Genomic DNA, 51563 nt, shown 5'->3' on the forward strand with positions numbered 1-51563 from the left:
ATTGGTACCATCTCGAGCTTCGGCAGACCTTGCTTGACCGTGGCAACCTCGATGCGCGCATCGAGATCCCGTACCACCACAAGAACACCTTCGAGATCGCGCGCGTCGACGAGGCCGCCGAGATGCGCGCCAGGTACCAGGGCGACATGCTCCATTGCGATCGTGTGAAGATCTTCATCGACGGCGTGCTCGAAACCTATACGGCGCTGATGCTGGAGGGTTACCCCGACCAGCCGGAGAACATGGGCGCGCCGCTCTTCAGCGCGGCGGACTTCAACGAGATCGTCACCCGCGCCGACCGGCACAGGCTTCAGGTTTCGACCCACGCCATCGGCGACGGCGGCGTGCGCCGCACGCTCGACGGTTACGAGGCGGCGATGAAGGCCAACGGCAGGCGCGATTCGCGTCACCGCATCGAGCATATCGAAATGATCGACCCGTCCGATATTCCGCGCCTCAAGGGCCTGGGCGTCATCGCGTCGCTTCAGCCGATCGCAGGCGTGGGCGTTCCCGGGAATCCCCCCGAACCCATCCTGTCCCGCGTCGGCGAGAAGCTCCCCTATGCCTATGCCTGGCAGACGCTGCGTGAGGCGGGCGCGGTCATCGCCTTTTCGTCCGACTGGCCGGTGGCTCCCTTGAGCCCCTTCCTCGGCATGCAGGCGGCGATGACGGCGGTGCCGATGTGCGATGACTGTCCGCCCCAGGCGCAGAGCCTCATCGACACGCTGCACGCATTCACGGCGGCCGGCGCCTACATGGAATTCATGGAGAACCGCAAGGGCACGCTGAAGGACGGCTATCTGGCCGATGTCGTGGTGCTGGACTCCGACATGGAGACGACGGCGAAGGACCAGATCGTCAATGTCCGGCCGCAGGTCACCATATGCGATGGGCGGGTGACCTTCGAGACCTGAGAGGACGACGGAGCGGAGGCCGTCCCGCGCTCCGCTCCGCCGGCCCGCCGGTCAGCCCGAAGGCTTCACGGTGATCTTCTGTGACTTCGACTGTTCCTGGGGCAGCTTCGGCAGCACCACCTTCAGCACCCCCTTGTCGAAGGACGCCTCGACCTTGGAGCCATCCACCTCGGCGGGAAGCGAGAAGCTCCTCTCGAACATGCCGTAGGAGCGCTCCATCAGGTGGTAGCCCTTCTCCTTCTCGTCCTTTTCAACCTTCTTCTCACCCTTGATGGTGAGGACACCGTCCTTGAGCTGCACGTCGATGTCCTCCGGCGCGCAGCCCGGGAGTTCCGCGGTCACCTCCAGGGCACCATCCTGTTCCGCGACGTTCACCTTCATTCCCATGCCGCCCCTGCCGAGCTCGCCCAGGCTCGGCATGCCGCCCCGGCCGAAATCTTGGAACACCCGGTCGATCTCCCGCTGGAGATTGGAAAACATGTCGTTTCCGGACCCGCGCCCGAAAACATCGGGAAGGAAATGTCTGGCCATCTGAACCTCCATGTCTTTCGTTCCCCCGCCGGCCTTATCTAAGGTCCGGTGGTGGAGTTTCCATATGACCCAGGTCAATTGCCCCCTCGTGCATATGGAGGAAGGATGTGCCGTTAGGTAAACTGTACTGACGTTAAAGTTGATTTTACTTCCGTTTCGTCATGACTAGTTTCGGAAGCACTGGGATGGGCAAAACCAGTCCCTGGGCCTGCATCGCAAAGCTGCCCCAAGCTGTGCGGGTGTTCTGAAAGTCGGAAGTGCTGCGGTCTGTGGACCGCGCCGTCACCAGCCTCTACCCCCTCACGCCGTGACGGGTCCCGGAGCCGCCCCACAGTTCCGGGACCACTTCCACGCGCTTGGCCCTTCCCGTTCCTCGAATGTTCCGGTACAGAGGACTCATGGCCAAGTCATCCGTCTTCGTCTGCCAGAACTGCGGCTCGACATCCTCGAAATGGGCCGGCCGCTGCGACGCGTGCGGCGCCTGGAACTCCATTGTCGAGGAACAGGCCTCCGCACCCCTCTCGGGCGCGAAGGGCTCGGGCCTGCCCAAGGGCCGCGCCACCCGCCTCGTGGGCCTGCGGGGCGAAACGCCCGCGCCGCCCCGCATCGTCACCGGCATAGCGGAGCTTGACCGGGTGGCGGGCGGCGGCTTCGTGCCGGGCTCGGGCGTGCTGATCGGCGGCGATCCGGGCATCGGCAAGTCCACCCTGCTGCTCCAGGCGCTGGCGGCGCTGGCCCGCAAGGGCGAGCGGGTCGTCTACATTTCCGGCGAGGAGGCGATCGCCCAGGTGCGGCTCCGCGCGCAGCGGCTGGCGCTCGACGACGCGCCGGTCCTGCTCGCCGCCGAAACCAACGTGTCAGACATCATCGCCACGCTGTCGGAGGATAAGCCGCCGACCATCGCCGTCATCGATTCGATCCAGACGCTGTGGGCACCCTCGATCGAGGCAGCCCCCGGCACCGTCTCCCAGCTCAAGGCTGGCTCCGAGGCGCTGATCCGCTTCGCCAAGCAGAAGGGCACGGCGGTGCTGCTGGTTGGCCATGTGACGAAGGACGGGCAGATCGCCGGGCCCAAGGTGGTGGAGCACATGGTGGATGCCGTGCTCTATTTCGAGGGTGACCGGGGCCACCAGTTCCGCATCCTGCGCGCCGTCAAGAACCGCTTCGGGCCGACGGACGAGATTGGCGTTTTCGAGATGTCGGACGGCGGCCTCGCCGAGGTGACGAACCCGTCCCGGCTGTTCATGGGCTCCAGCGAGCGGCCCACGCCCGGCACGGCGGTCTTCGCCGGCATGGAAGGCACACGCCCCCTGCTGATCGAGGTGCAGGCGCTGGTCTCCCCCTCGCCTCTCGGCACGCCGCGGCGCACCACCGTGGGCTGGGACTCGAACCGGCTTGCCATGATCCTCGCCGTGCTGGAAGCCCGCGCGGGGGTACAGATCGGCCAGAACGACGTTTACCTGAACGTGGCGGGCGGCCTCAAGGTGCGGGAGCCCGCGGCCGATCTCGCCGTGGCCGCGGCACTGCTCTCCTCCCTCACCGGCACGGTCATCCCCCCCGGCACGGCGGTGTTCGGCGAGATCGCGCTGTCCGGCGCCGTCCGGCCGGTGGGCCAGACGGAGGCTCGCCTCAAGGAAGCCCAGAAGCTGGGCTTGAAGGAGGCCGTGATCGCCGCCGCCGCCGAACATGAGGGTCTCAGGGGCCTGAAAGTGAAGCCGATGGAAACGATCATGGATCTCGTGGCATGGTCCGCCGCGCAGGATCGTGGACAACGGAGAATCGCCTAGGCGGACTCCGAAAACCTTTCTATAAGGTGCCTCGAACAGGGTGGCTTGACCTCACCAGGAAAACCTATGCCGCTGACGCTTCTCGATCTCATCCTACTCGGCATCATGCTGGTTTCGGGCCTCCTGGCCCTGATGCGGGGCTTCACCCGCGAGGTCCTCTCGCTGCTCGCCTGGGGCGTTGCCGCGGTGGCGGCCTATTTCGCCATCAGGCAGCCCTCGCTGGTTGAGTTCGCGAAGACGAACGTGCCCTATCTCGACAAGGAGATCCTGGCGCAGATCGCCGTGGGTGCCACGGCCTTCCTCATCGTGCTGATCGTGGTGTCGATCATCAGCGTCAAGATATCGGATTACGTGGTCGATTCGGCCGCCGGTTCCTTCGATCGCACGCTCGGGTTCATTTTCGGCGTGGCGAGGGGTTTTGTTTTCGTGGCGATCGCCTATCTGTTCTATGGCTGGCTCCTGCCTTACGACAAGCAGGAGCCGTGGGTGCGCAACGCCTTCAGCCTGCCGATGATCAAGTCGACGGGGGAAGCGTTGCTGTCGTTCATGCCGCCGGAGATTGCGGAAACATTGTCGAACACGGCCCTCCTCAAGAACCCGGACCAGCCGGCGGCGGAGGGCGAGATGCCGGAGCAGCCCGAGGGCGGCTACAAGAGCAACGAGAACCAGGGGCTGGAAAACTTGATCCAGGGTACGGGGGGCGAGGAGCAGCAACCGGCAACCGGACAGGGCAACAGCCAATGACGACCGACATCGACTTCGAACTCAATGCCGACCGCCTGCGCGAGGAGTGCGGCGTGTTCGGCATCTATGGCCACCCGGATGCGGCAGCCCTCACGGCCCTGGGCCTGCACGCGCTGCAGCACCGCGGCCAGGAGGCGGCGGGCATCGTCTCCTTCGACGGCGAGCGCTTCCAGACGGAGCGCCGCCTGGGCCTCGTCGGCGACCACTTCTCCTCAGCCAAGGTGATCGACCGGCTCAAGGGCAACTCGGCGCTGGGCCATGTGCGCTACTCGACCACGGGCGAGACCATCCTGCGCAACGTGCAGCCGCTCTTTGCCGAACTCGCCGCCGGCGGTTTCGCCGTGGCCCACAACGGCAACCTCACCAACGGTCTCGCCCTGCGGCGCGAGCTCATCGGCCAGGGCGCCATCTGCCAGTCCACCTCCGACACGGAGGTGATCCTGCATCTCGTGGCGCGCTCCCAGAAGAGCCGCATCGTCGAGCGCTACATCGATGCGATCCGGGCGCTCGAAGGCGCCTATGCGCTGGTGGCGCTCACCAACAAGAAGCTCATCGGCGCGCGCGATCCGCTCGGCATTCGCCCGCTGATCCTGGGCGAGCTCAACGGCGCCTACATCCTCTGCTCGGAGACCTGCGCGCTCGACATCATCGGCGCGAAATACATCCGCGAGGTGGAGAACGGCGAGGTGGTGGTGATCTCGGACGAGGGCATCGAAAGCCTGAGGCCGTTCCCGAAGCAGCCGGCGCGCCCCTGCATCTTCGAATATATCTATTTCTCCCGCCCCGATTCGATGCTGGGCGGCCGTTCGATCTACGAGGTCAGGAAGGCGATGGGCCGCGAACTCGCCCGCGAATCGGCGCTGGAGGCGGACGTCGTGGTGCCGATCCCCGATTCAGGCGTTCCCGCTGCGCTGGGCTTCGCCCAGGAAACGGGCATCCCCTTCGAGCTCGGAATCATCCGCAACCATTATGTGGGCCGCACCTTCATCGAGCCGACGCAGACCATCCGCTCGCTCGGCGTCAAGCTCAAGCACAATGCCAACCGCGCCGTGGTGAAGGACAAGCGCGTGGTGCTGGTGGACGATTCGATCGTGCGCGGCACGACATCGGTGAAGATCGTGCGCATGATGTACGAGGCGGGAGCGAAGGAGGTGCACATGCGCATCTCGAGCCCGCCCATCCGCCACCCGGATTTCTACGGCATCGACACGCCGGAGCAGAAGGCGCTGCTCGCCGCCACCCACACGCTGGAGGAGATGCGCGACTATATTGGCGTCACCTCGCTCGCCTTCCTTTCGGTGGACGGCATCTACCGCGCCGTAGGGCTGCCGGGGCGCGACAATCACCGACCGCAATTCACCGACCATTGCTTCACCGGCGATTATCCCACCCACCTCACGGATTTCTCGGGTGACTCGAAGAAGCAGCAGCTCTCGCTGTTGGCGGAGGCAGGCTAAACGGCATGACGAGAAGGCTTGAAGGGCGCGTCGCCCTGGTGACGGGCGCATCGCGCGGGCTGGGATCTTCCGTAGCCGTCGCCCTGGCAAAGGAAGGCGCGCACGTCATCGCCACCGCGCGAACCGAGGGCGGGCTCACCGAGCTCGACGACGCCGTCAAGGCGGCGGGCGGCACGGCGACACTGGTGCCGCTCGACATCAAGGACTTCGACGCCATCGACAGGCTGGGCGCCGCCATCTTCGAGCGCTGGAAGAAGCTGGACATCCTCATCGGCAATGCCGGCGTGCTGGGCAAGCTCACACCCATGGCGCATGTCGAGCCGCGCGTGTGGGACGAGGTGATGGCGGTGAACGTCACCGCCAATTACCGGCTGATCCGCTCGCTCGACGTGCTGCTCCGCCAGGCCGAAGCCGGGCGTGCCGTATTCGTCACCTCGGGGCTTGCCCACAAGTGCTGGGCCTATTGGGGCCCCTATTCGATCTCCAAGGCCGCACTCGAGGCGATGGTGAAGACCTATGCCAACGAGACGGGCACCACGGCGCTGAAGGTGAACTGCTTCAGCCCCGGTGCAACGCGCACCGCCATGCGCGCCAAGGCGATGCCAGGCGAGGATCCTGAGACCCTGCCCCACCCGGACGAGGTGGCGGCACAGATCGTGCCCATGTGCCTCCCCGACTTCAGCGATCATGGCGGCGTGTGGAAATACGATGCGAAGGGTCTCTTCAAGCAGTTCTGAGGAAAGGTACGGCACCATGAGCGATGCCAGTGTGATCGCGGCCTTCGCCGCCGCCCGCAAGTCCCAGGCGCCGCTCAGCTGCCTGCCCGAGGATGTCCCGCCCGCTTTCGACCGCGCCTTCCGCCTGCAATGCGGTGTCACCAGGGAACTCGGATGGACCCAGGCCGGCTGGAAGATCGGCTGCACCTCCGAGCGGGCGCAGAAGGCGCTCAACGCGCCGGGGCCCTTCCCCGGCACGATCTTCACCAACCGCGTCTACCGCTCCGGCGAACTCTTCCCCACCATCGCGGAAAACAGGCGCGTGGTTGAACCGGAAGTGTGTTTCACCATGGAGAAGAGCCTTCCTCCCCGCGGCAAGGACTACACGGCGGAAGAGGTGATGGCGGCACTTGCCCATGTCTGCGTGGCGATCGAGGTGGTGAACCCGCGGACCCCGAAGGGCTTCGGCGATGCCGTGCCATGGTTCATCGTCGATGGCGGCCTCAATGAAGGGATCGTGCTCGGCGAGGCGAGAAAGCCCCTGACGCGCGCCGAGTATTCATCCCTCAAGGCGGAAGTTCTGTGGAACGGCCGCGCCATGCAGGGCGGCGTCGGCGCCAATGCCCTGGGCGGCGGCGACCTGGCGCTGACCTGGCTCGCCAATCACCTGAACGCACACGGGCTCGGATTGCAGGAAGGCGAGATCATCACCACCGGCGTCATCACCGAATTCTTCTCGGCAGGCCTCGGAGACGACGTCGAGGTGAGCTTCGAGCATCTCGGCACGGTGACGACGAAGTTCTAGCCCCTACCGGTCCCGGTCGAAGGGATTCTTCCCGCCCCTCAGGCTGAAGCGGATGGGAACGCCGCCGAGATCGAAGCTCTCGCGGAGCCCGTTCATCAGGTATCGCACATAGCTTTCCGGCATCTTCGAGAGCTGGTTGCCGAAGATGGCGAAGGTCGGCGGCCTGGCGCTTGCCTGCGTGGCGTAGCGGATCTTGATGCGGCGCCCGGAAGGTGCGGGCGGCGGATTGCGCTCGATCGCGCCTTCCAGCCAGCGGTTCACCTGCGAGGTGGGAATGCGGCGGCTCCACTTCTCAACCGCATCGAACACCGCCTGCAGCAGCTTGTCGATGCCGCGCTCCTGCTTGGCCGACAGCGTCACCACCGGAACGCCGCGGATCTCCGGCAGCACGTCCTCGAGGTCGCTCAGCACGTCCTTCAGCTTCTTCTGCTTCTCCTCGACGAGATCCCATTTCGACAGCGCCAGAACCACGGCGCGGCCTTCGCGCGCCACGAGATCGCACAGCGCGAGATCCTGCCGCTCGACGGGCAGCGAGGCGTCGATCAGCACCACCACGCACTCGGCGAAACGGATGGCGCGCAGCGCGTCGGATACGGCAAGCTTCTCGATCTTTCCGGTGACTCGCGACTTCCTGCGAATGCCGGCCGTGTCCCACAGGCGGATACGGTTGCCGCGCCACTCGAAATCGGAGGAGATCGCATCGCGGGTAATACCGGCCTCGGGGCCCGTCAGCATCCGCTCCTCGCCGAGGATGGTGTTGACGAGGGTGGATTTCCCGGCATTGGGCTGGCCGATGATGGCAAGTCGCAAGGGCCCGTCGCCGCGCTCTTCACCCTCGTTCTCGACCGCCATTTCCTCCGTATACGGAAGGAGCGCGTCGTAGAGCAGGTCGAGCCCCTCGCCGTGCTCCGCCGAAACAGGCAGCGCCTCGCCGAAGCCGAGTTCGAACGCCTCGAGCAGCGCCGACTCGTGCCCCCTTCCCTCCGCCTTGTTGGCGACAAGGATCACGGGCTTGCCGCGGCGGCGCACGCGGCTTGCGAATTCGCGGTCGGTCGGCGTCACGCCGGCCCGCGCGTCGATGACGAAGAGCACGACGTCGGAATCATCCACCGCCGTTTCGGCCTGGGCGCTCATGCGCGCCTCCAGGCTGTCGCCCTTCACTTCGTCGAGGCCAGCCGTGTCGAAGATGCGGAAGCGCAGGTCGCCGAGCTTCGCCTCGCCCTCGCGCCGGTCGCGGGTCACACCGGGCTGATCGTCGACGAGCGCGATCTTGCGGCCGACGAGGCGGTTGAACAGGGTAGACTTGCCGACGTTTGGCCGCCCCAGAATGGCGACGGTCGCGGTCATTGCGGATCTTGGAACGTGTCGCCCGAGGCACCCGGCGGCGCGCAGGCGGGATCGTCCGGCGCGCAATAGGTTTCAGTGCTGCCGGTGCTCACCTGGTCGGCACCGGAGCCGCCCGGTGTGCCGACGGCAACGTCGTTCGATTCCGGGAACTGCGCGCGGCCGGGAATGGCGTCCTCGCGCTTGCCCGGCAGCACCGTGTTGTCGGTCTGGCCGGTCAGGTTGTTGAAGGTGCTGCAGCCGGCGAGAAGTGCCGCCGCCGCGGCGGTGAGTATCAGTTTGCGGAACATTGTCATTTCGCGGCCACCAGGGGCTGGAGCACTTGCGCCATCATCTCGGCGCGCTGGCGCAGGCTGGGCGGCGTCTCGGGATCGCCGAGGATCGCCTGCACCTGCTTGTCCGCCCCGGCATAGTCCTTCAGGCGCCATTGCGCCGAGGCCATGATTTCCCGCGCCATGTGCCGCCATGGGCTGGTTTCGGCGTCGAGGCCCTTGAGCCGTGATTCGATGTCCGCAAGGCTCGCGCTGTTGGCCAGCACGGCGGCCGCGCGGAGCCTCGCAAGATCGCGCAGCGTCTGGTCCGCCCTGCCGTCGGCCGCCAGCTGGTCATAGGCCTTGACCGCTTCGTCCGGCTTGCCGGCAGCCGCCAGCGCATTGGCCTCCCGCAGGTTCGCCAGCAGGGCAAATCCGTCGTGCTCGATGGAATTGAACTGGGTCAGCGCCTCGTCGGTCTTTCCGGCACCGGCAAGGTCGGCGGCGGTGAAGAAGCTCTCTCCCGCGCTCTCGGCCTGCTTGGCCTGCCAGTAGCGCCAGCCCTCGACTCCGCCAACGCCGACGATCACGAGGAGGCAGACGGCGATCACGATGTTGCCGTAGCGGGCCCACAGTTTCTTGAACTGTTCCTGGCGGACTTCCTCGTCCACCTCGCGAAACAGGGATTCGTCGCTCAAAGCTGGAGGCTCCTCACATCAGGACAAAGGCTTGAGGAGCGGCGTAGATCAGCGGCTGGGCCAAATCAAGGCATTTCCCCGGTCGGAACGGGCACTGCGGCCGGCATAGAAGGAACCCAGCACGCGGCTGCTGTCGCGGAGATAGAGTAGCGCCAGAGCGACCCCGATTCCCGTCATTCCGGCAAGAAACCCCGCGATCTCGAAGATCATGCGCTGCCACCTTGATATGAAGACAGTTGCACGATCAGTCTGGCGGGGGATTGGTTAACGCTGAGTTAAGTTGGAGGGCTGCCTCCTTCGTCCTCCACCGAGAAGGACGTGATGAGCCCGCCGTCGGCGCGTTCCGCCACAAGGCTGTGCAGCGCCCACAGGCCCGGGTTGTCGGCGGTGAAAGCGAGCGCCACGGTCTCGCGGGGAGGGATCACCACCGTATCTGACAACCCCGACGGCGCGTCCGCGCGGAGGTCTTTCCAGACATGGCCATGGATGTGAAGGGGCTGAGGGAAAGCCGTGCGGTTGTCGATCTCGAGCCGAAGGGTTTCGCCTTTGGCCGCGCTGAAGGCGGGCTCGGGCGAAGGCCCCGCCACCCCGTTGATGGCCCAGCCCTTGCCGCGCTCCAGCAGCGCGCGCAGATCCTGTTCCCGCCCCTCGAGCAAGGCGGAGGTGAGCCCGCCTCGAATGCCGCCGGCGAGGGTGAGCGAGACGGTCCGCGCCGTGCCGGGCGAAACCGGTGTTGTGGTCGGGTTGGCGGGCAGCGCGAAGTTCTCCGGCAGCGCCGGCGGCTCGTGTTGCCGTTCCTGAACGACGAGATAGCCGATCTCCACCACGTCCTCGAACAGGTCGAGCGCGAGGCGGATGTCCCCCTCCTCCGCGCTCGCCAGCAGGTCCGCGCGCTGGCCTGGCGCCAGCGACAGCGCCTTGCCCTGAAGCGAGGCGGGCTTTACCGGCTGCCCGTCGCGCGCCAGCAGCAGCGGGTCGTAACCCTTGAACAGCAGGTTCATGGTGCGCACATTCGCGGCATTGAGGATGCGCAGCCGGGTGTAACTGCCGGCGGCAAGAGGCAGTCGGGGGCGGAAGCGGTTGTTCACGGTGAACCAGTTGCCGAGCCGGCCCTCCCCCACCATCGCCTCGACGTCCCCGAACGCGCCCTCGACGGCGCCGGCGGGGTCGAGCTTCCAGTCGTCGAGCACCAGCACGATGTCGCCGAGGTCCGGAAGCGGTTCGGCTTCCTCGACCACGAGAACGGCGCAAAGGCCCATGTCGCGCATCAGCGACTGTTCGGCCACGGGCCCGATCCAGAACGTGCCGGCGTCGGGCGGCGTGAACACGCAGTCCACCGCCTCGTCGGCTCCCGGCCGGACATTGATGGTCATCAGTTCGGAGGGCCCCCGCACGCCGAAGAAATGCAGCCAGATCTCGCGGTCGAGATCGTTGATGAAGCGGAGCTTGAGTTCCATGCCCTGCCGCGCCCGGATGGTCGGCGGCTCGGGTCCTTGGCCGAGAATCCAGGCCTGCGTCTCGCCTGCGCCGCCTTCGAGAAGGCCAAGTTTCGTCCGCGCCGCGCGGATTTCGAGAAACCCGTCCGCGGTGAGCGTGGCCGCTTCCGAAAGCCGCGCAAATCCCGCCACCGCGGCCGCGGCGCCAAGAAACCCACGGCGCGTGATGGTCATGGCAGGCCTCTCCTGATTCGGCGGAGAACGCTAGTTCGCCTCTGTGGCGGCATGATGTTGCCAGGCTACGCTTCACTCAGGCGGTGACCACGTATAACATTCCTCGCATTCATTGGGAGCGGCTGAACATGACGGCGGACGACGATCGGAAAGCCATCGAGGCGGTGGTCACGGACTATCTCGAGGGCATGATCTATGGCCAGACGGAGCGGATCGAGCGCGCGATGCATCCGCTCTGCATGCAGGCCGGCCACTACCGCGGCAATTACGAGTTCTTTCCGCGCGGCGATTTCATCGATTCCCTGAAGCTCGAGAAGATGTTGGAACCGGGCACGCCCTACAGGGCGGCAATCGTATCGGTGGACATGACGGGCGACGTCGCCGTGGCGAAGGTGACGGACGACTGCTTCGGCACCTCATTCACCGACTACCTGACGCTCATCCGCCATGAGGGCCGCTGGCAGATCGTCATGAAGGCCTTCTTCGACCACGCCGGCGAAGGCAGGCCCTAGTCCTTCATGTCGTAGGTGTTCTCCGGCGCGGGGAAGTTGCGCGCCCGCACCTCTTCGGCATAACTCCGGATCGCGCCTTCGATGGCGGCACCCACCTTGCCGAACTCCTTGACGAATTTCGGCACGCGCGGGCTGAGGCCCAGCATGTCCTCCATCACCAGGATCTGCCCGTCGCAGGCAGGCGATGCGCCGATGCCGATCGTGGGGATAGGCACCTGCTTCGTGATCCTGGCGGCGAGCGGCTCGGCGATCGCCTCCAGCACCATGGCGAAGGCGCCGGCTTCCGTCACGGCTTGCGCATCCTCCTCGATGATCGCCCATTGCTCGCGCGTACGGCCCTGCGTCTTGAAGCCGCCGAGGATGTTGATCGACTGCGGCGTGAGCCCGATATGCGCCATCACCGGAATGCCGCGCTCGGTGAGGAAGCGGATGGTTTCCGCCATGCGCTTGCCGCCCTCGAGCTTGATGGCGCCGCACTGCGTCTCCTTCATCACCAGTGCGGCGTTGCGGAAGGCCTGCGCCGGGCCTTCCTCGTAGGAGCCGAACGGCATGTCGACGACGACCAGCGCCCGCTTGGCCCCCCGCATCACGGCGCGCCCGTGCAGGATCATGAGTTCCAGCGGCACCGGAAGCGTGGACTCGAAACCGTGCATCACCATGCCAAGCGAGTCGCCCACCAGCAGGAAGTCGACATACTTGTCGGCGATTGCCGCCGTGTGCGCGTGGTAGGAGGTGAGCGACACGATCGGGTCCTTGCCCTTGCGTGCCGTGATCTCGGGCGCCGTGATGCGCCGCAAGGGGGCGTGCTGTGACATGGCGGAAGACCCTAGTCTCCCCGTCCCGGCCCGGCAAGACCCCGGCCCCGGTCAGCCCAGCTGGAACACCGGAACCCCGATCAGCACGCCGTGCAGCTGCGCCATCACCCCGTAGAGCGCGATGCCGATCACGACGGAAATGAGGTCGTGTCCCTCCCGCACCTCCGGTGACGGTTTCACGCCGTTCGCCGTTCCGATCACGAGATGGGCGAGGGCATAGGCGAAAAAGCCGCCGAACAGGATGAGGCTGGCGAGGTCGCCATTGGCCAGCAGATGTCCCGAAGCCCAGAAGATCGCGGCATAGGCCATGGGAAAGCGGAGCCTCTGCCGCAGCCTGCCGCGGAAGATGAAGATGCCGAGGCAGATGAAGGCGATGAGGGTGAGCAGGAAATTGGCGTGCCTTCCCCATTCCGGCGGGTCGTAGATGAACACGAAATCCGAGGCGCGCCAGCCCAGCACGATCACGGCGATGCCGGCGAGCGATGCAAGCCCGAAGACGGGGCCATAGGCCCGCTCGCCGGTCGCCGCCTTGACGCGCGCCTTGAGCGAGGGGACTGCCGCCACCAGATGCAGCAGCGCGGTGAGGAAAACGCCGAAAGCGAGCAGGATCATCCCGCCACCGGCACGTTGAGGACGTAGGGGTGGAAGCCGAAGAGGAAGATCACGTAGAGCACCATTCCGATGATCACGGCGACGATGTCGGAGCGCACACGGGGAGTGTGCTGGGGACGCTTGCCCCTGATCTCCGACATCGCGATGTCGGCAACCGCCACCACCAGGAACGTGCCGAACAGCCACACGTCGGCCCGCTGGCCGTTGACCAGCAGGTGCCCCACCGCCCACAGCCCGACGCCGAGGGACATCGGGTTGCGCAGCCATTTCTTGAGATAGCCCTTGCCGTGCGAGGCGCCGATCAGGATGAAGGCGATGAGCACCAGCAGCATGGTGAGGTGGCGCAATCCGTACCAGCCTTCATAAAGCAGGTCCGCCGTGGCGGGGCCGGCGCGCGACTGGCCGTATCCGATGATCAGGAGAACGATTCCTGCGAGCGAGACGAGGGCATGGACTCCCTTCCAGGCCCTTTCTCCAAGCTGCCCCTTGAAGCTGTCGCGGAGCCCCGGAAACAGGATCGAGAGAAGATGGACGCCGCCGAAAAGCAGGCTGCCGAGGTAGATGAAAATCATCGAAAACCGTCCTTTCCCCTGCCCGTTCTTGTGCCAGATAAGTGCGGCCGTTCCAAGCCCGCCCGGGGGCCAGTTCAGGGGACATCGTTTGCAACGCCGGTCCGGCCGAAGCGCCATGTACTCGCTGCGGGAGCCGTGATAGATCGGCCCCATTCCACTCACTCGGATGGGCCGGATGGCCGCACAGCCCACGCTCTTCATCATCAGCTCCGACCGCGCGCGCACCGGCAAGACACTGCTTGCCCGGGCGCTCGTCGATTTCCTGCTGACCGAGGAGCGTGATCCGTTCTGTTTCGACCTCGCTTACCCCGAAGGCGGCCTGCGCGCCTATTTTCCCGGCCGCACCGCCCTCATCAATTTCCCGCAGGAAGAGGCGCGTCGGAAGCTCTTCGGCATCGTCCTCACGCGCACCGGCCGCGACTACGTCATCGATCTTCCCGCCCGCCACCTGGCATCCTTCTGCGAGGCGGCGGTGAGCGCGGGCTTTTTCGCCGCTGCCCGGGACAAAGGCTTTCGCATTGCCATCATCTTCCTCGTCGGCCGGGACGAGAAGTCGCTGCGGACGGCACTGGACGTGGTGGAAATCCTTCTGCCGGACATCTTCGTGCCGGCAGCCAACCGGTTCGTCGGCAGCGCCCTGCCGCCGGGGATTGCAGGGCCGGTGCTCACGCTTGAGAAGCTCGATCCGGATCTCTTTGCGATCGTGTCGAACCGGCGCTTCTCCCTGCGGCTCTTCATGCTGGGCGATGAAACGGCGGTGCCGTTGCGGCTCCGGCCTCACCTCAAGACGTTCCTCGCGGTGCTGGCCTCCGGTTATCGCGAACTCGAGCCGGCCCTGAGCGTGACGCGCCTTCGCCGCGGCCAGGGATGAGAGGTGTGTCAACCTGCCCGGGAATGGTGTTTGAACCGGTGAGCAACCAGGTCTAGATTGTTCACCAGCGTGAGAGACCGGAGTTACCCGATGAGAGTCTTGAAGGCCCTTCTGCTTGCCCTGTTCGTGGCCGCCCCGCCCGCCCTTGCCCCCGTCCCCGCCGCGGCCCAGGTGACCGAGATCGATGCCCAGATGGCGGTCTCCGCCGTGAACGGTGCGGGCAACCGCGCCGCCAAGGTCCGGCAGATCAAGAAGGTGCCGAGCGTTGGCGTCATCCGGCTCGACATGTGGATGTCGCCCACCTTCTCCAATTCCAGCATTCCCGACGCGGCGGACTTCAGGATTCTGGCGCAGAGGAACGCGTCCGGAGTGAAGCGCCTGCAGCAGGCGCTGCAGGCCAACCCCGTGACGCGCGAGGCGCTGGCGAAGCGCGGCATTTCTCCGAGGCAGGTGGCGGGCGTCCAGGTCTCCTCGAACGGGTCGCTCCGCCTCTACATCTTCAGGCGGCCCTGAATTCGTCGAGGCGCTGCCGGCGAAGTCATATCCGGCGCGCCAGAGCCTCCAGCTGGTCGGCGGCGCGGCCCCAGCCATCGTGGAAGCCCATGGCTTCGTGCTGCGCCATGTCTTCCGCCGACCAGTGCCGGACCCGTGCCCTGTAACGCGTCTTCCCGCCCTCTTCCGCGAAGGTGACGATCGCCGTCATGAACGGCTTCCGCGATGGCTGCCATGCCTCGGTATAGGCGTCGGTGAACACCAGCCGTTCTTCCGGGACGACCTCGAGATAGACACCCTGGTTGGGGAACTCCTCGCCCTCCGGCCCCCGGAACACCAAGCGGCTCACCCCGCCTGGACGCACATCGACCTCGACGACCGGCGTCGTCCACGGCCTGGGCGTGAACCACTCCTTGATGAGGTTCGCCTCCGTCCAGCAGCGCCAGACCGCGCTCCGCGGCGCGTCGATGAGCCTCTCGAAGGTCAGTTCGTGGGATTCTTCTGTCATCCGACTTTCCTTTCCCGCCGCCCGGAAGGAATTGACCCCGCCCGCCCTGTCGCTGGCAAGCACATTGTTTTCATCCGCACAGTCAGCTCCGGGAACCCGCCCTAGGCTTTGGAAAACCGGAGATGTGGAAAATGGTTGCAGGATCCGTGCGCAAATTCTGGCTCGCTCTGGCAGTCGCACTTTTCCTCCTGGCTCCGCAGGGCGCCGTCGCTGCGGATGATCCACTGCCCTCCTGGAACGAAGGACCGGCCAAGGCCGCGATCCTCGACTTCGTGGGCAAGGTGACCGAGGAGGGATCGCCCGCATTCGTGCCGGAGACCGAGCGTATCGCCGTCTTCGACAATGACGGCACCCTGTGGCCCGAGAACCCAATGCCCTTCCAGGCAGCCTTCGCGGTGGACGAGATCAGGCGTCTCGCCGAGGAAGACCCGAAGCTCAAGGAAGACCCGCCGGTGGCTGCGCTGCTCGCCGGCGACATGGCAAAGCTTCTCGCAGGACCGCATCACGACGGCCTCATGCGCATCCTCGCGCTGACCCATGCCGGCCTGACCACGGATGAATTCCGCGCGCGCGTCTCGGACTGGATCGCGAGCGCCACTCACCCTCGCTTCGGCGTCGCATATGACAAGCTCACCTATGAGCCGATGCAGGAGGTGCTTCGCTATCTGAGGGCGAACGGCTTCAAGACCTACATCGTATCCGGCGGCGGGGCCGATTTCATGCGGGTCTGGAGCGAGCGCGTCTACGGCGTTCCTTCCGAACAGGTCGTCGGCTCTACTGCGCAGGTGGTCTACGAACTCAGGGAGACGGGACCGGTGCTGGTCAAGACCTTTCAGCACCTCTTCGTCGACGACAAGGCAGGAAAGCCTGCCGGCATTCACGCCTTCATCGGAAAGCGGCCCATCGCCGCCTTCGGCAACAGCGACGGCGACAAGGAAATGCTGGAATATGTCACAATCGCCAATCCGCATCCCAGCCTGGGCGTGATCGTGCGCCACACCGATGCCGAGCGGGAGTATCAGTATGATGTCAACCCGAAGAGCAGCGGCACCCTGGACGAAGCGCTGAAGGCAGCGCCGGAGCGCGGTTGGATCATCGTCAGCATGAAGGACGACTGGAACCGGATCTTCGCCGCGCACTAGCCCCGCGCTGCCGGGAACCGGCCGCCCCGTTCGTGCGTTTGGCCTCACCCGGGCCACCCACGGCGCGGACCACAGGCGCGAGATGGAGCAGGCCGTCACCCCCTTCGACCTCACCCGCATGTTCCTGGGGAACGAATCCCCCCTCTTCTACCTCGAAATCGCCGTGCGGATTGCCATCGTCTACATCTACACGCTGGTTCTCCTGCGCTGGATCGGCAGCCGCACCATCGCCCAGCTTTCGACGGTCGAATTCCTTCTGGTGATCGCCCTGGGCTCGGCAGTGGGCGACAGCATGTTCTATGCAGAGGTACCGATTCTCCACGCCCTGCTGGTCGTTACCGGCGTCATCTTCCTCAACAAGGGCATAGACCTGCTGCTGTATCGCTGGGATTCGATGAAGGTGGCGGTGGATGGCCGTGCTGTGGAGGTGGTGCGCAACGGGCGCATGGCGAACGAGGGCCTCGCAGCGCGGAACATGTCGGTAGCGGAACTCCAGGAGATGCTGCGCCTGAAGGGCGTCACCAATCTCGGCGAGATCGCCATGGCCTATATCGAGGCCTCCGGGCAGATGAGCGTTTTCCCCCTCGAGAGGCCGCGCGTCGGCCTGCCGCTCATTCCGGTGCGCGATGATCCCGACGAGAACGCCATCCGCTCCGCCGCGGAACTGCAGAAGGGCGACGATTATGCCTGCACGCATTGCGGTCTTACCGGTTCCCCTCCACCCATCACCGGAGAAGGCTGCTGCCAGGTCTGCGGACATTCGGCGTGGGTTCCAGCGTGCATCGGCCCCGCTGACCGCGATCTCGGCGCCGTCAAGCTGAACAGCGGCAAGAGCTCCAGCCGGCAGCTGAACCGCCCCCGGCCGGCCTGAAGCGCCTCGGCTGCCGAGGTGCAGGAACCATTCCTCCGTGCCGGAGGTTTTCCGGAGAGCGGGCCGTGACGGCAGCCGCGCTCAAACTCAACCATCGGGCAGGTCGTTGCAGGCGCGGGCGCTGGCTCAGCCTGTTCCTCCCGATTCAATCGACCAGGAGAACCACATGAAACTCTATACCCCCGTGGTCATTGGCGTCTCGCTGCTCTGTGGTGCGTCGCTTCCGGCGATGGCCCAGAGCAGCCAGGAGAGCTGCGCGCGCCTCCAGCAGCTCACCGAGCAGAATCGCGAACGCTTCAACAAGGAATGGGTGCGCCAGGCAGAAGACATCGCGAAATCGCGCGACGCGCAGAACTGCCAGCGCTATGCCCAGCAGGCCGAGCAGGCCGCACAGCAGCTCGATCAGCAGCAGGCCTCCGGCGAGACGCAGAAGCAGCAGCAGTCAACCGGCCAGCAGACGAGCCAGTCCAATCAGGCGGGGGCCCAGGGGCAGAGCTCTCAGGCCCAGCAGAATGCACAGGCCGGCAGCGGCCAGATCACGGTGACGCAGCCCCAGCCGGAAGTGACTGTACAGCAGCAGGCCCCCGAGGTGCAGGTCACCCAGCCACAGCCTCAGGTGACGGTGAACCAGCAGCAGCCGCAGATTCTGGTGCGGCAGGCCAAGCCCACCGTGCGCGTGCAGATGCCGCAGCCGGTGATCACCATCGAACAGCCCGAGCCCGAGATCATCGTGCGCATGCCGCCGCCACAGGTGGCGGTTAACACGCCGCAGCCGCAGATCGAGGTCAACCAGCCGCAGCCCCAGGTGCAGGTGAAACAGCCCCAGCCGCAGGTGCAGGTGCAGATGGAGCAGCCGGAAGTCAATGTTCAGGAGAACCAGCAGGCGCAGGTGCGCGTGCAGCGTGAGCAGCCGGTGGTCCAGCTCCAGCAGCAGGGCAAGCCCGAGGTGCAGGTGAGCCAACAGCAGCCGCAGGTGAGCTTCGAGGCCGCGCAGCCGGAAGTCCAGGTCGAGCAGGCGGGCGAACCGAAGGTGCAGTTCAAGCAGACGGGCGAAGCCCGCGTGCGGGTTGAACAGATGGGCCAGCAGCAGGCTGGCGGTCAGCAGCAGGCGCAGTCGGCACAGCAGCAGTCGGAGACGCAGCAGCAGGCACAGCAGCAGGCCACCAACACGCAAGCGGAAGACGACCAGCCCACCGGCAGCACCAGCCGCGCCGGCTTCACAGAGGAGGATCGCAGCCGAATCGGCGTGATCGAGTCGAACCAGGCGGCCGGCAAGATGACCGAGGTCCAGGCCTCGGAACTGATCGGCAAGCCGGTGGTGAACCGCGAGGGCGAGAAGATCGGCACGCTGAAGGCGATCCGCCAGCAGGGCAACCAGCACTTTGCCGTGATCGACCATGGCGGTGCGCTCAGCCTGTCGCAGACGGAATTCGTCGTGCCGGCACAGCGCCTCTCGGTGGGGCAGCAGGGCAGCGTGATGCTGCTCGGCCTTACCCGGCAGGAATTCACCAGCATCATCGGGATGCAGCCGGGTGAGGGCCAGGAGGTGAAGGCGAACCAGCCCGTCCGCATCTCGCAGGTACAGCAGTAATCCGCTGCTCACAGATGGCGAGCCGGCCAGCACCAAGCTGGCCGGCTTTGATTCAGGGTGGCGGCGGATCCGACTTCAGCGGCGCACATGCAGCCTGCACGTACTCGTAACCAGGCATCGTCTCGGGATAGGTATTCTTTCCGAAGTCCCACGCCTCGACGGGAAAGCTTGACATGATCCCTCCATCCCGGCCCGTGCACGTGCCGTTGGCGCCGACGAAGGACGTGAGCATCACGCGGCACTGGCACCTGAGGGGTCTTTCCGGGTCAGGGGGGTCTGCGAGCTCGGTGCAGGGGGCAGCATCGCAGATCGCCCATTGGCGATCGCCCGTGTAGCCCGCCGCAGCAGGATCGCACGGAACCGGAGGCGGCTGCAGCAGGCCGCACCAGCCGCGATAGGAATAGGTGGAGACCCATTCGTAGCGAATGTTTTCCACTTCGTAGTTGCCGGACCTTATCGCCTCGCAGACGGGAGCCTCGTCAACCGCGCAGGGAGTTTCATCCGTGCATCTTTCCATTGTGATGCGCTTCACGCCGTCGTCCTGAATTTCGGACGTTTCCACGATGTGGGTTTCGTTGACGCGCAGGCAGTCGCACTCGGCCTTCGCACCCTTGATCCTGCAGTCCGGTGAAGCGGAGCAGAGCGCATGCCAGCCGGTGCAGACGACGAGGAGCTGTGGTCCGCCGGCAGCAGCGCCGGCCTGTTTCTGGGGCCAGAAACAGCCTGCCAGCGCCGCAAGCACCAGGAGTCCTGCTGAATGAAACCTCATCTGCCCACCTCCGCGAAGCCCCGTCTGCGAGACTGCTCCGCGCAAGCGGCGAAATCAATGTGGCGACCTCAGTAATGCGGCGGCGGCGGCTCCGGCGCCTCGCCCCGCGCCTGGGCTGCCGCTTCGAACTCCTCCCGAAGCTCTCCGAGGCGGCGCTCGAGAGCGTCGATCTTCCGCCACTGGGCGACCACCATTTCGTTCAGGTCGGCGATCACCTTGTCCTGCTCGGCGATCCTGAGCTCGAGCTCGGCGATGCGCATCGCATGATCGGAATCGGGCACCGGGATCACTCCCACTCGATGGTGCCGGGCGGCTTGCTCGTCACGTCGTAGACCACGCGCGAGACTCCCCTCACCTCGTTGATGATGCGGGTGGCGACCCGGGCAAGGAAGGCGTGGTCGAAGGGATAGCTCTCGGCCGTCATGCCGTCGGTCGAGGTCACGGCGCGCAGGCCCAGCACCTGGTCATAGGTGCGGCCGTCTCCCATCACGCCCACGGTACGGACGGGGAGCAGTACGGCGAAGGCCTGCCAGATCGCATCATAGAGCCCGGCCTTGCGGATCTCGTCGAGATAGATGGCATCCGCCTTGCGCAGGATGTCGAGCTTCTCCTGGGTCACGTCATCATGCGGAATGCGGATGGCGAGGCCCGGCCCCGGGAAGGGATGGCGGCCGACGAAATGCTGCGGCAGGCCGAGCTCCTGGCCGAGGAGACGCACCTCGTCCTTGAACAGCTCGCGCAGCGGCTCCACCAGCTTCATGTTCATGCGCTCAGGGAGACCACCCACATTGTGGTGCGACTTGATGGTGACTGAGGGGCCGCCGGTGAAGGAGACGCTCTCGATCACGTCCGGGTAGAGCGTGCCCTGGGCGAGGAAGGACGCGCCGCCGACTTTCTTGGCCTCCGCCTCGAACACGTCGATGAACAGCCTGCCGATCGTCTTGCGCTTCTGCTCGGGGTCGGTGACGCCCGCCAGCGCCTCGAGGAACATCTTCGAGGCGTCGACATGGACGAGCGGGATATTGTAGGCCTCGCGGAAGAGCTTCACCACCTCATCCGCCTCGTTGAGGCGCATGAGGCCATGATCGACGAAGATGCAGGTGAGCTGCTCGCCGATCGCCTCGTGGATGAGCACCGCCGTGACGGCGGAATCGACCCCGCCCGAGAGACCGCAGATCACCCGCTCGAAGCCCACCTGCTTCTTGATGCGGTGGATCATCTCGCTCTTGAAATGCGCCATGGACCAGTCGCCCTTGCAGCCGCAGATCTCGAGCGCGAAGTTGCGCAAGAGCTTCGCCCCGTCCGGCGTGTGGACGACCTCCATGTGGAACTGCGTGGCGTAGAACTGGCGCTGCTCGTCGGCGATCGCCGCGAAGGGCGCGCCCTCGGACGTCGCCACCGCCTTGAACCCGTGCGGAAGTGCCGTCACCCGGTCGCCATGGCTCATCCACACCTGGTGGCGCTCGCCCTTCTCCCACACGCCGTCGAACAGCGCGTTCGGTTCCTTCACCTCGACATAGGCCTTGCCGAATTCGCGGTGGTCCGAGGGCTCCACCTTGCCGCCGAGCTGGGCGCACATGGTCTGCTCGCCATAGCAGATGCCGAGCACGGGAAGGCCGCGGGTGAAGACGCGATCCGGCGCGCGGGGGCTGCCGCCCTCGTGGACGGAGGCCGGCCCTCCGGACAGGATGATGCCCTTGAGCCCCGGCCAGTCCAGCGCCTTCTCGGCCGACTGGAAGGGGACGATTTCCGAATAGACCCCGGCCTCGCGAATGCGCCGGGCGATGAGCTGGGTGACCTGGGAGCCGAAGTCGATGATGAGGATACGGTCTTGCATGGCGGGTCTTTAAGGAGGAAGGCCGCGCTCCGCAAGATGGCTCAGCGCCCGGCCCGGATCTCCTCCCGGCTCTCCCGGAACTCCGCCAGGGATTGCCGGAGGATCTGCTGGGCCGAGTTGAGGAACAGGGCTGCCATGGCAATGGCGACGATCAGATCAGGCCATGGCGAGGCGAAGAGCCAGACGAGACCCGCCGCCCCGATCACCGCCACATTGCCGATCGCGTCGTTCCGCGAGCACAGCCACACCGAGCGCACGTTCGAATCGCCGTCCTTGTAGCGGGCCAGCAGCAGCACGCTGGCGACATTGGCAGCGAGGGCGGCGAGCCCGATACCGCCCATCAGCGGCGCCACCGGCAATCCCAGAACGAAGACCTGGTAGGCCGTATAGCCGGCCACCCACAGGCCCATCAGGAAGAGGCTGATACCCTTCAGGAACGCCGCGGTCGCCCGGGTGCGGAGCGGCATTCCGATGACCGCGAGACTGATCCCGTAGGTGAGGGTGTCGCCCAGGAAATCGAGCGCGTCCGCCTGGAGCGCCATCGACCCGGCAAGGTGGCCGCCGAGCGTCTCCACCACGAACATCGTGGCATTGATCGCGATCACCGCCCACAGGCGGCGGCGGTAATCGGGGGAAAGCCCCTCGAAGCGCGCCGTGCCACAGCCGCAGCCGTCATCGTTGCATTGATCCATGCCCGCGACTATGCGGCGAGGCGAGCGTCAGGACAAGGGCACCTGGCAGAGCAGCTTGACGGTGAGCGCGAGGTGCACGGCCGCGATCACGCGTGCTTCCCCTTCCTCAGGACTGCGATGAAGAAGCCGTCGGTGTCGTGCTGCGCCGGGGTGAGGACGAGGGTCCCGTGCGAACCGTCGGCTGATTTCGGCGCCTCTCCGCCCAGGGTGCGCGCCCATTGGTCCTCGTAAGGGATCAGTTTCATCTCCGGGTGCCGCTTGAGGAAATCCGCCACCTGCTCCGTGTTCTCCTCCGGCAGGACCGAACAGGTGATGTAGAGGATGGTGCCGCCGGGCTTCGCCAATTCGAATCCCTTTTCAAGCACTTGGCGCTGGTCCTTGAGGCGCTGCTCGAACTGCTTGCGGGTGAGCCGCCACTTGGCGTCGGGCTTCCTGCGCCAGGAGCCGGAACCAGAGCACGGTGCGTCGATCACCACGCAGTCGAAGGGCCCCGCCGACTCGAGCCGGCCCTCGTCCTGCGCCGATACGACCTCGCAATTCGTCACCCCCGCCCGTGTCAGCCGCTCGAAGATGGGGCGCAAGCGGAAGCGGTCGAGGTCATGGGCGAGGAGTTTTCCCTCGTTGCGCATGAGCGCCGCCAGCGCCAGCGTCTTGCCCCCCGCCCCGGCACAGAGGTCGGCAACGCTCATGCCCGGCCCGACGCCCGAGAGCAGCGCCGCCACCTGCGAGCCCGCATCCTGCACCTCGAACCAGCCGAGGCCATGGGCTGGCTCGGCCTCCACATTGGCGTTGCGGCTGTCCGGCCCCGGCGCGGGGATGCGCACGGCGAGCGGCGAGATCGGCCCCTCCGCCGCGCCGAAGCGGGAGAGCGCCTCGACGACCTGCCCGCGCGTGGCCTTCAGCGTGTTGACGCGGAGATCGACGGGGGCGCGGCGGGCGAGGGCCGCCGCCTCTTCCGCGGCGCGCGCCCCGAAGGCCTTCTCGTAGGATGGCGCCAGCCAGTCCGGCACATCGCCCGCGACATGCAAGGGAGGCCTTTCGGGCAAGGTGCGCGAGAGGGCCTCGCGTTCAGGCCCCGAGAGGCCGCCCGGGCCGTGCTGCTCCCCCGCCATGGCGGCGATCGCTTCAACAGAAAGCCCCCACACGTCATGGAGCGCGGCGAGCGCCAGGGCGCGCGGGCTGGCCTCGCCCATGCGGAAGGCCAGCGAGTTGCGGCGGCGGAGAACGTCATAGACCAGCGTGCCGATGGCGTGCCGGTCGCTCGACCCGGCGAAGCGATGCGCCTTGCCCCAGTCCTTCAGCGCCTCGGAGGCCGGGCGGTGACGGCCGAAGATCTCGGCCAATATGTCGATCGCCGCCGAAACGCGGCCCGCGAGGCGCATCGTCTATCCGATCACGTAATACCTGAGCCCGAACCACGCCCACATAAGCCCAATCGCCACGAAGCCGAAGAGGAAGACCTGGAAGCGGCGCGTCACCACGTTGCCCCCGGTATGGACGAGGCTGTGCACGATACGGCTCGCGACGAACACCCACGCGAGCACCACGGAGATCGTATCGGCAAGCCCCGTCACCAGGAGCAGCGGCAGGATGGCATAGAAGAGGACGGGCACCTGGAACTGGTTGTCGAAGTTGTTCGACAGCTTGCGCACGTCATCCGGCCAGCGCGAACTGTCGAGCGCGATGTCCTTGACCTTCACCCGGCCCGCGCGCGCCGCCCGGAAGCGGGCGCGGCCGAGGCGCACGCCCAGCACCGTGACCCACCCCACGTGCAGGAAGGCCGCAAGCAGAAGCCACTTGGCCGGATCCATGCGGCTCAGCCCTGGCGCTGGTAGTTCGGTGCCTCGCGGGTGATCATCACGTCATGCACATGGCTCTCGCGCATGCCCGCCGAGGTGATGCGGATGAACTGCACCTTGTCGCGGAGTTCGGCGAGATCGGCCGCACCCACGTAGCCCATGGCGGCGCGCAAGCCGCCGACGAGCTGGTGCAGCACCGCGCCGACCGGACCCTTGTAGGGCACCTGGCCCTCGATCCCCTCAGGCACGAGCTTCAGATTGTCCTTCACCTCCTGCTGGAAGTAGCGATCGGCCGAACCACGCGCCATGGCGCCGACCGAGCCCATTCCGCGATAGGCCTTGTAGCTCCGGCCATTGTAGAGATAGACCTCGCCCGGGCTCTCGTCCGTTCCGGCGAGCAGCGAACCGATCATGGCGACTTCGGCACCGGCGGCGAGCGCCTTGGCGAGATCGCCTGAGAGCTTGATGCCGCCGTCGGCGATCACCGGCACGTCGCGCTTTGCCCCCTCCTCCGCGCAGTCCATGATGGCGGAGAGCTGCGGCACGCCGACACCCGCCACGACGCGCGTCGTGCAGATCGAGCCGGGGCCGATGCCGATCTTCACCGCATCCGCCCCGGCATCGACGAGCGCCCGGACGGCCTCCGGCGTTGCCACGTTGCCCGCCACGATCTGCACCTTGTTGGACAGCGTCTTGATGCGGGTCACCTGCCTGATGACGTTCTCGGAGTGGCCGTGCGCGGTGTCGACCACGATGAGGTCCGCCCCGGCGTCGACCAGCATGGCGGCGCGCTCGAAGCCGGCGTCACCCGTGCCGGTGGCCGCGCCGACCAGCAGTCGCTCGTGCTCGTCCTTCGCGGCAAGCGGATGGTCGGCGGCCTTTTCCATGTCGTTGACGGTGATGAGCCCCACGCACCTGTAGTCGTCGTCGACGACGATCAGCTTCTCGATGCGGTACTTGTGGAGGAGGCGCTTGGCCTCGTCGCGGTCCACCCCTGCCCTGACCGTGACGAGGTTCTCGTTCGTCATCAGGTCCGCCACCTTCATGTTGAGGTCGGTGGCGAAGCGCACGTCGCGGTTGGTGATGATGCCGACCAGCCTGCCGGCGCCGTCCACCACCGGGATGCCGGAGATCTTATGCTTCTCCTTGAGTTTCAGAACGTCGCCCAGCGTGGCTTCGGGGCCGATGGTGATCGGGTTCACCACCATGCCGGATTCGAAGCGCTTGACCTGGCGCACGTGCTCGGCCTGCTCATGGGGCTCGAGGTTCTTGTGGATGATGCCGAGCCCTCCGGCCTGCGCCATGGCGATGGCGAGGCGGGCCTCCGTCACCGTGTCCATGGCGGCGGAAATGATCGGGATCGACAGCCGGAGGGACTTGGTGAGCCTCGTCGCCGTCTTCACCTGGGCCGGCAGCACGGAAGAGGCGCCGGGCTTCATCAGCACGTCGTCGAAGGTGAGATATTCGGGGATCTGGCGGGGCATCTGCCAACCTCTCGGGGAACAGGGACTCGGGTGAGGATTGGCGGCTGTGCTTAACACCCCCGCGAGCAAGGGGGCAAGCGAGGAATTGGCGCGCCTCCCCAGGCACGGAACCGCCGCTGGACCTCACCCGTTTTCACACCACCAACCGATAACTCACGGGCTCACCATGGGAATGCTCTTCCCCTTCTCCCTCCAACATCTGATCGGCCGCATGGCGGTGCCGTTCAGCGGCGACCCCTCGTCCGCAGCGGAGCGGGAGGGCGACTACGAGCTGCTCTGGCAGTGCTATGCGGCCGGCGGCCTGAGCGAGGCCGATCTCGAGCGCGAGATTGCGGCCGATCCCGCCCTCGCGGCCTATCTCAGGGCGCGGAAGGGACGTCCGGCCTGAGCCTTTCTCCGCCGCGGAAGCCCATCGCCAGCACGAAGAGCTCGGCGGAATCGTCGCGGCTCGCCATCGGCTTCACGTGGCGCACGCTGGCGAAATCCTTCTTCATGGTTTTCAGCATCTCGCCCTCCGTGCCGCCACGCAGCACCTTGGCGAGATAGGTGCCGCCGGGCTTCAGCACCTGCCTGGCGAAGTCATACCCAGCCTCCGCCAGCGCCATGATCAGGATGTGGTCGGTCTGGCGGTGGCCGGTTGCGTGCGCCGCCATGTCGGAGAGCACGCAGTCGGCCTTTTCACCGCCCAGCGCCTCGATCAGCAGGGCCGGCGCATCCTCCTCGAGGAAGTCCTTCTTGAAGATGGTGACGGAGGGGATGGGCTCCATGCCGTGCATGTCGATCGCGATGACGCGGCCGCGGCCCTCCTCCGCCTTGACGCGTTTCACCGCCACCTGGCTCCAGCCGCCCGGAGCTGCGCCGAGGTCAACCACGTGGCCGCCGGGCTTGAGGAAGCGGTACTTGTCGTCGATCTCGATCAGCTTGAACGCGGCGCGCGAGCGGTAGCCGAGCCGTTTCGCCTCCTGAACGTAAGGATCGTTCAGCTGGCGTTCCAGCCAGTTCTTCTGCGAGACGGTGCGGCCCTTGCCGGTCTTCACCCGGACCTTGAGGCGGGTTCCCGGCTTCTTGCCGCTGCCCGGGCGGCTCATGCCGCCCTCCCATAGGTTCCGTCTTCCTTCATCAGCAGCGTCAGTATGCCTTCGCGGAGCCCCCTGTCCGCCACGCGGATGCGCTCGGCCGGGAACGCGAGCCTGATCTCCTCGAGGATGGCGCAGCCGGCGAGCACCAGGTCGGCCCGTTCACGCCCGATGCAGGGGTTGGCGGCGCGCTGCTCGTAGCTCAGGTGCAGCAGGCGGTCCGTCACGGCGCCGATGTCGGCGCTCTTCAGCCAGCATCCGTCGACCCGCGAACGGTCATAGCGGGCAAGCCCGAGCTGCACGCCGGCGATGGTCGTCACCGTCCCCGAGGTTCCGAGGAGATGCGAGGGCACGGGCGGCAGGCCGCCATTCGCGTCGGAGACCTTGGCAGCGAATTCCTGCAGCATCGGCCGGAGATGAGCCCGCATGGCCTCGAAGGAATGCGGCGTCACGTCAACCCCGCCGCCGAAGCGTTCCGAGATGGTGACGACGCCGGCGGCGAGCGACGTCCAGGCCACCGTCTCGAAGCGGAGGCCCGAACGGCGCATCCACAGCACCTCGGTGGAACCGCCGCCGATATCGAAGACGAGTGCCGTCTCTGCCTGCCGGTCCACCAGCGGCTCGGCGCCGACGGCGGCAAGCCCGGCTTCCGTCTCGCGGTCGATGATCTCGAGACCGAGGCCGGTCTCCCGGCGCACCAGATCGATGAATTCGGGCCCGTTCGCCGCCATCCGGCAGGCCTCGGTGGCCACCAGCCGCACCCGCTCGACATTGCGCCAGCGAAGCTTGTTGGCACAGACGCGCAGCGCCTCGATGGTGCGGCCCATGGCATCCTCCGAGAGCCGGCCCGTCTGGGCCAGCTTCTCGCCGAGCCTGACGATGCGCGAGAATGCGTCGACCACGGAAAAGCCGTGCTGCGCCGGCGTGGCGATGAGCAGGCGACAATTGTTGGTGCCGAGATCGAGCGCGCCATAGAGGCCGCCCGGCGGCTGCTCGCGCGAGGCCGGAGGCCGATGGGGCGAACGCCCCGCAACCGCCGGCTTGCGCCGTGGCCGGGTCCATCCCGGCCTGTTGGTCGCATCCACGTCCAGAACCTTTCATGGAACGGCCGGCTCTCGACGGGAGACCCGGAGCGGCTTCGGCCATTCCGACAAACATTGCGTTGCCTTGAGTGTAACAGGTTCCACCCGCCCTCACAAAGCAATTATCGGTCCGAAACGGAGGCTGACATTAACCTGACATTGAGACGTGGGGCCTAAAAGGCGCCGGAGGCAGGGGTTTCGTGATGCGTACGTTCGGTCCCAAATGGTTCAAGGAGGGCTCGCTCATCGGCGAATTCTCGGATCACCTGGGCATGGCCGTCAGCCAGCAGAAACAGGCCGTGGCCCTGCAGGCGGCCAAGGTCGACGCCGAGCTCGCCTCCAAGGCCAAGTCGGAATTCATCGCCAACATGAGCCACGAGCTGAGGACGCCCCTCAACGCCATCATCGGCTTCTCCGACATGCTGCACACCGAGACCGTGTCGAGCCCCGAGAAGGTTCATCAGTACACCGGATACATCAAGCAGGCCGCCGAGCACCTCCTCGACCTCATCAACGGCATCCTCGACATTTCAAAGATACAGGCCGGCAAGCTCGCCGTCGAACGTGAGCCCATCGAACTGGGACCGATCCTCGCCTCCTGCCTGCCGATCATCGAGGCGAAGGCGCGCGAGAAGAGCATCGCGGTCGAATGCAGCCTCGCCCCGGGCCTGCCCCCCATCATGGCGGATCCGCTGCGAGTGAAGCAGATCCTCATCAACCTGCTGGGCAATGCCGTGAAGTTCACGCCCGAGAGGGGGCGCGTGCGCGTCGAGGCGCGCGTGTTGCCGGAGGGCCGGCTTCTCGTCGCCGTCGCCGATACCGGCATCGGCATGTCGCCGCCGGAGGTGGAGACGGCACTCCGCCCCTTCGGGCAAGTCGACAGCGGCTTCAACAAGCGCCACGAAGGAACCGGCCTCGGCCTTCCGATCGCCCAGGCGCTGGCGCGGATGCATGGCGGCGATCTTCGAATCGAATCGGAGAAGGGCCGAGGCACCTGCGTGTCGCTCCTTCTTCCTCTCGCCGGCGGCGATAGCGCAAACCCGAACATACACTGAGTTTTCTTCGGCATGGACCGCGCATACACGCAATCCCAACGAGCCCCCGCCGCCCAAGCCCAGCCCTTCGAGCGCGTCGGGCGGATCGTGGCGGTCACCGGTGCTCATGCCATCATCCTCATCGACCCCGAAGCGGCGGGCGAGCGGAACCCCGCGCCGGAAATGGGAACGCTGCTGAAGATCGACACGCCGCGCTCGGTCTCTCTCTGCATGGTCTCCGCCCTCTCCTCGCCCATGCCCTCGACGAACCGCGAGGAACAGGAGCTGCGCATCATCGAGGTCGAGTTTCTCGGCGAGATCCCGCAGGACGAGCATGGCCGGCTGCAGCAGTTCCGCCGCGGCATATCCTGCTACCCCTCGCTGGGAGACGTTGTGTTCCGCGCCACCAGGGACGAGTTGGAGCGCGCCTACGCCTGCGATTCCGACACGGCGATCCGCGTCGGCTACATCACGCAGGATTCCACCATTCCCGCCATGATCAAGATCGACGAGATGCTGGGCAAGCATTTCGCCATCCTCGGCACGACCGGCACCGGCAAGTCCTGCACCGTGGCCCTCATCCTCCGCCGCATCCTGGAGAAGAATCCGCAGGCGCATGTACTGCTGCTCGACGTTCACCGGGAGTATGCCAATGCCTTCAGCGACATGGCCGAGGTCATCAACCCGGAGAACATGAACCTGCCGTTCTGGCTGCTCAATTTCGAGGAGATCGTAGAGATCCTGATCGGCCAACAGGCGAGCCGCGAGGGCGACATCGAGGTGCTGCGCGAGCTCATCCCGCTCGCCAAGCTGCGCTACATGAACAACCAGCGCCGAGACAGGACCGGCCTGCAGCGCTCGCGCGACCCGCAGGATTCCTCCAATGTCGGCGTCGACACGCCCATTCCCTACCGTACCTCGGACCTGATCGCCATTCTCGACGATCACATCGGGAAGCTCGACCTGCGCGGCGAGCTCGCGCCCTACAAGCGCCTGAAATCGCGCATCGAGTCGATCAGCCGCGATCCGCGCTATGCCTTCATGTTCGGCTCGCTCACCGTGCAGGACACCATGTCCCAGGTCCTGGCGCGGCTGTTCCGCATCCCGGTGAACGGCAAGCCGATCGCCATTCTCGAGCTGGGCGGGCTTCCCTCCGAGATCATCAACGTCGTGGTATCGGTGCTGGCGCGGCTCGCCTTCGATTTCGGCGTGTGGAGTGCCGGCCAGATCCCGATCACATTCATCTGCGAGGAAGCCCACCGCTACGTGCCGATCGACAAGACGCTGGGCTTCGAGCCGACGAAGCGGGCGATCTCCCGCATCGCCAAGGAGGGCCGGAAATACGGGGTGTCCCTGTGCATCGTGTCGCAACGACCGGCGGAGCTCGACCCCACCATCCTCTCCCAGTGCAACACCATCTTCTCGATGCGGCTCACCAACGAGCGCGACCAGCAGATCCTGCGCGCCGGCATCTCGGATGCCGCGGGAAGCCTGCTCGAATTCATGCCCACCATGGGAACCGGCGAGGCGATCACCTTCGGGGAGGGCGTGGCGCTCCCCACCCGCATCAAGTTCGACACGCTGCCGGCGCGGCAATGGCCGAGAAGCAATACCGCCTCCTTCACCCGCAGCTGGGCCAGGGAACTGCCCGAGGAAGGCTTCCTGCAGGAGATCGTGCTGCGCTGGCGCGCCCAGAGCCACACACCCGAGGCCCTGAGCTACGACATGCCGGCGGCCGTCGCGGTGGCCCAGAAGATCGCGCAGCCGGCCCAGCCGACGCTGCGGCGCACCGCACAGCAGGGCTCCGGCCCGCCCCCACCGGCCGCCCCGGCGCCGGTCCCCTCCCCGCCCCCGCAGGTTCACCGCGACCAGCAGAAACTCGCCGACCTCATTCGCCAGTTCCGCAGCTGACGCGCCGCCATCAGCAGGATAATCCTCTTGCGCATCCCCTCCCCAGCCGCTATCTACCCGGCACCTCTTGGCCGTTGGGGGATCGTCTAACGGTAGGACCGCGGACTCTGACTCCGCTAGTCTAGGTTCGAATCCTAGTCCCCCAGCCATTTGATAATAGTAGAAAAAACCGAACACATCGGAAGGTTCCGGTTCTAGCGCGTAGGCACCGTGTAGAAGGTCGGCTCCCTAGAGTACAACGCCAGTCATGATCCGGCTCCGGATCATAGAGCACATGTTCTGGACGATTGTCCTCATCTGCGAAGGGTGGCGCGCTCCAACTCTTTTTCTTTTTCATTCCCAACTGCGAGAAGCACGGACTTGGCCGCAATTCCGGGCTGACAGTCTCACTCTTGCAATCATCGTGACGCAAAGCCGTGGACTGGCAGACATCAAGATGGTGCTCGGCTCCCCCGATCTCGATTGGCTGAGATCCCAAATCTGTTCTGCACGACAAGAATGAAAGACATTGCGGAAAGGAGGGCGGCTACCGCGAGCGCGAAGTTGTAATGAGCCGTCACGTCGAACAGGTAGCCGGCGGAGACGGGGCCGGCCAGCCCAGCAAGTCCCCAGGCGGTGAAGACCTTGCCATAGGCGCCGGCGAAACCGTTGGCCCCCCATCTGCGCCGGATGACCGCGGGCACCGCGGAGATCAGCATGCCGTAGCAGAAGCCCGTCACACCGAGCCCCGCAATGATGGGTGCCTCTGCGGTCATGAGCGGAAGGATCGTCAGAACGGCCGCTTGAACTAGAACCGGGAGTGCGAGACTTCGGCTTCCGGACAGCCGCTCTGCCAGCAGGCCTCCGGAATAGCCGCCAACCACGCTCCCGAGCGCCACAACGCCTGCCACGATTCCCGCGTGGGATCCGCCGCCGAGATCACTTGCAATGGCCGGGGCGTGGGCGATGACCATGAGACCGGCGAAGGCACCAAGGAAATAGACAACCCAAAGCACTGACACACCACTAAACCGAGAGTCCGCCGCGGCACGCGCGATGGCGTCAGGCGCGGTGCGGCCCTGTCCTACAAGTGCCGCAGCAGCAAGGCAGGAAACCAGCAGCAGGCAGGACATTGCGAGCAGCAGGCCTGCAACGCCCTTGAAAAAGAGCCATGCTGCGAAAACCTGGGCGAACAGCACAGCACCGAGCCCGTAGGCAGCCGTGGCAAGCCCAATGGCTCTTGCTTCCCGCCTGTGCATCGCCTCCGCCGAGAGACCCAGGGCGCACGCATAGGCTATGCCGTTTGCAAGCCCATACATGATGCCAAAGCCGGTCAGCAGGCCGAGACGGTTTGAGCTCAGGGCCGCTGCGGCAAGGCCAGCGGCCGATATGATGCCGCTGGCCATCAGCCGTGCGCGCGCTGTTGCCACGCTCTCGAGCCGGCCGTTGAGGTAGACCCCGGCGGTGAGCGCCACGATCGCCAGCGAATAGGCCAGGCTGGCGCGGGCGCGCGAGAGCCCCAGCCATTCCTCGATGGGCGCCAGCAGCACGCCATAGGCATGGATCGACCCAAAGGCGAGGCAGAGGAGAAGGGCCGCGGCAAGCCTCTTTGCGTCCATCGGCCGCCGGAGCCTCACGCCATGCCGAGTTCGCGCTTGCGCTTGGAAGCCCAGGCGCCGATCAGGCGGTCGGCGATGATGCCGATGAAGGCGATGCCGAACCCCGCGAGAAGCCCGCGGCCCGTGTCGGCGCCCGGCAGCGCCTTGTAAATTTCCTGGCCGAGATCGCGCGAGCCGATGAGTGCGGTGATCGCCACCATGGCCAGCGCCATCATGATCGTCTGGTTGATGCCCAGCAGGATCTCCGGGAAGGCGATCGGCAGTTCCACCTTGCGCAGGCGCTGCCAGCTCGTGGTGCCGGAGGCGATCGCCGCCTCGAGCGTGGCCGCGGGAACGCGCAGCAGGCCCAGATAGGTGAAGCGAATCGCCGGCACCGAGGCGTAGGCGAGCATGGCAATGATGTTCGAGACGTCGCTCGTCTGGAACAGCATGATGACCGGGATGAGGTAGATGAAGCTCGGGAAGGTCTGCAGCGTGTCGCACACGGCGTTGATCACGGCCGCGGCCCGGGGGCTGCGCGCCGCCCAGATGCCGGTCGGAATGCCGATCAACACGCAGAGAACGGTGGCGCCCGTCACCAGGTAGATCGTCAGCATCAGCGGCACCCAGAACCCCGTGAGCATCATGAAGCCGAGGAGGCAGACGGGTAGCAGCGCCATGCGCCAGCCGCCGAAGTGATGCCCGACTGCCGCGAGCACGCCCAGCATCACCGGCCAGGGAAGCCAGAGATAGAAGTCGCGGAGGGGCAGCAGCAGCCAGATCGTGATCGCATCGCGCACCGGCTTGATGTAGGGAAACAGCGTCTTGGAGATCCAGCGCACCGCCTCGTTGATGGGGGCGCCATAGGAAAGCGTCAGCTCCTTCGGCAGCACTCCGAGCGCGGGGATAAGCGCCGCTGCCAGACCCGATACCGCGGCGAGCAGCAGGAACAGCGCCAGGTGCGGGTGGCGGGCCGCCCATCCGGCGCCCTTCTTTCCATGCTGCGGCGGCCTGCGGATATAGGCTTGCGTAATGCGGTCGAGCACGATGGCGATGAGAGTGATGGCGATACCCTGTTCCACCGCCTTGCCGATCTGCAGCTGCTGCAGCGAGAACAGCAGCTTCTGCCCCAGCCCCGATGCGCCGACCAGCGAGGCGATCACCGCCATGGCGAGGGTCTGCATCACCACCTGGTTGAGGCCGAGCATCAGCGTCTTCTCGGCGGCCGGGATCTCGACCTTCCACAGGAGCTGCCGCGGCGTGCAGCCCGCCATGCGTCCGGCTTCGAGAATGTCCTGCGGCACGGTGCGCAGGCCCAGTATGGTGCAGCGGGCCATGGGCGGCAGGGCGAAACCGAAGGTCGCCAGCATGGCCGGAACCTGCCCGAAGCCGAACAGGATGACGACCGGACCGAGATAGGCCATGTGAGGAGTGGCCTGCATCACGTCGAAAACGGCGTTGAGCACGCGCTCCACCCGCGCGTTCCGTGTCGCCCAGATGCCGAGTCCGAGCCCCAGCCCCGCCGCCAGCGGAACCGTGACGACGACGATGGCGAGGGTCTGCATCGCATCCTGCCACAGGCCGAAGATAGCGAGGTAGAAGGCTGAGACGCCGCAGAACAGGGCAAGCCTCCTTCCCCCCGCCCAATGCGCGAGAATGGCCGTTCCGCCGACGATCGCCACCCATGGAAGCGGGGGCAGTCCCGCCGCCGGCATGCCCCGGAACAGCACGGCCTCGGCGAACCACAGCGGCCAGGACAGGAGCCAGGAGATGGCGCGCGTCACCGGCTTCGCGAAGACAGAGAACCAGGCGAAGGCCTCGGTGACCCAAGCGCGCGCCGGCACCACCCATTCCTCCGGCCAGCTCGCGAAGGGTGGAAACAGCCACGCCGCGGCCACCCCGAGCAGGATGACCAATGCGACGGCGAAGGCCAAGGGAACGCGCGGCGTTTCCGCGGCGGGGCGCGCCACCGTGAAGGCCTGGCCGGCATTCATCATGAGTGCCCGTCCGGATAGAGCGCGCGGATCATGGCATGCCGGTCGATGGCGCCGATCGAGCGGCCTTCATCGTCCACCACCGCGATCGGCCTCTCGGAGGCGAGCACGATTGCCGCCGCCTCGCCGATTTTCGTGGAGGCGAGAATGTTGACGCCGTTCAGCGGTGCCGGCTCGCGCGACGCGATGGAGCCCACTGTCAGCACCTTCTCGCGCGGTGCATTGCGCGTGAACTCGCGCACATAGTCGTCGGCTGGCGAGGAAACCATGACCTCTGGCGTGGCGAGCTGCACGAGCCTCCCGTCCTTCATGATGCCGATCCTGTCGCCGAGCCGGATTGCCTCGTCGAAATCATGGGTGATGAACACGATGGTCTTGCGCAGCAGCTTCTGCAGGCGCAGGAACTCATCCTGCATTTCGCGGCGGATCAGCGGATCCAGCGCCGAGAAGGGTTCGTCGAGGAACCAGACGTCGGGGCCGACCGCGAGCGAGCGCGCGATGCCGACGCGCTGCTGCTGGCCGCCTGAAAGCTCGCGCGGAAAGTAATCCTCGCGGCCCTCGAGGCCGACGAGCCGGATCATCTCCCGGGCGCGGGCTTCGCGCTCCTCGCGCGCCGCCCCCCTCACCTCGAGCGGGAAGGCCACGTTCGAAAGCACGGTTCGGTGCGGCAGCAGACCGAAGTGCTGAAACACCATCCCCATCCTGTGGCGGCGGATTTCGATCAGCTCGGCCGGCGTTGCCTTGAGAAGGTCCTTGCCCTCGAACAGGATCTCGCCCGCCGTGGGGTCGTTGAGCCTTGTTATGGCACGGATGAGCGTCGACTTGCCGGAGCCCGAGAGCCCCATGATGATGAGGATTTCGCCTGGATGGACGTCGAAGGAGACATCGCGCACCGCGCCGATGTGCTGGCCTGCCGCGAAGTCGGCGGAAGTGGGCGTGTTCCCGTGCCGTGCGAGGAAACCCGCCGGGTCGGGCCCGAAGATCTTCCACAGATGCCGGCAGGAGATCATGGGTTGTTCGGTCATACTGTGCGGTCCGCGGCAAGGCGGAGAGGGCGCGAGGGTGCTCACCCCCGCGCCCGCTTCCGCTGTCAGGAAAGGTTTACTGCACCCAGGACTTGACGGAATCCTGGTTCGTCTCGATCCACTTCTTTGCGGCGTCTTCCGGCGTCATGCCGTCCACGTCGACGAGAGCCGCGGCGGCGGCGATCTGCGGGTTCGTGAAGTTGACCTTCTTGAGTATGCCGGCGGCCTTCGGCCACTTCTCCTCGAGCTGCTTCGAGCCGACCTTCTTCAGGTAGCCGCTCGCGGGCGCGCCGCAGTCATAGAGGGCGTCGGGGTTCTGCCCCCATTTCGGATCGCTGAGGCAGGCAGGCTCGTAGGTCGGAAACTCGACGAACTGGCCCTCGAACTTCGCCTCGATGAAGTTGGGCGTCCAGTTGAAGAGCACGATCGGCTCCTTGCGGTCGTAGGCGGCCTGCAGCTCCGCCCACAGCGTCGCTGCCTGCCCCACGGGCACTTCCTGGAAGTTCATGCCGAGGGCCTGGATGCGCTCCGAATAGTGCTTACCCCAGTCGGCGGGCGGGCCCACGAAGCGGCCCTTGGAGCCGGTCTCGGCGGTCGCCAGCTTGGCGGCGCAGGCGTCGAGCGCCTTCCAGTCCGGCAGGCCCGGGCACATCTCGTTCATGTAGGCGGGATACCACCAGTCCTCCCGGGTGACCGCAGCGTGAGCCCCGTAATCCACGGCTCCGCCCGCGAGTGACTTCTCGAAGGATTCGGCCATCGAGCCTTCCCACACCTCGACCTGGAAATCCATATCGCCCGAGGCAATGGCGGTGAACTGCAACTGCGTGTCCGATGGCTTGTATTCAACGTTGAGCCCCTGCGCCTGCAGCACCTGGCCGATGACGTTGGAGAGCACCACCTGGCTCGTCCAGTTGTTGGTCACGATCTTGATAGGGTCGGCGGAGTCCTCTGCCATCGCGCCGCCCGTGCCCGCGATAAGGCCCAGGGCCCCAAGGAATGCGACAGTCCTCACCGTGTTCATGCGTCCCTCCTTTATGGTTCGGCGACAGAGTCCTGCTGGCCGCCTGCTGCGCTTTGTTGCCGTGCGCCGAGGCCGAACATATCGGCGGGCTGTGAAGCTGTTGGTGGAACTTGGTAAAAGCGATGGCGAGAATTGTGAAATCTTGTTAAAAAGCGGGAATGAAAGCCTCAGCCGCCCACATCGTCGTCATCGAGGACGATCCGGTGACCCGCGCCAAGCTCGCCGCCTATTTCAAGGCCGAAGGCTACCGGGTGAGCGAGGCCGAGGATGGCGAGATGATGCGCGACATCATCGCCGCCGACCCCGCCGATCTTCTGATGATCGACATACAGCTTCCGGGCGAGGACGGGCTGCGGCTGACGCGCGAGCAGCGCGAGCGTTCCGACGTCGGCATCATCCTGGTGACGGGGCGCAGCGACACGGTCGACCGCATCGTCGGCCTGGAAATCGGCGCCGACGACTACGTCACCAAGCCCTTCGACCAGCGGGAGCTCCTGGCACGTGTAAAGAACCTCCTCCGCCGGGTGAGTGCAGGCCGGCCGGCCAGAACCGCAGCACCTCAGAAACGCAGCTTTCTCGGCTGGACTCTCGATCTCGGCAGCCGCACCCTGAGCAATGCCGAGGGCGCCTTCACCGACTTGACACGCGCCGAGTTCAAGGCGCTGTCGCTCCTCACCGCCAATGCCGGGCAGGTGCTCTCCCGCGACCGTCTTCTGCACGAGATCGCACATCGCGACTGGGATCCCACGGACCGCACCGTGGATGTCGTGATACGCCGGCTGCGCAAGAAGCTGGGCGACGACTCGCGCCACCCCCGCCTCATCGTGACGTCACACGGCGAGGGTTATCTTTTTGCCGTTCCTCTCGATCGGGCGTAGCAGCCCCCGGACTCGAACGGAGCAGGGCGCGGGCTTCCGCCACCGCTTCTCCGCCTGCGCGCTCGGCGTCCGCCAGCAGCCCTTCGCAGCGTTCCGCCGCCCCCTGCATTGCCGCTGTCTCGAGGACGGAAAGAATGTTCCTCAGCCGCGCGAAGCCCGCAGCCGAGGCCGTGCTGCAACCGGCGTGCGCCTCGGCGGCGAGCGTTTGCATGTCTTCCGACGCCGCGGCCCGGCGCATGGCAGAAAGCCGTTCCGGCAGGGTGCGCTCAGCGATGGCGAGGATCCGCGCCATTTCCCCGGGGCCCAGCGCCTCGATGTCGGCCCGCCAGGCCTCCTGGTCGAGTGCCGGTTGCCGTGGCGAAGGGGCGATGGCCTGCGCCAGCGCCTCGGGCGTCAGCGGCTTTGCCACGAACGCGTCCATGCCAGAGGAAAGATACCTGTCGACCTCCGCCGCGAAGACATGCGCCGACATGGCGACGATCCGCACCGGCGAAGGCCCGAGGGCCTCGCGCAGGCGGTGCATCGCCGTGATGCCGTCCATGCCGGGCAGGCTAATGTCCATGAGCACCACGTCCGGCTTCGCCAGCCGAGCCTGCGAGAGGGCCTCGTAGCCGTCCTTCGCGACGCTGCAGCCATGGCCCATGGCGCCGAGAAAATGCTGCGCCACGGCGCGCGTCGCCTCGTCATCCTCGACGATAAGGATCGAAAGCGGCGAGCCGGCCGCCTCCAGGCCTTCCCCTGCGGCGCCGGCGGATTGCGGCGCTTCTGCCGTCGCGAGATCAAGCGTGAGTGTGAAGGTGCTGCCCGCGCCCGGCTGCGATGCAACATCGAGCGAGCCCTTCAGCGCCTGCGCCAGCCCCCGCGAAATGGAAAGGCCTAGACCCGTACCGCCATAGCGGCGCGTTACCGAACTGTCGGTCTGGGTGAAAGACTCGAAGATGCTCTGCTGCATCGTGTCCGGGATGCCGATTCCGGTATCGGACACGGCGATCGTCACCCGCTGCTGGCCGGCCGCCGCGGGACCTCCGCAAACCGACACCGTGACGCTGCCGGCGGGCGTGAACTTGATGGCGTTGCTCACCAGGTTGAACACGATCTGGCGGATCTTCCCGGCATCGCCCCTGAGCCATCCGGGACTTCCCGGCGCAACCGAAAGGCCAAGCTCCAGCCCCTTCTCTTCCGCCGAGGGTCTCATCAGGTCGACGATTCCGCGCAACGTCTCGTCCAGCCGGAAGACGACCGGATCCACCGTGATCTTGCCCGACTCGATCTTCGAGTAGTCTAGGATGCTGTTGAGAATGCCGAGCAGCGTCTGGCCCGCGACCGAGGCGGTTTCGATGCGGCTCCTTTGCTCCGGGCTCGCGGCCGTGTCCTTGAGCACACGCAGCATACCGAGCATGCCCGTCATCGGCGTGCGGATCTCGTGGCTCATGGTGGCGAGGAAATCGGACTTGGCACGGCTGGCACGCTCGGCGGTCTCGCGCGCCGCCGCATGATTCTCGACCTCGCGGCGCAATTGCTCGGTTCGCTCGCCCACGAGCTCCTGGAGCTCCTCGCGGTGCCGCCGCAGTTCCTCGTTGGTGCGCTCGCGTTCGGCCTCGAGCGCCCGGCGCTGCACCGACACGTCGCGGAACGCAGTGACCGCCTCGGCCAGCGCCTTGAGCTCATGCGTCCCACCCTGCTTCACGTCGACTGCGAGATCGCCGAGGGTGAGCCGGTGCATGGCGGTTGCCAGCTCCTTCAGACGGCGGACGACGCCCCTCTCTACATAGAGCCAAACGATGAGGCCCGAGATCAGCACGGCGAAGCCCGATGTGGCGAGAAGGGCGAGAAGCCCGGCCGAAACCGCGCGGTCGGCCTGTGTCGAGGTGGCGAGCGCGAAGCCCCTGGCATTCTCCATCACGTCCTGCGCCACGCTGTTGAGCCTCGCGGAAAGCGCGCGATTCGCCTCCGTCACCGCCTCGAGCTCGTCGCCGATGTTGATCGTCCGGAGGCGGTCCTCGAACAGGCTGGAATTGAAACGTGCCTCACCCGCCGAGGCGCGAAGAACCGAGAGCTGTTCCAGCGCCTGGGCCTGGCGAATGGGGTCGTCGATGCTGGCGACCCGGCGTTTCACGATCCGCAGATGCCCGTTGAACTCCTGCGCAAGGGCCAGCACCTCCGCGCGCGTGATGGCGCGCGACAGGCGGTTGACGAGGAGCGCGAGCTGCGAGGCCCTCAGGCGCAGCTCCCACATCCGGTCGAGGAGATAGATGTCCTGCTCTATCAGCCGGTCGAGGGCGCCGAACGCAGCCTCGCGCAGGCCCGGGTCCTCGACCAGCCCATAAAGCCCCGCGACCACCGCCGAAGCTCCGGCGGAGGCATTGGACACCAGCGTCTCGGCGAGATCGACCAGCGCCGTCGCCGCCTCTGCGGTTCGCCCGGCGCGCGCGTCGTAGCCGCCCAGAAGCTGCAGCCGCTCCTTCACCAGCCTGTTCTGGTCGGAAAGGTTGGCGATGAGCGCCTCGGCATTTCCGGAGAGCTGCGTCAGCGAGCCGTATTCGAGATTGGACAGGGCCGCGTCGGCCAACGCGCGCCGAATTTCCGTCGCCAGCACGATGATCTCGCCGGCGTGGCGCTGGCGCGTGGCCTCGTCCTGGGCCGCGGCGAGGCTATGGCCCGCGGCGAGGATGCGCTGCGTGGCGTTGCCCGTCGCCTGCGCGGCCGCCACTGCGGGCAGCGCCTCCGCCGTGATGCGCGACTGCGCCTCGGAGATGTCCTTGAGAATCCACCAGCCCGCCACGCCGGAGGACAGCGATAGCGCCGCGATGCCCAAGAAGGCGATGAACAACCGCGCGCCGATGCCGAGACGGGCAAACATCTGCTCTTTCACACCCTGCCGTTCGAGGCTTGCTCCGGGGCGGGAAGCCGCTAGTTTCATGATACAGTCTCCGCCGCCTTTAGGAATGCGCGAAATGAAACGCCTGCTTTTGGCTTTCCTGCTGCTGGCCGCACAGGTGCGCGCCTGCGCCGCGGAAACATGGGCGCTGGAAAGCTGGACGCCGCCCTTCGACTACCAGGGCGCCTCCTCCGCCATCTCCTATGAGCCGCTCGTGGCGGCGCAGAAGCCGTGGCGCATATGCGCCTCCTATCCGCACCTCAAGGATTCCTACTGGCTCTCGGTGAACTACGGCATGGTGGAGCATGCCCGGCGCCTCGGCATACGGCTCGAGATCGTGGAAGCCGGCGGCTACCCCAATCTCGAACGGCAGAAGGCCCAGATCGCCGGCTGCGCCAAGGCCGCCGATGCGCTCATCGTGGGTACCGTCTCCTATCGCGGCCTGACGCCGCTGCTCGCGGATCTGTCGCGGCGCATGCCCGTGATCGCCGCCGTGAACGACATCGACAGCGAGGGGATCACCGCCAAGGCGGGCGTCTCCTGGGTAAGCATGGGCGAGGCGATCGGCCGCTATTTTGCGGCCCTCCACCCTCAGGGATCGGACACGGTCGAGGTCGCCTGGTTTCCAGGCCCCAAGGGCGCAGGCTGGGTGGGCTTCGTCGAAGAGGGATTCCGGCGCGGCATGGAGAGGAGTTCGGCGGAGATCGTCGCCGTCAAATGGGGCGACACCGGCTTTGAGGCGCAGCTACTGCTGCTCGAGGAGGTTCTCGAGGAACACCCCGGCATCGACTACATCATCGGCAGCGCGGTCACCGCCGATGCCGCGGTGAGCCTGCTCCGTGCTAAGTCGCTAACCGGCCGGATCAGCATCCTCGCGGACTATTTCACCCATGGCACCTACCGCGCCATCAGGCGCGGCAAGGTCATCGCCGCCCCTACTGATTCGCCCGTCCTCCAGGGCCGCCTCGCGATCGACCAGGCGGTGCGCGCCCTTGAAGGCTCGCTGGAGGTCCGCCACGCCGGCCCCGCCATTCACATTATCGACGAAAAGAACGTCGGCGCCCGGAGCATGGAAGAAAGCCTCGCCCCGGCCTGGTTCAAACCAACCTTCGGCGTTAATTAGACCTTCGGCCGCAAAGTGGCTGTCACTCAAGACGAACCTTCCACGCGTGCGCGGGTCGTCCAAACGCATGCCTGGTCTTGGAAAGGATCAGGTGTTGGGAGAAGTTCCCCTATTCACCTGGCAGACCTGTTCGATCCTCTGAACTCGAATGCATTAAACCAAATGCCTCACCCACCAAGGCGGGAGAGGCATTTGTCGGAAGGAGTTGATCATCCGCGGATGATCATTTCCTCGGGCCCGAATGGGAAGTTCGTGATGTTTTCCGCGCCGCTATCCGTGACGATGAAAATGTCGTGCTCGCGGTAGCCGCCGGCGCCGGGTTGACCTTCGGGAATCATGATCATCGGCTCCATCGAGACGACCATGCCCGTCTTCAGTTCGGTGTGAATGTCCTCGCGCAGCTCCACGCCGGCCTCGCGGCCATAATAGTGGCTGAGCACGCCGAAACTGTGCCCATAACCGAAGGAACGGTACTTGAGGAGATCCCAGGAGCGGTACATTTCGTTCAGTTCCGCGGCAATCTCGGAGCACTTCGCACCTGGCTTGATGAGCGTGGCGCCGACGCGATGCACTTCGCAGTTCTTCTCCCACAGGTCGAGATGGCTCGCCGAGGCATAATCGCAGAACAGCGTGCGCTCGAGTGCGGTGTAGTAGCCGAAGATCATCGGGAAGGTGTTGAGCGAGAGGATGTCGCCTGACTGCACCACGCGGTTGGTGACCGGATTGTGCGCGCCGTCGGTGTTGATGCCGGACTGGAACCACGTCCACGTGTCCATCAGCTCGACGAAGGGAAAGCTTTTTGCGATCTCTCGGATCATGGCGTTGGTCGAGGCGATCGCCACCTCATGCTCCGGCACACCGGCCTTGACCGCCGCCATGACGGCCCGGCCGCCGACGTTGCAGATGCGCGCGCCTTCGCGGATCAGCTTGTGCTCCTCGGCCGATTTGATGGAGCGCATCCACATCGCGTCCTGCGCAATATCGACGAGTTCGACGCCGGGCAGTGCCGCCTCGATCTGCTTGCGGTAGTCGACGGAGATGTGGTCCAACTCCACGCCGAGGCGCTTCACGCCCTTGGTCAGCTGCTGGACCGCGCGGAAGAAATTGTCTTTGCGCCAGTCAGTGTAGGTCACGTTGTCGCCGAAGGTGCGGCGCCAGGGCTGCCCGCCGTCGATGGCTGCTGTGATGGTGGTCGCCTCGTTGGGGGTGATCACCATTCCATATTTGCGGCCGAAGTAGCAGTAGAGGAAGCCGGAATAGTAGCAGATGTTGTGGTAGGAGGTGAAAAGCGCCGCGTCGATGCGGTTCTTCTCCATGTGGGCGCGCAAGTTGTTCTGGCGCCGGCTCATCTCGGCGTCGGAGAAGGGCGACCAGTCCTTGCTGCCATTGTGCCACTTCACGACGTGAAGCATGTCGTCCGTCATCGATATTCTCCCGTTTGCAGGTTGGTGATGGGTGGTGGACTGCGTCGCTCAGGCCGCGGCGCTGCGCCGCGCCGCTGCGGATAGCTGGAACTCGTCCCTCAGCGCCTTTGCGATACCTTCCGTGCAGACGTCGAGAAGGATACGGCCCTTCTCCTTGGAGGCATGCTTCGGCGAGGAGAGCGTGCCGCTGGCGGGCGTCCACTCCGGCTTCACCGGATAGACGTCATAGGGCGGGAAGCTCGCAGGGGCGTGGTCCACCGCGCGCTCGAGCGAGACGAGCTGCGGGTGAAGGGCGAGCATCAGCGAGGTCTCGAGAACGCCGCCATGCTCGACGGCCCAGCCCGGGAAGCCGTCGGGGTAGAGGCGGGCGATCGTCTCCTCGGTCACGAAGTCCCAGTAGGACAGCACGACCACCTTAACGTCGGTGATGCCGTCCCAGCGCAGCTCGCGCAACGCCAAATCGACGGCCTCGGTGATGAACCAAGAATTCTCGAAATGCCCGTTGATGATGGCGAATTCCCGGCTGCCGTGGCGGGCGAACTCCTTGAGCACGTCGCGCAGCGCATTGACGAGCGTCGCACCTTCGAGGCTGACGGTGCCCGGCATGTGGTTGCCGCCGCCGCATTTCTGCTGTGACTTGTAGCCGTAGCAGAAGGGTGGCGCAACGAGGCCGCCGATTTCGAGGGCGACACGCCGGGCGAATTCGGTGGGCAGCAGGACATCGACATGCAGTGGCATGTGGTGGCCGTGCTGCTCCATCGAACCCAGCGGGATGAGAATGGGCGACTTGGCGTCGCGCACGCGCGCCAGGTAATCGGGCCAGGCGAGCTCCGCGGCGAAGGGGCTGTCGGTGGTCATGGCGGCCTCTCTGGATGTGAACGGACGGGGGGAGGCTATGCGAGCTTGCGGTCATCTGTGAAATTCATTTATGTTATCCCGAGATAAGTTTTCGATATGGACCATCCATGGCCTTCACCAATCTTCCCACCGACGTGCTCCGCACCTATCTGGCCGTCATCGATCTTGAGAGCTTCACCAAGGCGGGCCGGCTGCTCGGCCGCACCCAGCCCGCCGTGAGCCTGCAGATCCACAAGCTTGAAGAATTGGTCGGCTCACCCCTGCTGGACACCAGCGGGCGGGGCATCGTGCTGACGCCCGAAGGAGAGGTCCTCGCCCGCCATGCACGGCAGCTGCTGGCGCTGAATGACGAGATCGTAGCGCGGCTGCAGAAGCGCGAGATGGGGGGACGGCTGCGGGTCGGGCTTCCCACCGACTATGCGGTGTCCTTCTTCCAGAAATCACTGTCCAGCTACGTGCGGCAGAACCCGGACGTGGAGATGTCGATCCATTGCGACATCAGCGACAGGCTGCTCGCCATGTTCGCGGCCGAGGAACTCGACCTGGCCATTGCAATGTTCGACGACAGGCCCAAGCCAGGCCTCATCTATTCCTGGGCCGAGAAGCCGATTTGGGTGGCGGCAAGCGACTTCGACAGCGAGCGGCAGGACACCGTCCCGATCGCGGCACATCCCGAGGGCTGCCATTACCGCAGCCGCATGACCCACGCGCTCGACCAGATCGGACGGGCCTGGCGGATCACCTATTCCAGCCCCGGCGTGAACGGCCTGCAGCAGGCGGTGCAGTCAGGGCTGGGGGTGACGGCGCTCACCCGCCGCACCCTGCTTCGCGGCATGCGGATCCTCGGCGAGAAGGACGGCTTCCCCACCCTGCCCGACATCCATCTTGGCCTACATTTCAAGAACACCAATGCCTCCACCGCCGCCCTCATGCTGGTCAATTACATCATGCAGGCGCTTCACGACTCGGGCCAGACGGGCTTCATCCGTCTGCAGAAAATGGACGGCACCGGTCCCTCATAAGCAGAACTAATCAACAGATTTAAAGGATAAATTTTCCATACGGTCGCCGTTGTGTTTCCCTATTGCCGCGCGGGAACAGGCGAAGAAACCCCCGCCAAGCGGAGGAACGTTCATGGAACACGGAATGAAGGCGAGCCGGCGCAGCGTGCTGAAGCTCGGACTGGCGGCTTCGGCGCTCTCGATGCCCTACATCAACCGGGCCTGGGCCCAGACCGTCGAGCTCAACATGCTGGCCTGGTACGGCCACGGCGAGCCCGACATGGTGGCCGAGTTCGAACAGGCCAACAACGTGAAGTTCAAGCCGAAATACTATGCCGGCGGCGACAACATGCTGGCGCTCATCGCTCAATCGCCTCCCGGCACCTACGACGTCATCCTGTCGGACGCGGAGTTCGTGCAGCAGCTGAACGAGGCCGACTACATCGACGAGCTGAACCCCGCGGACTACCCCTTCGACGACTTCCTTTACGACGAGTGGAAGCAGTTCCCGGGCCACTGGCGGGACGGGAAGCTCTACTCCGCCATGGTGCGCTGCGGCCATCTCGGCGTCTCCTACAACACCAAGGCGATTTCGGCCGAGGAAGCCGCGAGCTACAAGTGCTTCTGGAAGCCGGAGATCAAGGGCAAGCTCGGCCACTTCGACTGGCATCTGCCCAATCTCGGCCAGCTCAGCCTCTACAACGGCAACGCCCAGCCCTTCGACATCGACGCCGAGGCCTGGGCCAAAGTGCAGGAGACCGCGACGAGCCTGCGCGAGCAGGTCGGCGGGTTCTTCGATTACGGCGGCACCTTCAACTCGCTGAAGAACGGCGAGATGCTGGCCATGGCCGGCATCGGCGACTGGATTACCGGCGTCCTGCAACGGGACGGCGCCGACGTTGCCTCCATCGTTCCCCAGGAAGGCGGAATTCAGTGGACGGAATCCTGGTCGATCGGCAAAGGCACGAAACAGCCGGAGCTCGCGAAGAAATTCGTGCAGTACATGCTGTCTCCCGAGGGTCAGGTGCACTCGGCGCGCATGGCGGCCTATCCCGCCTTCGCGATCACCAGGTCGGGCCGCGCGCTCCTGAACGAGAAGGACCCGAAAGAGGCCCAGCGCACCGGGCAGGTCGACGGCGCGGTCAACGATCCGATCGTGCTCATCAAGGAAGGGCGGATCAAGTACCGCGGCCTGCCGATCCAGCAGAGCCTCGAGGAGTGGAACGACTTCTGGTCGGAATACAAGGGCGCCTGAACCGGGCCGGCCCGGGCCTCCCTTGCCGGAGGCCCGGGTGGCGAGGGTTCCTGAAGGCCAATGAGGGGACAAGGCGATGGGTGCGGAACGCAGGAACGACCTTTACGCCATCGTGTGGCGCTTGCCGCTGCTGATCTGGCAGCTTCTCTTCTTCGTGGTACCGCTCGGCTTCATGTTCGTCATGAGCTTTTGGGTGGTGCGCAACTACCGCATGGTGCCGGATTTCTCCCTGGCCAACTGGGAAAAGATCCTCGGCTGGGACATCTTCTGGAAGGCCTATGCCTTTACCTTTCTGCTCGCCACGCTTTCCACCGTCATCACCTCGGCCGTGGCGTTTCCCGCAGCCTACGGGCTCGCGTTCAAAGTCAGTGACGCGGCGCGGCGGTGGGCGATCTTCCTGCTCATCATCCCCTTCTTCACCAGCTACCTGGTGCGCGTCTATGCCTGGCAGGTCGTGCTCGGCGGGAACGGGGTGATCAACGGTCTGCTGGGCGTTATCGGCATCGAACCCTTGGCCATGCTCAATTCCCCCGTAGGCACCATCATCGGTTATCTCACGCTGACGCTTCCTCTCGTGGTGATCCTCCAGACGATCTCCCTGGCGAGCATCGACAAGACGCTCGTTGAGGCCGCGCACAATCTCGGCTGCGGCAGGTTCCGCACCGTCCATGCAGTGATCGTGCCGGCAGCGAAGGTGGGCCTCGTCGTCGCCGCGCTGTTCTGCTTCATCCTGTCCTTCGGAGACTTCGTGAGCCCCTACTATCTCGGCGGGTCGAAGCCGCCGACGCTCTCGATCATGATCATCGATTCCACCAAGTCGGGCCAGCAGTGGCCGCGAGCCGCGGTCATCGCCGTGATGATGATCCTCACGCTCCTGGCCGTCGCCTTTGCCGCGGTGGGGACGGCTTACAGGAGGCGCGGATGACCGCCGACAGGACAATCAGGATCTCTCTGCTCGTCTATCTCGCGCTGATCTTCGCCTTTATCTTCACCCCGATCCTCGCGAGCCTCGTCTTCTCGTTCAACTCGGACCGCTTTCCGAGCCTACCGCTGGGATCCTTCACGCTGCACTGGTATCAGACCGTGCTGTCCAGGCCCGAGATCCTCGAGGCGGCGCGGACCAGCGTGATCGTGGCGGTATGTTCCGCAGTGCTTTCCACCTTCATCGGCTTCTGCACGGCCTACACCGACTTCCGCTACAACTTCCTCTTCAAGAATGCCTATCTCGCACTGGCGCTGCTTCCTCCCACCATCCCGCTCATCATCATGGCGCTCGCCATGCTGTCCTGGCTCGCGCAGATCGGGCTCTCCGGGCAGGTCACGTCGATCATCATCTCCCACACGGTGTTGGGAGCGCCCTTCGCCATGGCCGTCATCCGGCTCCGGCTGAACGACATGGACCCGAGTCTCGAGGCCGCCTCCTGGAATCTCGGCGCCTCCGAATGGCGCTCGATGTGGGAGGTGGTCATTCCCTTCACCAAGCCCGCCATCGTGGCGGCGCTGTGCCTCACCGCCGCGGTGTCCTTCGACGAGTTTGCGGTAGCCTGGTTCGTCTCCGGCCTCAACAAAACCGTGCCCGTCGTGATCCTCGAGATCCTGCAGGGCAACGTCGATCCACAAATCAACGCCATTGGCACCTTCGTCTTCTTCGTCTCCATGACGCTCATCATCGTTGCCCAAGCCCTGCTCATGTCGCAGAACCGCAAAAAGGACGCATCAGCATGACCAAGCCCCTGGTTGTCTTCGACCGCGTGGAAAAGAGGTTCGCTGACTTTGTTGCGGTGAAACCAACGAGCTTCGAGATCGGCGCGGGCGAGTTCCTCGCAATCATGGGCCCTTCGGGCTGCGGCAAGACGACGACCCTCCGCATGCTCGCCGGCCTCGAGGCACCGACGGCGGGAGAGATCCGCTTCGAAGGCCGGGTGATGAACGACGTCAAGCCGCATGAGCGGGACACACCCATGGTCTGGCAGTCGCTCGCCCTCTTCCCGTTCCTCAATGCGCGGGAGAACGTAGAGTTCGGCCTGAAGATGCGGGGCGTCGCCGCGCCCGTCCGGCGCCAGAGGGCGCTCGAGTGGCTGGACCGGCTGGGCATCGGCCAGTTCGCCGAGCGCAACGTGGCGAAGCTTTCGGGCGGCCAGCGCCAGCGCGTGGCGCTGGCACGATCGCTGGTGACGGAGCCGAAGATCCTGCTCCTCGACGAGCCACTGTCCGCTCTCGACGCACATCTCGTCATCCGCATGCAGAGTGTTCTCACCAAGCTGCAGAAGGAACTGGGGATCACCTTCGTCTATGTTACCCACAGCCAGTCAGAGGCCTTCGCCATGGCTGACAGGGTGATCATCATGGCCCAGGGCGAGATCGCGCAGATCGGCCGCGCCAAGGACATCTACCGGAGTCCCGAGAACAAGTTCGTGGCGGAGTTCGTAGGGCGCAACAACATCTTCGAAGGCAAGATCGTCAGCGTCGCGTCCGAGATCGCAAAGGTGGAAACTCCTCTGGGGCAGTTCACCGTCACACGCCCCGGACAGGGCAAGGTCGGCGATCCCCTTAGCTTCGTTGTGGCAGCCGACCTCGTGCAGATATCGACGGACCGCCCCGCTGCCGACAACGTCGTCGAATGTCAGATCATCTCCGAGCAGTTCATGGGAACGACCGTCACCTTGTTCCTCGAGGCTCCGGGGGGCTACGAGCTCAAGGTCCAGATTGGCCAACGAGAACTCGAACAGGTGGACTTCAAGTGCAGCTCACGACTCTTCGCGAGCTGGCCAACGGCCCGGGCCCATGTCTTCGGGCGGGAAAATGACCGGTGCGTGAGCGGCAGGGCAAGGCCATGAGAGCGGACAGCTTCCCTCCGCAGCGCGACCCCGGGACCTGGGGCGACCGGTTCATCAGCAAGGGATCGGCCCACTATGCACTCCCGGCGCCGGCCGTGACGCGCGATTTCCATTTCCTCATGCTGCCGAAAATGACGATGCTGGCCTTCTCGGCGGCGGTTGAGCCGCTCCGCATCGCCAACCAGCTGACATCGAAGTGCCTCTACAGGTGGTTCCTCGTGTCGGAGGACGGCGGCCCCGTGCGGTGCTCCAACGGCATACCAATCGTCGCGGACCGTGCTCTCCGGGAGGTGGGGCTTGGAGAGACGATCATCATCTGTTCTGGCGTTGACGGCTATCTCGCCGCATCGGAGAAAACCCTCGCCTGGCTACGCAACCAGGTCCGCCATGGCGCCAATGTCGGAGGCGTGTGCACCGGCGCATTCACGCTGGCGCGCGCCGGATTGCTGCACAACAGGCGCTTCACCCTGCACTGGGAAAACCAGGCTGCTTTCCGTGAATGCTTCCCGGACCTCACCATCGCCGATCAGCTCTATTGCAGGGACGGAAAGGTGATGACCTGCGGCGGCGGCAACGCCTGCATCGACATGATGGTCTCCATGATCGCGGAACACCATGGGGAGGGCCTCGCGACGCGCGTTCTCGAGATGTGTCTCAACAGTGGCCACCGCGTCGGTTCGCGCCATCAGAGGCTCTCCATTGCGGCGGAAATCGGGGTGCGGCATCCCCACCTCGTCGATGTCCTTAAAGAGATGAACAGCCGCTTCGATGAGGAGATAGACTTCGAGGACATGGCAAAGCGCTACGGCTTGTCGCGCCGCCAGCTCGAAAGGCTGTTCCAGACGAAGCTCGGCACCTCGCCCGCGCAGAAGCTGAGGGAAATCAGACTTGCACGTGCCAACAGCCTGCTGGCGGAAACCGACATGTCCATCACCGATATCGCCGCGGCTTGTGGGTTCTCCTCGGCGGACTCGTTCCGCAAGAGATATCGGATGGCCTTTGGCGCCGCGCCGTCGTCGCGTTTCAAGATGTGCGGACTGTCACCAGCATACTAGCGTCCAGGCGCCGGGGTAATTCCTTTCGATATTAAGACATTGAAAACACTCGCCGTCTCATCGGACTCCGCATGCTGAACGTGGAGGTGACTGAACTGCTCGAGCATGTCCGCATCGGAACTCCCGTGAACGTTCGCCCTTTCAGAAAATCAGCGGACGAATAACCGCGCCCCTGCAGCGGACGTTGACCAGAACTCCGTACCTCATGCTAATCGGAGCGGGGCCTGAGGAGTTGCTGCCGTGCTACAGACCATCACTTCCTATCTGGATTGGTTCGGCGTGTGCGTCTTCGCGGTGACGGGCGCCCTCGTCGCTTCGCGCAAGCAGATGGACATCGTCGGCTTTGCTCTCATGGGGAGCGTGACCGGCATCGGCGGCGGGACGATCCGCGACGTCCTGCTTGGCCTCACTCCCGTGTTCTGGGTGCAAAAGCCCAGCTACCTCATCACCTGTATCTCCGTTTCGGTTGCAACGTTCCTGGTCGCAGGATTCATGCAGTCGAGATACAGGTATCTGCTCTGGTTTGATGCCGTGGGTCTCGCCTTGTTCGCCGTGACCGGAGCCAGCACGGCACTCCAACACGGAGCAGGCGCGACGATCGCCATTGCCATGGGCGTAGCCACGGCAACCTTTGGCGGCATTATTCGTGACATCATGGGAGGCGAAAGCCCCGTCATACTCAGTCGCGAAATCTACATTACCGCCGCTCTCTTGGGCGCCGGCGTCTATGTAAGTCTCGTGGTGATCGGCACGAGCCAGGATGCTGCAATCGTCGCCGGCTTTATCTGTGGTTTTGGATTGAGGTCCGCCGCACTTATGTGGCAACTCTCTCTGCCGCGCTACCGCCCGGCAACGGATCGAAACCCGGAGTAACCAGGACACATGAACGGTCGCCGCTGATCATCTCTTCGGTATTCTCCGCCCCGCGTCGCCCGAGTCGAGCGCGAGGCTCCGGAAGTGCGGCTGAAGTTCCTGGCGCGCGAAACGTCGAAGGGTTGTGGGAGAAGATGTACCGCGGCTCCGCCATGACGGGGCGGAGGGGCCTAGGTATCTGCGCCATTGGCGCGCTCGACATGGCGCTGTGGGACCTCGTCGGCAAGATCGAGGGCAAACCGTGCTGGCAGCTGATGGGCGGCGCCACTAACCAGCAGATCGTGCCCTACGCCTCGCTCCTATCGGAGGGTGACGATCTTGAGACCGATGGGCGAGTGCTGCGCGAGCGGGCGCTGGCGGCTCAGAAGCTGGGTTTCCGTGCGGCGAAACTCGAGATCTGCCTCAAGGGACCCTACTCGCACAATTCGCTGCAGATCCCGGACGACCGCGAGTGTGCTTGCATGGTAGCCGACGTGCGGAAAGCCGTAGGCCCGGAGATGAAGCTGATGACCGACGTCGCCTATGCCTGGCCCCATTGGAAAGAAGCACTGAGAGCAATCGCGATGTTTGCGGACCAGGATATCTATTTCATGGAGACACCGCTGCCGTCGGATGATGTCGAGGGTTATGCCAGGCTCTGCCACGCCTCGCCGGTCAAGATTGCTGTGGGGGAGTGGCAGAACACACGCTTCGAGTTCCTCGAGTTCATGAATGCGGGGGACGGTGGACGTGGTGCAGCCGGACGTGGGCCGGGTAGGTCGGCTCACCGAGGCCACGCGGGTGGGACTCCATGCGAGCGACCGCGGCCTCGGCGTGGTGCCGCATTGCTGGAAGTCGGCCATCGGCATCGCAGCCTCGGCGCATCTCGCTGCGGTTTCGCCCACCTGCACCTTCATGGAGTTCCTGCCAAAGGAGCTTGCCGACTCGACCTTGCGGCGCGACCTTTGCAGCCGCAAACTCCCTGTCGTCGACGGCCGCATTCCCCTGCCGAAGGAGCCTGGTCTCGGCGTCACCATCAACGAAGAGGCACTCTCCCATTTCCGGGTCGCGTGAGGTTCAAATGAAGATCGAGACGGTTGATTTCTTCTATCTGTCCATGCCGAAGGTCGAGGACATCGGCGACGGGAGCCAGGATGCGCTGCTGGTGCGCGTCACCGCAGGTGGGATTGAGGGCTGG

At 65.5% G+C, this 51563-nt stretch carries 51 protein-coding genes, 1 tRNA gene and 1 pseudogene; 27 read left to right on the forward strand and 26 right to left on the reverse strand.

The annotated features are described in order from the left end of the window. Window positions 1-914, forward strand: a 914-nt coding sequence (locus tag ACK4HL_RS15815) for an amidohydrolase (protein WP_409762065.1), incomplete at its 5' end; no start/stop codon positions are given. A 51-nt stretch (window positions 915-965) separates the two neighbouring features. Here ACK4HL_RS15815 and ACK4HL_RS15820 read toward each other — a convergent pair. Beyond that, a complete protein-coding gene (locus ACK4HL_RS15820; protein ID WP_409762067.1) occupies window positions 966-1445 on the reverse strand; it encodes an Hsp20/alpha crystallin family protein in 480 nt (159 codons plus the stop codon). A 398-nt stretch (window positions 1446-1843) separates the two neighbouring features. On the opposite strand from ACK4HL_RS15820, the gene radA reads away from it, so the two are divergent. The 5 genes from radA (at window position 1844) to ACK4HL_RS15845 (ending at window position 6954) form a co-directional block, all read left to right on the forward strand. After that, entirely contained in the window at window positions 1844-3232 is a 1389-nt protein-coding gene (radA, locus tag ACK4HL_RS15825) for a DNA repair protein RadA (RefSeq protein WP_409762069.1), read from the forward strand. 66 nt (window positions 3233-3298) lie between these two features. Beyond that, the gene (locus ACK4HL_RS15830; RefSeq protein WP_409762071.1) at window positions 3299-3976 is read left to right on the forward strand and encodes a CvpA family protein; all 678 of its coding nucleotides are present in this window, start codon (window positions 3299-3301) and stop codon (window positions 3974-3976) included. Then, a complete protein-coding gene (purF, locus tag ACK4HL_RS15835) occupies window positions 3973-5433 on the forward strand; it encodes an amidophosphoribosyltransferase (protein ID WP_409762073.1) in 1461 nt (486 codons plus the stop codon). The genes ACK4HL_RS15830 and purF overlap by 4 nt, the downstream gene beginning before the upstream one ends. Before the next feature lie 5 nt (window positions 5434-5438). Beyond that, complete coding sequence (locus ACK4HL_RS15840; protein WP_409762075.1) at window positions 5439-6170, forward strand: SDR family NAD(P)-dependent oxidoreductase; 732 nt, start codon at window positions 5439-5441, stop codon at window positions 6168-6170. Between the two features lie 16 nt (window positions 6171-6186). Continuing rightward, window positions 6187-6954, forward strand: coding sequence for a 2-keto-4-pentenoate hydratase (locus ACK4HL_RS15845; RefSeq protein ID WP_409762077.1), 768 nt, complete (start codon window positions 6187-6189; stop codon window positions 6952-6954). A 3-nt stretch (window positions 6955-6957) separates the two neighbouring features. Here the strand turns inward: ACK4HL_RS15845 and der are convergent, their stop codons facing one another. From der to ACK4HL_RS15870, 5 genes are all read right to left on the reverse strand, one after another. After that, window positions 6958-8301 (reverse strand): ribosome biogenesis GTPase Der, encoded by a 1344-nt coding sequence (gene der / locus ACK4HL_RS15850; RefSeq protein WP_409762079.1) that lies wholly within the window; start codon window positions 8299-8301, stop codon window positions 6958-6960. Continuing rightward, window positions 8298-8588 (reverse strand): hypothetical protein, encoded by a 291-nt coding sequence (locus tag ACK4HL_RS15855; protein WP_409762081.1) that lies wholly within the window; start codon window positions 8586-8588, stop codon window positions 8298-8300. Before ACK4HL_RS15855 ends, der begins: the two co-directional genes overlap by 4 nt. A gap of 2 nt (window positions 8589-8590) precedes the next feature. Beyond that, window positions 8591-9247, reverse strand: a complete 657-nt coding sequence (locus ACK4HL_RS15860) for a tetratricopeptide repeat protein (protein WP_409762083.1) — start codon at window positions 9245-9247, stop codon at window positions 8591-8593. Window positions 9248-9295: 48 nt separating this feature from the next. Then, window positions 9296-9457, reverse strand: coding sequence for a hypothetical protein (locus ACK4HL_RS15865; protein ID WP_409762085.1), 162 nt, complete (start codon window positions 9455-9457; stop codon window positions 9296-9298). 65 nt (window positions 9458-9522) lie between these two features. Next, on the reverse strand, window positions 9523-10917 hold the full coding sequence (locus tag ACK4HL_RS15870; protein WP_409762087.1) for a multicopper oxidase family protein: 1395 nt from the start codon (window positions 10915-10917) through the stop codon (window positions 9523-9525). A gap of 128 nt (window positions 10918-11045) precedes the next feature. Between ACK4HL_RS15870 and ACK4HL_RS15875 the strand changes: the two genes are divergently transcribed. Then, entirely contained in the window at window positions 11046-11429 is a 384-nt protein-coding gene (locus ACK4HL_RS15875) for a nuclear transport factor 2 family protein (RefSeq protein ID WP_409762089.1), read from the forward strand. Here the strand turns inward: ACK4HL_RS15875 and panB are convergent. The 3 genes from panB to ACK4HL_RS15890 are packed head-to-tail and all read right to left on the reverse strand — an operon-like array spanning window position 11426 to window position 13428. Further along, window positions 11426-12244, reverse strand: a complete 819-nt coding sequence (gene panB, locus ACK4HL_RS15880; RefSeq protein WP_409762091.1) for a 3-methyl-2-oxobutanoate hydroxymethyltransferase — start codon at window positions 12242-12244, stop codon at window positions 11426-11428. The two genes, ACK4HL_RS15875 and panB, sit on opposite strands and share 4 nt — an antisense overlap. Before the next feature lie 51 nt (window positions 12245-12295). Further along, window positions 12296-12856, reverse strand: coding sequence for an NnrU family protein (locus ACK4HL_RS15885; protein WP_409762093.1), 561 nt, complete (start codon window positions 12854-12856; stop codon window positions 12296-12298). Further along, entirely contained in the window at window positions 12853-13428 is a 576-nt protein-coding gene (locus ACK4HL_RS15890; RefSeq protein ID WP_409762095.1) for an NnrU family protein, read from the reverse strand. The genes ACK4HL_RS15885 and ACK4HL_RS15890 overlap by 4 nt, the downstream gene beginning before the upstream one ends. 175 nt (window positions 13429-13603) lie before the next feature. On the opposite strand from ACK4HL_RS15890, the gene ACK4HL_RS15895 reads away from it, so the two are divergent. After that, on the forward strand, window positions 13604-14299 hold the full coding sequence (locus tag ACK4HL_RS15895) for a hypothetical protein (RefSeq protein ID WP_409762097.1): 696 nt from the start codon (window positions 13604-13606) through the stop codon (window positions 14297-14299). A 90-nt stretch (window positions 14300-14389) separates the two neighbouring features. Continuing rightward, complete coding sequence (locus tag ACK4HL_RS15900; RefSeq protein WP_409762099.1) at window positions 14390-14812, forward strand: hypothetical protein; 423 nt, start codon at window positions 14390-14392, stop codon at window positions 14810-14812. A 25-nt stretch (window positions 14813-14837) separates the two neighbouring features. Here ACK4HL_RS15900 and ACK4HL_RS15905 read toward each other — a convergent pair whose 3' ends face one another. Continuing rightward, window positions 14838-15299: an SRPBCC family protein gene (locus ACK4HL_RS15905; protein ID WP_409762101.1), complete on the reverse strand. Its 462-nt coding sequence runs from the start codon at window positions 15297-15299 to the stop codon at window positions 14838-14840. A 131-nt stretch (window positions 15300-15430) separates the two neighbouring features. Between ACK4HL_RS15905 and ACK4HL_RS15910 the strand changes: the two genes are divergently transcribed. The 3 genes from ACK4HL_RS15910 (at window position 15431) to ACK4HL_RS15920 (ending at window position 18903) form a co-directional block, all read left to right on the forward strand. Continuing rightward, a complete protein-coding gene (locus tag ACK4HL_RS15910; protein WP_409762103.1) occupies window positions 15431-16441 on the forward strand; it encodes an HAD family hydrolase in 1011 nt (336 codons plus the stop codon). 82 nt (window positions 16442-16523) lie between these two features. After that, complete coding sequence (locus ACK4HL_RS15915; RefSeq protein WP_409762106.1) at window positions 16524-17312, forward strand: DUF421 domain-containing protein; 789 nt, start codon at window positions 16524-16526, stop codon at window positions 17310-17312. 166 nt (window positions 17313-17478) lie between these two features. Next, complete coding sequence (locus tag ACK4HL_RS15920; protein WP_409762109.1) at window positions 17479-18903, forward strand: PRC-barrel domain-containing protein; 1425 nt, start codon at window positions 17479-17481, stop codon at window positions 18901-18903. Window positions 18904-18955: 52 nt separating this feature from the next. On the opposite strand, the gene ACK4HL_RS15925 is transcribed toward ACK4HL_RS15920, so the two are convergent. The 7 genes from ACK4HL_RS15925 to guaB all read right to left on the reverse strand — a co-directional run bounded on the left by ACK4HL_RS15925 (window position 18956) and on the right by guaB (window position 25484). Beyond that, window positions 18956-19672, reverse strand: coding sequence for a hypothetical protein (locus ACK4HL_RS15925; RefSeq protein ID WP_409762112.1), 717 nt, complete (start codon window positions 19670-19672; stop codon window positions 18956-18958). A gap of 68 nt (window positions 19673-19740) precedes the next feature. Continuing rightward, the gene (locus ACK4HL_RS15930) at window positions 19741-19953 is read right to left on the reverse strand and encodes a SlyX family protein (protein WP_409762116.1); all 213 of its coding nucleotides are present in this window, start codon (window positions 19951-19953) and stop codon (window positions 19741-19743) included. 5 nt (window positions 19954-19958) lie between these two features. Beyond that, complete coding sequence (gene guaA / locus ACK4HL_RS15935; RefSeq protein ID WP_409762119.1) at window positions 19959-21509, reverse strand: glutamine-hydrolyzing GMP synthase; 1551 nt, start codon at window positions 21507-21509, stop codon at window positions 19959-19961. A 41-nt stretch (window positions 21510-21550) separates the two neighbouring features. Continuing rightward, window positions 21551-22201: a cation transporter gene (locus ACK4HL_RS15940; RefSeq protein ID WP_409762122.1), complete on the reverse strand. Its 651-nt coding sequence runs from the start codon at window positions 22199-22201 to the stop codon at window positions 21551-21553. 86 nt (window positions 22202-22287) lie between these two features. Then, window positions 22288-23583: an RsmB/NOP family class I SAM-dependent RNA methyltransferase gene (locus ACK4HL_RS15945; protein ID WP_409762125.1), complete on the reverse strand. Its 1296-nt coding sequence runs from the start codon at window positions 23581-23583 to the stop codon at window positions 22288-22290. A 3-nt stretch (window positions 23584-23586) separates the two neighbouring features. Beyond that, window positions 23587-24012 (reverse strand): MAPEG family protein, encoded by a 426-nt coding sequence (locus ACK4HL_RS15950; RefSeq protein WP_409762128.1) that lies wholly within the window; start codon window positions 24010-24012, stop codon window positions 23587-23589. A gap of 5 nt (window positions 24013-24017) precedes the next feature. Further along, entirely contained in the window at window positions 24018-25484 is a 1467-nt protein-coding gene (guaB, locus tag ACK4HL_RS15955) for an IMP dehydrogenase (protein WP_409762131.1), read from the reverse strand. Between the two features lie 166 nt (window positions 25485-25650). Here guaB and ACK4HL_RS15960 point away from each other — a divergent pair, with 166 nt between their 5' ends. Further along, window positions 25651-25872, forward strand: a complete 222-nt coding sequence (locus ACK4HL_RS15960) for a hypothetical protein (protein WP_409762134.1) — start codon at window positions 25651-25653, stop codon at window positions 25870-25872. On the opposite strand, the gene ACK4HL_RS15965 is transcribed toward ACK4HL_RS15960, so the two are convergent. Continuing rightward, window positions 25844-26572, reverse strand: a complete 729-nt coding sequence (locus ACK4HL_RS15965) for an RlmE family RNA methyltransferase (RefSeq protein WP_409762137.1) — start codon at window positions 26570-26572, stop codon at window positions 25844-25846. The genes ACK4HL_RS15960 and ACK4HL_RS15965 overlap by 29 nt on opposite strands. Continuing rightward, window positions 26569-27645, reverse strand: coding sequence for a Ppx/GppA phosphatase family protein (locus ACK4HL_RS15970; RefSeq protein WP_409762140.1), 1077 nt, complete (start codon window positions 27643-27645; stop codon window positions 26569-26571). The genes ACK4HL_RS15965 and ACK4HL_RS15970 overlap by 4 nt, the downstream gene beginning before the upstream one ends. 200 nt (window positions 27646-27845) lie before the next feature. On the opposite strand from ACK4HL_RS15970, the gene ACK4HL_RS15975 reads away from it, so the two are divergent. The 3 genes from ACK4HL_RS15975 (at window position 27846) to ACK4HL_RS15985 (ending at window position 30736) form a co-directional block, all read left to right on the forward strand. After that, entirely contained in the window at window positions 27846-28697 is an 852-nt protein-coding gene (locus tag ACK4HL_RS15975; RefSeq protein WP_409762143.1) for a sensor histidine kinase, read from the forward strand. A 12-nt stretch (window positions 28698-28709) separates the two neighbouring features. After that, a complete protein-coding gene (locus ACK4HL_RS15980) occupies window positions 28710-30587 on the forward strand; it encodes an ATP-binding protein (RefSeq protein WP_409762146.1) in 1878 nt (625 codons plus the stop codon). 75 nt (window positions 30588-30662) lie between these two features. Next, a tRNA-Gln gene (locus ACK4HL_RS15985) sits at window positions 30663-30736 on the forward strand. Window positions 30737-31018: 282 nt separating this feature from the next. Here the strand turns inward: ACK4HL_RS15985 and ACK4HL_RS15990 are convergent. The 4 genes from ACK4HL_RS15990 to ACK4HL_RS16005 all read right to left on the reverse strand — a co-directional run bounded on the left by ACK4HL_RS15990 (window position 31019) and on the right by ACK4HL_RS16005 (window position 36204). After that, window positions 31019-32185 (reverse strand): MFS transporter, encoded by a 1167-nt coding sequence (locus ACK4HL_RS15990; protein ID WP_409762149.1) that lies wholly within the window; start codon window positions 32183-32185, stop codon window positions 31019-31021. Window positions 32186-32199: 14 nt separating this feature from the next. Continuing rightward, window positions 32200-34161 carry an ABC transporter permease gene (locus tag ACK4HL_RS15995; RefSeq protein ID WP_409762152.1) on the reverse strand — a complete coding sequence of 654 codons (1962 nt, stop codon included), beginning with the start codon at window positions 34159-34161 and terminating at the stop codon, window positions 32200-32202. Continuing rightward, entirely contained in the window at window positions 34158-35183 is a 1026-nt protein-coding gene (locus ACK4HL_RS16000) for a glycine betaine/L-proline ABC transporter ATP-binding protein (RefSeq protein ID WP_409762155.1), read from the reverse strand. Before ACK4HL_RS16000 ends, ACK4HL_RS15995 begins: the two co-directional genes overlap by 4 nt. 76 nt (window positions 35184-35259) lie before the next feature. After that, complete coding sequence (locus tag ACK4HL_RS16005) at window positions 35260-36204, reverse strand: ABC transporter substrate-binding protein (RefSeq protein ID WP_409762158.1); 945 nt, start codon at window positions 36202-36204, stop codon at window positions 35260-35262. 158 nt (window positions 36205-36362) lie between these two features. Between ACK4HL_RS16005 and torR the strand changes: the two genes are divergently transcribed. Then, window positions 36363-37082 (forward strand): two-component system response regulator TorR, encoded by a 720-nt coding sequence (gene torR, locus ACK4HL_RS16010; RefSeq protein WP_409762161.1) that lies wholly within the window; start codon window positions 36363-36365, stop codon window positions 37080-37082. Here the strand turns inward: torR and ACK4HL_RS16015 are convergent. Next, the gene (locus ACK4HL_RS16015) at window positions 37024-40002 is read right to left on the reverse strand and encodes an ATP-binding protein (protein WP_409762163.1); all 2979 of its coding nucleotides are present in this window, start codon (window positions 40000-40002) and stop codon (window positions 37024-37026) included. The genes torR and ACK4HL_RS16015 overlap by 59 nt on opposite strands. Window positions 40003-40036: 34 nt before the next feature. Here ACK4HL_RS16015 and torT point away from each other — a divergent pair, with 34 nt between their 5' ends. Continuing rightward, a complete protein-coding gene (gene torT / locus ACK4HL_RS16020; protein WP_409762166.1) occupies window positions 40037-41083 on the forward strand; it encodes a TMAO reductase system periplasmic protein TorT in 1047 nt (348 codons plus the stop codon). A 209-nt stretch (window positions 41084-41292) separates the two neighbouring features. Here the strand turns inward: torT and ACK4HL_RS16025 are convergent, their stop codons facing one another. Together ACK4HL_RS16025 and ACK4HL_RS16030 are read right to left on the reverse strand one after the other, a co-directional pair. After that, window positions 41293-42507 carry a M24 family metallopeptidase gene (locus ACK4HL_RS16025; RefSeq protein ID WP_409762169.1) on the reverse strand — a complete coding sequence of 405 codons (1215 nt, stop codon included), beginning with the start codon at window positions 42505-42507 and terminating at the stop codon, window positions 41293-41295. A gap of 48 nt (window positions 42508-42555) precedes the next feature. Then, window positions 42556-43365 (reverse strand): creatininase, encoded by an 810-nt coding sequence (locus ACK4HL_RS16030; protein WP_409762172.1) that lies wholly within the window; start codon window positions 43363-43365, stop codon window positions 42556-42558. Between the two features lie 107 nt (window positions 43366-43472). On the opposite strand from ACK4HL_RS16030, the gene ACK4HL_RS16035 reads away from it, so the two are divergent. The 9 genes and pseudogenes from ACK4HL_RS16035 (at window position 43473) to ACK4HL_RS16075 (ending at window position 51439) form a co-directional block, all read left to right on the forward strand. Continuing rightward, window positions 43473-44387, forward strand: coding sequence for a LysR substrate-binding domain-containing protein (locus ACK4HL_RS16035; protein ID WP_409762175.1), 915 nt, complete (start codon window positions 43473-43475; stop codon window positions 44385-44387). Window positions 44388-44499: 112 nt separating this feature from the next. Next, window positions 44500-45621: a PotD/PotF family extracellular solute-binding protein gene (locus ACK4HL_RS16040; protein WP_409762178.1), complete on the forward strand. Its 1122-nt coding sequence runs from the start codon at window positions 44500-44502 to the stop codon at window positions 45619-45621. Between the two features lie 76 nt (window positions 45622-45697). Next, window positions 45698-46546, forward strand: a complete 849-nt coding sequence (locus tag ACK4HL_RS16045; RefSeq protein WP_409762181.1) for an ABC transporter permease — start codon at window positions 45698-45700, stop codon at window positions 46544-46546. Further along, entirely contained in the window at window positions 46543-47346 is an 804-nt protein-coding gene (locus ACK4HL_RS16050) for an ABC transporter permease (RefSeq protein ID WP_409762184.1), read from the forward strand. Before ACK4HL_RS16045 ends, ACK4HL_RS16050 begins: the two co-directional genes overlap by 4 nt. Beyond that, window positions 47343-48458 carry an ABC transporter ATP-binding protein gene (locus tag ACK4HL_RS16055; RefSeq protein WP_409762187.1) on the forward strand — a complete coding sequence of 372 codons (1116 nt, stop codon included), beginning with the start codon at window positions 47343-47345 and terminating at the stop codon, window positions 48456-48458. The genes ACK4HL_RS16050 and ACK4HL_RS16055 overlap by 4 nt, the downstream gene beginning before the upstream one ends. After that, window positions 48455-49513: a GlxA family transcriptional regulator gene (locus ACK4HL_RS16060; RefSeq protein WP_409762190.1), complete on the forward strand. Its 1059-nt coding sequence runs from the start codon at window positions 48455-48457 to the stop codon at window positions 49511-49513. Before ACK4HL_RS16055 ends, ACK4HL_RS16060 begins: the two co-directional genes overlap by 4 nt. A 240-nt stretch (window positions 49514-49753) precedes the next feature. Further along, complete coding sequence (locus ACK4HL_RS16065) at window positions 49754-50386, forward strand: trimeric intracellular cation channel family protein (RefSeq protein WP_409762193.1); 633 nt, start codon at window positions 49754-49756, stop codon at window positions 50384-50386. Further along, a pseudogene (locus ACK4HL_RS16070) lies at window positions 50332-51039 on the forward strand (enolase C-terminal domain-like protein); the annotation flags it as partial. The gene ACK4HL_RS16065 and the pseudogene ACK4HL_RS16070, both read left to right, overlap by 55 nt. Window positions 51040-51097: 58 nt before the next feature. After that, window positions 51098-51439 (forward strand): enolase C-terminal domain-like protein, encoded by a 342-nt coding sequence (locus tag ACK4HL_RS16075; protein ID WP_409762196.1) that lies wholly within the window; start codon window positions 51098-51100, stop codon window positions 51437-51439. The last annotated feature ends 124 nt before the right edge of the window (window positions 51440-51563 follow it).

The organism is Aestuariivirga sp. (assembly GCF_046294715.1).
Classification (GTDB): Bacteria; Pseudomonadota; Alphaproteobacteria; order Rhizobiales; family Aestuariivirgaceae; genus Aestuariivirga.

Bases quoted from the DNA above. Each gene is read 5' to 3' on its own strand.
- ACK4HL_RS15820 (WP_409762067.1), bottom strand. From the start codon at position 1,445: ATGGCCAGACATTTCCTTCCCGATGTTTTCGGGCGCGGGTCCGGAAAC.
- radA (WP_409762069.1), top strand. From the start codon at position 1,844: ATGGCCAAGTCATCCGTCTTCGTCTGCCAGAACTGCGGCTCGACATCC.
- ACK4HL_RS15830 (WP_409762071.1), top strand. From the start codon at position 3,299: ATGCCGCTGACGCTTCTCGATCTCATCCTACTCGGCATCATGCTGGTT.
- purF (WP_409762073.1), top strand. From the start codon at position 3,973: ATGACGACCGACATCGACTTCGAACTCAATGCCGACCGCCTGCGCGAG.
- ACK4HL_RS15840 (WP_409762075.1), top strand. From the start codon at position 5,439: ATGACGAGAAGGCTTGAAGGGCGCGTCGCCCTGGTGACGGGCGCATCG.
- ACK4HL_RS15845 (WP_409762077.1), top strand. From the start codon at position 6,187: ATGAGCGATGCCAGTGTGATCGCGGCCTTCGCCGCCGCCCGCAAGTCC.
- der (WP_409762079.1), bottom strand. From the start codon at position 8,301: ATGACCGCGACCGTCGCCATTCTGGGGCGGCCAAACGTCGGCAAGTCT.
- ACK4HL_RS15855 (WP_409762081.1), bottom strand. From the start codon at position 8,588: ATGTTCCGCAAACTGATACTCACCGCCGCGGCGGCGGCACTTCTCGCC.
- ACK4HL_RS15865 (WP_409762085.1), bottom strand. From the start codon at position 9,457: ATGATCTTCGAGATCGCGGGGTTTCTTGCCGGAATGACGGGAATCGGG.
- ACK4HL_RS15870 (WP_409762087.1), bottom strand. From the start codon at position 10,917: ATGACCATCACGCGCCGTGGGTTTCTTGGCGCCGCGGCCGCGGTGGCG.
- ACK4HL_RS15875 (WP_409762089.1), top strand. From the start codon at position 11,046: ATGACGGCGGACGACGATCGGAAAGCCATCGAGGCGGTGGTCACGGAC.
- panB (WP_409762091.1), bottom strand. From the start codon at position 12,244: ATGTCACAGCACGCCCCCTTGCGGCGCATCACGGCGCCCGAGATCACG.
- ACK4HL_RS15885 (WP_409762093.1), bottom strand. From the start codon at position 12,856: ATGATCCTGCTCGCTTTCGGCGTTTTCCTCACCGCGCTGCTGCATCTG.
- ACK4HL_RS15890 (WP_409762095.1), bottom strand. From the start codon at position 13,428: ATGATTTTCATCTACCTCGGCAGCCTGCTTTTCGGCGGCGTCCATCTT.
- ACK4HL_RS15895 (WP_409762097.1), top strand. From the start codon at position 13,604: ATGGCCGCACAGCCCACGCTCTTCATCATCAGCTCCGACCGCGCGCGC.
- ACK4HL_RS15900 (WP_409762099.1), top strand. From the start codon at position 14,390: ATGAGAGTCTTGAAGGCCCTTCTGCTTGCCCTGTTCGTGGCCGCCCCG.
- ACK4HL_RS15905 (WP_409762101.1), bottom strand. From the start codon at position 15,299: ATGACAGAAGAATCCCACGAACTGACCTTCGAGAGGCTCATCGACGCG.
- ACK4HL_RS15910 (WP_409762103.1), top strand. From the start codon at position 15,431: ATGGTTGCAGGATCCGTGCGCAAATTCTGGCTCGCTCTGGCAGTCGCA.
- ACK4HL_RS15915 (WP_409762106.1), top strand. From the start codon at position 16,524: ATGGAGCAGGCCGTCACCCCCTTCGACCTCACCCGCATGTTCCTGGGG.
- ACK4HL_RS15920 (WP_409762109.1), top strand. From the start codon at position 17,479: ATGAAACTCTATACCCCCGTGGTCATTGGCGTCTCGCTGCTCTGTGGT.
- ACK4HL_RS15925 (WP_409762112.1), bottom strand. From the start codon at position 19,672: ATGAGGTTTCATTCAGCAGGACTCCTGGTGCTTGCGGCGCTGGCAGGC.
- guaA (WP_409762119.1), bottom strand. From the start codon at position 21,509: ATGCAAGACCGTATCCTCATCATCGACTTCGGCTCCCAGGTCACCCAG.
- ACK4HL_RS15940 (WP_409762122.1), bottom strand. From the start codon at position 22,201: ATGGATCAATGCAACGATGACGGCTGCGGCTGTGGCACGGCGCGCTTC.
- ACK4HL_RS15945 (WP_409762125.1), bottom strand. From the start codon at position 23,583: ATGCGCCTCGCGGGCCGCGTTTCGGCGGCGATCGACATATTGGCCGAG.
- ACK4HL_RS15950 (WP_409762128.1), bottom strand. From the start codon at position 24,012: ATGGATCCGGCCAAGTGGCTTCTGCTTGCGGCCTTCCTGCACGTGGGG.
- guaB (WP_409762131.1), bottom strand. From the start codon at position 25,484: ATGCCCCGCCAGATCCCCGAATATCTCACCTTCGACGACGTGCTGATG.
- ACK4HL_RS15960 (WP_409762134.1), top strand. From the start codon at position 25,651: ATGGGAATGCTCTTCCCCTTCTCCCTCCAACATCTGATCGGCCGCATG.
- ACK4HL_RS15965 (WP_409762137.1), bottom strand. From the start codon at position 26,572: ATGAGCCGCCCGGGCAGCGGCAAGAAGCCGGGAACCCGCCTCAAGGTC.
- ACK4HL_RS15975 (WP_409762143.1), top strand. From the start codon at position 27,846: ATGCGTACGTTCGGTCCCAAATGGTTCAAGGAGGGCTCGCTCATCGGC.
- ACK4HL_RS15980 (WP_409762146.1), top strand. From the start codon at position 28,710: ATGGACCGCGCATACACGCAATCCCAACGAGCCCCCGCCGCCCAAGCC.
- ACK4HL_RS15990 (WP_409762149.1), bottom strand. From the start codon at position 32,185: ATGGACGCAAAGAGGCTTGCCGCGGCCCTTCTCCTCTGCCTCGCCTTT.
- ACK4HL_RS15995 (WP_409762152.1), bottom strand. From the start codon at position 34,161: ATGATGAATGCCGGCCAGGCCTTCACGGTGGCGCGCCCCGCCGCGGAA.
- ACK4HL_RS16000 (WP_409762155.1), bottom strand. From the start codon at position 35,183: ATGACCGAACAACCCATGATCTCCTGCCGGCATCTGTGGAAGATCTTC.
- ACK4HL_RS16005 (WP_409762158.1), bottom strand. From the start codon at position 36,204: ATGAACACGGTGAGGACTGTCGCATTCCTTGGGGCCCTGGGCCTTATC.
- torR (WP_409762161.1), top strand. From the start codon at position 36,363: ATGAAAGCCTCAGCCGCCCACATCGTCGTCATCGAGGACGATCCGGTG.
- ACK4HL_RS16015 (WP_409762163.1), bottom strand. From the start codon at position 40,002: ATGAAACTAGCGGCTTCCCGCCCCGGAGCAAGCCTCGAACGGCAGGGT.
- torT (WP_409762166.1), top strand. From the start codon at position 40,037: ATGAAACGCCTGCTTTTGGCTTTCCTGCTGCTGGCCGCACAGGTGCGC.
- ACK4HL_RS16025 (WP_409762169.1), bottom strand. From the start codon at position 42,507: ATGACGGACGACATGCTTCACGTCGTGAAGTGGCACAATGGCAGCAAG.
- ACK4HL_RS16030 (WP_409762172.1), bottom strand. From the start codon at position 43,365: ATGACCACCGACAGCCCCTTCGCCGCGGAGCTCGCCTGGCCCGATTAC.
- ACK4HL_RS16035 (WP_409762175.1), top strand. From the start codon at position 43,473: ATGGCCTTCACCAATCTTCCCACCGACGTGCTCCGCACCTATCTGGCC.
- ACK4HL_RS16040 (WP_409762178.1), top strand. From the start codon at position 44,500: ATGGAACACGGAATGAAGGCGAGCCGGCGCAGCGTGCTGAAGCTCGGA.
- ACK4HL_RS16045 (WP_409762181.1), top strand. From the start codon at position 45,698: ATGGGTGCGGAACGCAGGAACGACCTTTACGCCATCGTGTGGCGCTTG.
- ACK4HL_RS16050 (WP_409762184.1), top strand. From the start codon at position 46,543: ATGACCGCCGACAGGACAATCAGGATCTCTCTGCTCGTCTATCTCGCG.
- ACK4HL_RS16055 (WP_409762187.1), top strand. From the start codon at position 47,343: ATGACCAAGCCCCTGGTTGTCTTCGACCGCGTGGAAAAGAGGTTCGCT.
- ACK4HL_RS16060 (WP_409762190.1), top strand. From the start codon at position 48,455: ATGAGAGCGGACAGCTTCCCTCCGCAGCGCGACCCCGGGACCTGGGGC.
- ACK4HL_RS16075 (WP_409762196.1), top strand. From the start codon at position 51,098: ATGCGGGGGACGGTGGACGTGGTGCAGCCGGACGTGGGCCGGGTAGGT.